This is a genomic window from Gammaproteobacteria bacterium, from assembly GCA_019911805.1.
In the GTDB taxonomy this organism is placed as follows: domain Bacteria; phylum Pseudomonadota; class Gammaproteobacteria; order Thiohalobacterales; family Thiohalobacteraceae; genus JAHJQQ01.
The window spans coordinates 1-41,793 of the sequence record JAIOJV010000028.1 but is presented as its reverse complement, the minus strand read 5'-3'; the positions used below and the strand labels follow the sequence as shown (position 1 = coordinate 41,793).

Below are 41,793 nucleotides of genomic sequence, written 5' to 3'. Positions count from 1 at the left end.
CCACGGAAGCACACGGAAAAACACGGAAAAATGCGCTTGTAAAAACCCGGGTCGTAGGGTGCGTCGAGGCGTAGCCTGACGCACCGAAATTCCGCGCCACGGTGCGTCGCTGGCGCCGACGCACCCTACACCCTCTGATGAGACTGCACGCGGCCCCCAGGCTGCGACTGTACTTTATGGAGAGGAAACCATTTCTTTATTGCTAGCTGGTTATGATGATACAGCGGCTGAAAGTTCTTCTGCGCAGGTGGCGGCTGGTCATGGCGACACACGGTCACCGAACAGACGGTTTTTACAATACCCTTTTCCGTGTTTTTCCGTGTGCTTCCGTGGCCATAAAGGGTTTTTCTTTTACGCCTCCCGCCTCACGCCTCACCCCTCACTCCTCACGCGATTCGGGTACAATCGCGGCACTGTCCGCAGCCTGAGGGGGACCTGCAATGCCGGCGACACCAGATCAGCGCCATCATGACCGCATCATCGCCGGCTGGCTGTTGGCGTGCTGCCTGTTGGTATTCGCCATGATCGTGCTCGGCGGCGTCACCCGCCTGACCGGTTCCGGGCTGTCCATGGTCGAGTGGGATCCCATCTTCGGCATCGTGCCACCGCTCAACGACGCGGCGTGGGAGGAGGTCTTTGCACAGTACCAGGCCTCGCCCGAATACCAGAAGATCAACATGCACATGGACGTGCACGACTTCAAATCCATCTATTGGTTCGAGTTCGCCCATCGCCTGCTCGGTCGCGCCATCGGCACGGTGTTTCTGCTGCCGTTCCTCTATTTTCTCTGGCGCGGCTGGGTGCGGCGCCCGCTGGTCCCGAAGCTGATCGCCATGTTCGTGCTGGGCGGACTGCAAGGCGCCCTGGGCTGGTACATGGTCACCAGCGGCCTGGTCGACAATCCACACGTCAGCCAGTACCGGCTGACCGCGCATCTGCTGGCGGCGTTTCTGATCTACGGCTTCATCTTGTGGGTGGCGCTGGACCTGCTGCAGCCACGGGCCACGCCCGACCTGGCGGCGGCAGACGCCCGCCGCCGGGGGCCGTACGCAGGCGTCATCGCGTTCCTGGCGCTGATCACCCTGACCATCGGCTCCGGCGGGCTGGTCGCGGGGCTGAAGGCGGGACATGCCTACAACACCTTCCCGCTGATGGACGGGCACCTCGTCCCCGAGGCGATGTTCCTGCTCGAACCGCGCTGGCACAACTTCTTCGAGAACATCGCGACCGTGCAGTTCGATCACCGCCTGCTGGCGACGGTCGTGCTCGCGGCCGCGCTGCTGCTCTGGTTCAGGTCACTGCGCCTGCCGCCGCGGCTGCGCCGCCGTGCCCATCTGCTGCTCGCCATGGTCGGCGTACAGATCACGCTGGGCATCTCGACCCTGCTGCTGCACGTCCCGGTGGCGATCGCCAGCGCCCATCAGGCCGGCGCGCTGGTCCTGCTCACCTTGACCTTGTATCTGCTGCATGGGGTGAGGGGTGAGGCGTGAGGCGTGAGGCGTAAAACCTAAACCCTTTTTAGCCACGGAAGCACACGGAAAAACACGGAAAGAATACCCCGTTAAAACCCCCACGCGGCCACATGCCGAGGTACGGCAAGCTGTGGCCATGCTGACCGCGCCACGGTGCGTCGCTGGCGCCGACGCACCCTACACCCTCGGATGAGACTGTACGAGGTTCCCAGGCTGCGGCTGCACTTTATGGAGAGGTAAATGCTTCTTTAGTGACAGCTAGTTATGGTGCTACAGCGACTGTAACTTCTTCTGTGCAGGTGACGGTTGGTCATGGCGACACACGGTCGCCGAATAGACGGTTTTTACAATAACCTTTTCCGTGTTTTTCCGTGGCCAATGGGGTTTTGCCTTTAGTCTGTTCCCGGCCCATGCAGCCGCCACCTTTTACCACCCAGTGATCGCTCGGTTTGAGCACTGGGCTTTTACATTATTATTTTTCCGTGTTGTTCCGTGTGCTTCCGTGGCTAAAAAGGGTTTAGGTTTTACGCCTCACGCCTCACGCCTAACTCCTCACACCAAAAAAAACCCGAGCCGTTTGCACGGCCCGGGTTCTCCAGGGGACTGCGGTCCTGGATTTCTACTTCAGGCTGCTGAAATAGGCTGCCAGGTTGTTGATGTCGTCATCGGACAGCGGCTTGGCCATCGGTGACATCATCGGGTCGCTGCGGGTACCGTCACGGAAGGCCTTCATCTGCTTGACCAGATAGGCATCCTTCTGTCCCGCCAGGTTCGGCCACAGGGGGTTGTTGCTGACGCCGGCGGCGCCGTGGCAGCCCGCGCAGGTGCCGGCCTTGGCCTTACCCGCCGCGGCATCACCCGCCGCCAGGACTGCACCGCTGGTCGCCACCGCAACACCTACCACCACCGCAGAAAGCAATTTCTTCATACCGAGATCTCCACTGTCGAAAGGTACTTGTCTACCCCCCGGCCGGTGTGCGCGCACGGGGCACTTGAAAGCTGGCGCTATTCTGACAAAGCGCGGGCGTCGGGTAAATGAATACCTGTCCACCCCCGGGGGCGCCTTGATCTTCCTCAATCGCGTCACACCCCCCTGGGCCCCCGGCCTGTCCCTCCTGCCCGGCGGACCACCGCCAGCTGCCCTATAGGACCTGGGAAAATCCCCATGGTTTCATTACGTTGATTTACCCACGCCAAAATTTTCTGATATCCGTGCGGGTTGTGTAGAATCAAACCCAGCCGTTGCGGTCGCGCTGGGGGGAAGCCGGCGGCCGCACGCGACAAGAATGAGTGCCTCACGGAAGGGGATATGCACCTCGATGCCGCAATTCGACCAGCAAGATAACCGGGCCGACACCGCGTCGGCGCGCCGCGCGCCCACGCCTATCCGGAGAAACCACCGATGATTCACAGCGTCGAACGCCTGGTGCAGGACTCGCTCGAGCTGACCTCGCTGCCGGAGGTGGTGGTATGCGCCATCGATCTCATCAATGACCCCGACAGCTCGGCGGCCGCCATCGGTCAGGTCATCGGCAAGGATCCGGCGCTGACGGCGCGACTGCTACAGATCGTCAACAGCCCCTTCTACGGATTTCCCTCACGCATCGATACGGTGTCGCGCGCCATCGCCGTCGTCGGTACGCTGGAACTGCTGGATCTGATCCTGGCGACCAGCGTCACCAAGGCATTCAAGGGAATCCCGCCCGAGCTGGTGTCCATGGACGCCTTCTGGGACCACAGCCTCTACACCGGCGTGGTCGCGCGCGTGCTGGCGGGCCGGCAACGCGCACCCAATGCCGAGCGCTACCTGATCGCCGGCCTGCTCCACGACATCGGTGCACTGGTCATGTATCAGCAGATCCCGGAGATCGCCGCGAACATGGTGCGCCGGGCGCGCGCGGAGCTGACGCCGCTGCACGTCCTGGAGCGCGATGCACTCGGTTTCGACCACGGTGAGGTCGGGGCGGCCTTGCTGCGCGCCTGGCGGTTGCCGGATACGCTGATCGAGGCCGCCCAGGCGCATCACGCACCCTTGCAGGCGAATGCGCATGCCCCCCGGTTCGAGACCGTGATCGTCCATCTGGCCGATGTGATTGCCTGCGCGGTGCACGAGCCCGCACTGGAGATCGGTCGGGTGCCGCCCATGGAATCCCAGGCCTGGGACCTGCTCGGCCTCCCGGTGCACAGCCTGGAGGGCATCATCGCCGAGTCCGACGCCCAGTTCGCCGCGGCGCGCCAGGCCATCCTGCCCCATTCCAGCGCCGCCTGAGGCACGCACCGGCGCGACTCACCAGAAGGCGTACAGAACGCCCTCCTCGAGCTTGTGCTCGAACTGGTTCAGTGGCCGGTTACCGACCGCGACACACTCGCCGGTGGTGACGTCGAAGCTCCAGTGATGCTTGGGACAGGTCAGGCGCGTACCGTCCAGCGCCAGGTGCGGGATATCGGTCACCTGATGCGGGCAGCGGCTGTCGTAGACGCGCAGCATGTCACCGTCGCGATAGATGTACAGATGGCGGCCGTCGCAGTCACGGTAGCTGATCTCGCCATCCGCCAGTTCATCCAGGGGCCCGACGCTGTGCCACTGCGCCGCGGCGAACAGGTTCTCCGGCCGGAACTCGGGGATGTCCATGTCCAGCAGGATGTCCACCGCCCAGATGATCTTGGCCAGCCCCAGGGTCGGGAAGGCCATGAGCAGTGCATCGATCACCTCGTTGGCGCTGGCGCCGTTGCGCAGGGCGCGAGTCAGGTACTGGCGGAAGCCGCCCTCGGTCTGGCTATCGACCTTGGTGATCACCGAGATCAGGTCGCGCGTGCGGGTATCAAGGTGCTTGCCGGCCTCTTTGAGGAATTTGAAGTAGGGCTTGATGGCATCGGGCCGGGCGGCGACCAGGTAATCCATCGCGTCACTCATGGGATTCTCCAACATAAAGAAATATCAAGACGCCCATGCTACCGATAGTCACACCGGGCTCCAAGCTGACGAAACCTGTAGTTTATTGACTGCTTTGACGGCCAGGGCACTGCCCCGCACCGGGCGAACGGACTCTGGTACATTATCCAGGTCGTCATTCCGGTATTCACGGCGGTGACGGATCGCGCGGGATAGCCGCGAGCCGGCAGCATCCATAGCACCCTTTGCGGTTGACGCTTTTCTTCCCGAACCGTTCGGCTACACTGCCCGCATGATCTCCTGGACCGACTATGCCAAGTTCTTCATCGGGCTCCTGGCCATCATGAATCCCATCGGTATCGTGCCTGTATTCATCAGCCTCACCCTGCATAAGACCAACCGGCAGCGCAACACCGCTGCATTGCACGCCGCCATCACCGTCGCCGTGGTCCTGGTGGTCTCCCTGCTGATGGGCGAGGGCCTGCTTGGCTTCTTCGGCATCAGCGTGGATTCGTTCCGCGTCGCCGGCGGTATCCTCATCCTGCTCATGGCCATCAGCATGTTGCACGGCGGCATCAGTGCGGAAAAGCAGACCCCCGACGAGGCCCACGAGGCTGAGGAAAAAGAGCACGTCGGTGTCGTGCCCCTGGGCATACCGCTACTGGCCGGGCCGGGCGCCATCAGCACGATCATCATCTATTCTCACCGCGGCCATGGCCTCGGGCACCATGCGGTACTGTTCGGCATCGCGCTCGTGCTCGCCCTGCTGACCTGGCTGGCGCTGCGTGCCGGCCCGCTGATCGCGGATGGTCTGGGGCGTACGGGGCTGAAAATCGTGTCGCGTATCATGGGTCTGCTGCTGGCCGCCATCGGCGTGGAGTTCATCACCAACGGCCTGCGGCAGCTGTTTCCGGGACTGGGCTGACGACATGGATCACGATCACATCATCGGCATCTTCGCCGGCGAGCCGCGGGAACTGCGGCCCGGGCGCGACAGTGCCATCGACAAACATCCGCTGCCGGGGCCGGCGCAGATCACCCCGCTCGGTATCCTCGGTGACCACCAGGCCGACCGCGTCAAACACGGTGGCCCCGAGCGCGCCCTGCTGCACTACTGCGCGCGGCACTATGCCGTGTGGGCCGAGGAGCTGCCGGGCGCGCCCGGGCATCTGCTGCAGCCGCCCGGCTTCGGCGAGAACATCAGTTCACCGCGGCTCGACGAGGAGCAGGTGTGCATCGGCGATATCTATCGCCTGGGCAGCGCACGGGTGCAGGTCGCGCAACCGCGCTCGCCCTGCTGGAAACTGAATGCCCGCTTCGGCGTGGAGGATCTCGCCAAGCGCGTCCAGGACACGCAGCGCTGCGGCTGGCTGTACCGGGTGCTCGCCCCCGGCGAGGCGCTACCCGGCGACACCATCCAGCTGGAAGACCGTCCACACCCCGGGTTCAGCGTGGCACGGGTGATGCGCGCCCTCTACTGCGAACCGCCCGATCCGCAGCTGCTCGTGCGCATCGCCGGCCTGGAGGCGCTCAGCGCCAATTGGCGGGACAAGGCACAGCGCGGCCTGGCGGGCACCCAGGACGATCACCGCCCCCGCCTGCAGGGGAGCGACCCGTCATGAGCCTCGAAGTCCGCGAACACCCGCTGCTGGTGCCGTTCGACGGCGATTTCCGGGTCGCCGAGGCGGCGACGCGACCACCGAAGAAGGCACCGGGCAAGGGCGATCTCAAGGATCGACTGAAACAGCAGGCTGACGCGCTCGATGACTTGCAGCGACGCTTCTACGCCCACCACGGCCGCGCACTGCTGCTCGTCTTCCAGGCCATGGACGCGGCCGGCAAGGACAGCACCATCCGCGCCGTCATGCACGGCGTCGACCCCGCCGGCTGCACTGTGCACGCCTTCAAACGGCCGACCGCACACGAGCAGGCACACGATTTCCTGTGGCGCACGACCCTGCGCCTGCCGCCCAAAGGCATGATCGGTATCTTCAACCGCAGCTATTACGAGGAGGTCCTGACCGTGCGCGTGCAGCCCGAATACCTGGCCGCACAAGGCCTGCCGGCGGCGCAACCCGCGCCGACGTTCTGGGAACGACGGCTGGAGTCCATCCGTGACCACGAGCACCACCTGGCCCGCAACGGCACGGTCATTCTGAAGTTCTGGTTGAACGTCTCGCACGAGGAACAACGCAAACGCCTGCTCAGCCGGCTGCGCGAACCGGACAAGAACTGGAAGTTCTCAGAAGACGATGTCAAGAAGAGCCGGCGCTGGGACGACTACATGGTGGCCTATGAGGCGGCCCTGAATGCCACCTCCCGTCCCTGGGCGCCCTGGTACGCCATACCCGCCGACGACAAGCCCTATATGCGCGTCTGCGTCGCCGACATCATCATCGATACCCTCCGCCAGCTGAACATCGACTATCCGGAACCGGATGCCGCCACCCGGGCACGGTTCGAGGAACTGCGGAAGGAACTCGAAGACGCGGCGGATTGAGCACACGCCACCGATACAGACGCGAACGACCGCAGCATGCGCATCCATTTTCTTCAGCACGTGGCCTTCGAGGGTCTGGCGAGCATCCACGAGTGGATCGGGCGCGGCGGCCACGCGGTGAGTGGCACGCGTCTCTATACAGGCGAGGACCTGCCGCACCCCGACCGGATCGACCTGCTGATCGTCCTGGGTGGCCCCATGGGGGTGTACGACATCGATGCCCATCCCTGGCTGACGGCCGAGAAGTTGTTCCTGCGCCAGGTCATCGATGCGGGGCGGCGGGTGCTGGGGATCTGCCTGGGGGCGCAACTGATCGCGGACGTGCTGGGTGCGCGTGTCTATCGCAACGCACAGCGGGAGATCGGCTGGTTGCCGGTGACACGCACCGCGGCGGCGATACATTCGCCATTGGGCGCGCTGCTACCCGAGCGCTTCGACGCCTTCCACTGGCACGGCGATACCTTCGATCTGCCACCCGGTGCGGTGCACCTGGCGCGGAGCGCGGCCTGCCGGCACCAGGCCTATGCCATCGACGGACGCATCCTCGGCCTGCAGTTTCATCTGGAGACGACACCGGCGAGCGCAAGGGCGCTGATCGAGCATGGCGTGGACGAACTCCGCGACGCCCCGGGTATCCAGACACCCACACAGATGCTCACGCCAACGGCGCGCTTCGCGACACTCAACACCTTGATGGCGACGCTGCTGGACGGCTTCATCGGTGCAGACCATTGACGGTCGGTCAGGGCCCGGACACTTCGTCAAAAATCGCTTCGGCCACGGGCATACAAGGCATCATCCCCCGGCCCCTATCTCCCTGCTCAGCAGTGCCTCGGCCTCGTCCTCGGACTGCACGCCGATGGCGCGCGGCTGGCCGTCGAACAATACGGCCGGCATGATCTTCAGATGCAGACGCCCGGCCGTCTCTTCACCAGCCAGCGTCTCCAGATCCAGGATCTCCAGGGTCATGCCATGGCGCTCACAGACGCGCTGCCAGATCTCCTGCGCCCTATGACAGGACGTGCACCAGGGTGCTATCAGCAACTGTACATGCATACGTCACCTCCCCTCCTTGGCCACCGTTGCACGGCAGGTCGTGCCGCACAGTTGCTCAGACTCGTGCTCAGCGGGCGCAGGTCATGCGCCGCCCGCACCCCGTCGGTCAGCCGATGTCGACTGCGCACGACAATGCCAGCAACGCCCCGTAATCTTGTCCGGTCGTCATGGTGGCCTCCCATATCCCGTGTTTTTTTGATGGATTACGCTGCCGCGCAGTTGGGACCGCGCGCTGGCCATGGCTATAATGGCGCTCGCCCGCCATATCTCGGCCAGGTCGTCCGGGCACATTAAAAACCAGCGGGAACTACTGCCTTGACCTTGATCAACCCTGGAAATGTCCTCTGGCACATCGCACGTGCCGGCGCCGCAACCAAAGGATACGACCCCGATGACTGATCCCAGCGAATTCATCCCCTGGCTGGGCCGCACCTATCTGTTCGCCGCTCTGAACGAGCAGCAGCTCAAGACGGTCATGGAGACCATGCAGGAGGTCAATATCGAGGAAGGGCGCATGCTGTTCGAGCACGGCCAGCCCGCGGACCGCTTCTATCTGCTGCTGGAGGGTCAGATCAAACTCTACCGGCTGTCGGAGGACGGTGACGAGAAGGTCATCGAGATCGTTCGTCCCGGCGAGACCTTCGCCGAGGCCGTCACCTTCATGTCTGGCAAGTTCTATCCCGTGAATGCGGACGCGCTGGTCAAGAGCCGGCTGCTGGCCTTCCCCAACGCGACCTTTCACGAACTGCTGAGCAACTCGGTCGATACCTGCTTCCGGCTGATGGCGGACATGAGCCAGCGCCTGCACCGCCGGCTGAACGAGATCGACAGCCTGACGCTGCACAATGCAACCTATCGCCTGGTGAGCTTCCTGCTGGCCGAGCTGCCGGAGGGCGTGGTGGCATCGCAGGAGATCGTGCTGACGACGCCCAAACACGTCATCGCCTCACGCCTGTCGATCAAGCCTGAGACCTTCTCGCGCATCCTCACCAAGCTGTCGCGCGACGGTCTGATCGTGGTGCGCGGCAACAGCATCGTCCTCGAGGACCTGCCGCGACTGCGGGAATTGGTGGAGATCTGATGTCGGGCGCCCGGATGCGGGCCCGCGCCGTGAGGCGTGAGGCATGAAAGGCAAACCTTTTTTGGCCACGGAAGCACACGGAAAAACACGGAAAAAATACTCCGTTAAAACCCCCACGCGGCCACATGCCGAGGTGCGGCAAGCTGTGGCCATGCAGACCGCGCCACGGTACGTCGCTGGCGCCGACGCACCCTACACCCTCGGATGAGACTGTACGCGATCCCCAGACTGCAGCTGTACTTTATGGAGAGGTAAATGCTTCTTTATTACTAGGGCCTGTTAACACTATTCGCACCGCGGCGACGGCGGCCCATAGGCCGCGAGCCAAGGCGCGCCGAGCGCAGTGTACTGAACGTACATAAGTGAGGCGCAACACCGGCTCGCGGCCTATGGGCCCCGTCCCTCCGGGTTGCGCCCCAAAAGCTGCCAAGCCGCGTTGCTCGTCGTTCATTTGGAACAACCAAACTTCTCTCCTCGCGCCTTGCCTGGCAGCTTTTGGGGCAGCAACGCCGCGGTGCGAATAGTGTTAACAGGCCCTAGCTAGATATGGTGCTACAGCGACTGTAACTTCATTCTGTGCAGGTGACGGTTGGTCATGACGGCACACGGTTGCCGAATAGACAGTTTTTACAATAACCTTTTCCGTGTTGTTCCGTGTATTTCCGTGGCCAATGGGGTTTTGCCTTTAGTCTGTCCCCGGTCCATCCAGCCGCCATCTTTCACCACCCAGTGATCCTCGGTTTGAGCACTGGGCTTTTACATTATTATTTTTCCGTGTTGTTCCGTGTGCTTCCGTGGCCAAAAAGGTTTTTGGGTTTTACTCCTAACGCCTCACGCCTCACGCCTCACGCCCCATGGCACGATCTGCATGGCCAAGAGAGTTTGTGAATTGAGATCCCCCAATTCGGATCCCCCCGGACGTGCGACTGGATATGCGACTAGATGTGCGATACCAGGCGGGCATCCGGCACGCGCAGCCGCACGGCGTTGGCGATCTCGAAACGGATCCCCATGATGGGTCGGATGGAGACCCACAGCAGATTCAGCTTGAGATTCAGCTCGGCGAATACCACTGCATGCTGAAAGCAGGCGAGTGCGGCATGGATGTCGTGCATGGCCTGCTGGATGAGCAACTGCGGCTTATCGCGCAGGCCCGGGATGATCATCATGAAGTCGGACAGCGCCTTACCGTTTTCGTCCACGGCGGGGGCACGCTTGCCGAGCGGCTCCGCCGCATCCATGAAGGGGAAGAGCGACAACCTGGGTAAGTTCATGCTGGGCAAGCTCATGGGCGTTCTCCCGGGACTGTGCCTGATCACGCGCCGAGTGGCCCCTCGGATACTACGCCAGACCGCCGCGCCGCGAAACCGCACAGCGTGCGGGTCCCGGTCCACTCAGGCGGTGAGCGCCGCACTGACCCGCTGCAGATGCCCGCGCACTTGCTGGGCGAGTTCCGCAACACCTTCTTTTTCCACCAGCTTCAGTACCGCGACGGGATCCATGAAGGCGACCGTGACCGCACCGTCGGCCTCCTCACGGACCACCACGTTGCAGGGCAGCAGCAGACCGATATCCGGATCGGCACTGAGCGCCTGGTGGGCGAGCTTGGGATTGCAGGCGCCGAGAATCTTGTAGGGGCGCTGGTCGATGTCGAGCCTCTTCTTCAACGTCGCCTTGACATCGATCTCGGTCAGCACGCCAAAGCCCTCCTTCTGCAGTTCCTCGGTGACACGCTGCACTGCCTGCTCGAAACCACCCTTCACCTTCACATTGAAACCGTACATCGCGTGCTCCTGTGACCAATTGCATTCAACCTGGAAAAAGCGGTTCACCACGAAGGACACGAAGGACACGAAGGACACAAAGCAAACCCAAGAGTTACTTTGTTGCAGCGCTTCACCCCCCGGGTGAAGTGCTGCGAAAGCCGGAGTGTCTGTCTTTACCTTGGTGTCCTTCGTGTCCTTTGTGGTGAAAACGAGTTTTTAAAGTTCAACCAATAGCCCATCGACCGGCCGCCCTCAGGTGCGATACAGATCATCGCGGCGCAACGGCAGCGGCTGCGGCGCATGACTGTGTCCTGCCAGAATCTGATACACGCCCAGACTGCCCTGCTGGAAGTAATGCGCCGAGCCGGCCATATACAGGCGCCAGATACGCCGTACGATCGGGCCGACCAGCGCGTCGGCGCGCTCGCGGCTGGCCTCGAGCGCCTGCAGCCAGCGCCGCAGCGTCAAGGCATAGTGCGGGCGCAGGCCTTCGACGTCGAGGATCTCGAAGCCCGCCTGCTCCATGGCCGTTTGGACCGTGCTCACGCGGGTGAGTTCACCGTCGGGAAAGACATACCGGTTGGTGAAGCGCTGACTGGCGCAGTCCACCCAACCGCAGTCGTTGGTGATGCCGTGGTTGAGGAACAGGCCGCCCGGTGCGAGCAGACGCTGCACCGCGCCGAAGTAGTTGGGGAAGTTCTTCACGCCGATGTGCTCGAACATGCCCACGCTGACGATGCGGTCATAGTGGGCGTCGGGCGGCAGGTCGCGGTAGTCCCGCAACTCGATGCGCACGCGCTCGGCAAAGCCCGCGCGTGCGATGCGTTCGCGGGCGTGATCGCACTGCGCCTCGCTCAGGGTGATGCCGTGCACCTCAACGCCATAATTACGTGCCGCCCACAGCGCCAGTGCGCCCCAGCCGCAGCCGATATCCAGCAGGCGCTGACCGGGTTCGAGACGCAGCTTGCGGCAGAGATAGTCGAGCTTGTCGCGCTGCGCTTCCGCCAACGACTGGGTGGTGTCGCGGAAATAGGCGCAGGAATACACCATTTCCGGATCGAGCCACAGGCGGTAGAAGTCGTTGGAGACATCATAGTGATGGCGGATGCTCGCCGTGCCGTTGGCGCGCGCCGTGCCGTCGGCCTGTGACGTCTTCAGCGCCGCGTACGAGTCCGCGCGCGGCAGGCGCAAGGCATTGAACGCCAACCGCAGACGCTCCCACCGTCCGGGCTGGCTGCGTTCCAGGAAATCGACGATATCAAAGGCGATGTCCATCCGGCCGTCGACCTCGACCGCACCCAGCAGATAGGCCTCGCCCAGACGCACCAGATCGCCGCGCAGGAACAGATCGCGCAAGGGGTCGGGGTGGCGGAAGGTCAGGGTCGCGGGTGCATCGGCGCCCCCACGGACATAGCTGCCGTCCCACAGCCGGACGGCGACCGGACCGCTGTAGCCGCGTAGTAAGGCATGCAACAGTCTGCGCCCCACTTCGACGGGGGCCTCGACGGGTGCCTCGATTGGCAGCCCGATCGGGGCGGTCGTGAATTCATCCAGAGATTTATGCAGTTGCTTGTGTGCCGGCATCGTTATCCCTCCGTTGTCTCGTCGCCTGTGCAGGTTGTGCGACGGTCCATCTGTGGAGATAACTATAGACAAAAGACATCCAATGTCCGGCGGCGCGGGACCGAGGCAGACGGCGGGATTCCGGCGGTTGATGTGCGGAAAATGGTACGCCGCTCAGCGCGTATCGGTCAGACGACGCTGCGCCTCGCGGTATTTGGCTGCCGTCTTCGCGATGACTTCGGGGGGGAGTCTCGGACCGGGTGGGGTCTTGTCCCAGTCCAGCGTCTCCAGATAATCGCGCACGAACTGCTTGTCGAAGCTCGGCGGACTGACGCCCGGTCGATACGCCTCCACCGGCCAGAAGCGTGAGGAATCGGGCGTCAGCACCTCGTCGATCAGCACCACCCGGCCGGCGTCGTCCAGGCCGAACTCGAACTTGGTGTCGGCGATGATGATGCCGCGCGCCAGGGCATAGTCGGCCGCTTCCTGGTAGATGCGCAGGCTGATGTCACGCACCTGCGCGGCGATGTCCGCGCCGAGCAGGTCCTGTACCCGGGCGAAGTCGATGTTCTCGTCGTGGGTGCCGAGCTCCGCTTTGGTCGAGGGTGTGAACAGGGGTTCCGGCAGGCGGTCGGCCAGCACCAGGCCGGTGGGCAGCGGGATGCCGCAGACCGCGCCGGTTCGCTGATAATCCTTCCAGCCCGAGCCGATGAGATAACCCCGCACAATCGCCTCCACCGGCAGCGCCTTGAGCCGCTGCACGACGATGGCGCGGCCCTCCACCTGGGCGCGCTCGGCGGGATCGGGCAGCACCTGCTCCAGTGGCAGGTCGACCAGATGGTTGGGCACGACGGCACGCATGCGGGCGAACCAGAAATTGGATACCGCGGTCAGCACCGCGCCCTTGCCGGGAATCGGCTCGGGCAGGATCACGTCGAAGGCCGACAGCCGATCGGTGGTGACGATCAGCAGCTTGTCGCCGTCCACGCCCCCGACCGCATAGACATCGCGCACCTTGCCGCGGTAGACCAGGGGAAGGCTCTTCAGGTCGGATTCGTACAGGGACGCTTGCATGCCGCCGCTCCGCGCTGTGGTGTGGTAGGGGAAAGCGCTGCATTGTACCGCAGGGCGGGAGGCGTTAGGCGGGAGGCGTTAGGCGTAAAGGCAAAAACCTTTTATGGCCACGGAAGCACACGGAAAAACACGGAAAAAATGCTCTTGTAAAAGCCCAGGTCGCAGGGTGCGTCGAGGCGTAGCCTGACGCACCAAAATTCCACGCCACGGTGCGTCGCTGGCGCCGACGCACCCTACCCCCTCGGATGAGACTGTACAAGGTTTCCAGGCTGTGGTTGTATTTTTATGAATGTGAAATTATTTATTTAATTACAATTAGTTATGACGATACAATGGCTGTAAGTTCTTTTGTGTTGGTGATGGCTGGTCATGGCGACACACGGTCCCCAAACAGCCGGTTTTTTTACAATAACCTTTTCCGTGTTTTTCCGTGTGCTTCCGTGGCCATAAAAGGTTTTTGCCTTTACGCCTCCCGCCTCACGCCTCACGCCTTACCCCTCACGCCTCACTCCCCGCCCCTGATCTGCTAAAATCCGCCGTTTCCGCGGTCCCACCGACCCGGCAGAGGGCGCCAACCACATGAGCAAAACACCCCGCATCGGTCTGGTCATGGGCAGTAACAGCGACTGGGAGGTCATGCGGCACGCCGCCGCCATGCTGGAACAGCTCGGCATCGGCTACGAGACCCGCGTGGTCTCGGCCCATCGCACCCCGGACCTGCTGTTCGACTATGCCGCCACGGCGCGCAGCCGCGGTCTGGCCTGCATCATTGCCGGCGCCGGCGGCGCGGCACACCTGCCGGGTATGCTGGCGGCCAAGACCCTCCTGCCGGTGCTGGGTGTGCCGGTGCCCTCGCGCTACCTCAAGGGCCTGGACTCCTTGTTGTCCATCGTCCAGATGCCCAAGGGCGTGCCGGTCGCGACCTTTGCCATCGGCGAGGTGGGCGCGGCCAATGCCGCGCTGTATGCGGCCCAGATCCTGGCGCTCGGGGACAGCGCCGTCGCCGCCCGGCTGGAGGGTCTGCGCAAGGACCAGGAACAGGTCGTCCTCGCGATGAAACTGCCGCCGGAATCTGCCCCACTGTGATCCTGCCGGGAGCTACGCCGTGATCCTACCGGGTGCCACCCTGGGCGTCCTCGGCGGGGGTCAGCTCGGCCGCATGTTCGCCCTGGCGGCGCGGGCGATGGGCTATCGCGTCATGGTCCTGGACCCGGACCCCGCCAGTCCGGCCGGCGCCGTCGCCGATACCCACCTGCAGGCCGACTACCAGGACAGCGCCGCGCTGGCCCGCATGGGCGCGGAATGCGCCGCTGTCACCACCGAGTGGGAGAGCGTGCCGGCCGCCACCCTGGAGACCCTGGCCGCGCACTGCCCGGTGCGTCCGGGCGCAGCCGCCGTGGCCGTGGCCCGCGACCGTATCCGCGAGAAGACCTTCGTGCGCGACCTGGGGCTCGCCACCGCGCCGTTCTTTGCCATTCACCGGGAGGCCGACCTCGCCGCCGCCATGGCCGGTCTGCGCCTGCCCGCGCTGCTGAAGACCGCCACCCTGGGGTACGACGGCAAGGGCCAGACCACCGTGAACGATCTCGATCAGGCGCACGCCGCCTTCGCCCGGATCGGCGCACACCCCTGCGTGCTGGAGGAAAAGGTCGACCTGGCCCAGGAACTGTCGGTGATCCTGGCGCGCGGCGCCAACGGCGAGACGGTCTTCTACCCGATCGGCGAGAACGTCCACCGCAACGGCATCCTGCACACCACACGCGTGCCGGGCCGCGTCGCGCCGGCCGTGGCCGAGCTCGCCACCGGCATGGCGCGGCGCGTCGCCGAGGCACTGGATTACATCGGCGTGCTCGCCGTGGAGCTGTTCTTCACCACCGCGGGTGAACTGCTGATCAACGAAATGGCGCCGCGCCCGCACAACAGCGGGCACTTCAGCCTGGATGCCTGCGTCACCTCGCAGTTCGAACAGCAGGTGCGGGCCTTGTGCGGCCTGCCGCTGGGTTCCACGCGGCTACTGACGCCGGTGACCATGCTCAACGTATTGGGCGACCTGTGGGGCGAGCGCCAGCCCGGGTGGCAGGCCGTGTTCGCCCAGCCCGAGGTGAAGCTGCACCTCTATGGCAAGCGCGAGACGCGGGCGGGACGCAAGATGGGGCACATCAACGTACTCGGCGAAGACGCCGATGCAAACTTCGAACTCGCCGAACAGCTGTTCGCGACCTTGAGCACGGTCGCCGCATCGTAGTACACGGCGGCGCCGCAGTGCATCTTGCTGGCTACGTCTTGCTGTGCCACTGCCGCCACACTGCCACGCTCAGCGTCAACAGCGTCAGCGGCGCGACGAAGAACAGCACCCCGGCGGTGAAGCTTTCCAGTTGCGGGTATTTCGCCGCCGCAGCCACCAGGAACGTGGTGTAGAGCACGTAGTAGCCGAGGAACAGCAGACCCTTCCAACGCGCAATGGAGTAGCCGGTGAAGAAGATCGGCAGACAGGCGACGGCGGTGGCGATCATGATCGGGATGTCGAAGCGCAGGGCGGACGGTGCGACATTTACGCCGTCGGGGGCCACCAGTGCCGCCAGCCCCAGCACCGAGAGGATATTGAACAGGTTGCTGCCGACGATATTGCCTACAGCGAGGTCGCGCTCGCCCTTGATGCTCGCCATCACCGAGGTTGCCACCTCGGGCAGCGAGGTCCCGGCGGCTACGATGGTCAGGGCAATCACCAGTTCACTCACCCCGAAGGCGCGGGCGATATCGACTGCCGCGTCGACCAGCCAGTGCGCCCCCAGCACCAATAGGAACAGCCCGCCGACGATGTAACCCACATCGAGCAGATAACTGCCCGGCGTGCGCGGCTGCGCATCAACTGTGTCCCCGGAAGATGTGTCCGCAGCTGCCGCCGCGGCCGTCTGTGATTCCCGACGGCCTTGCACGATGGCTAACAGCGTGTAGATCACAATGCCGGTGAACAGCAGCGCACCGTCGAGGCGACCGATCCTGCCGTCCAGTGCCAGCAACAACATGAGCACCGACGCACCGACCATCAATGGCACATCGATGCGCACCAGCCGCTGTGACACCACCAATGGTGTGATCGCGGCCGACAGACCGAGGATGAACAGCACATTGAAGATGTTGCTGCCGACCACGTTACCGATGGCGATATCCGCGCCGGCCTGACCACTCAGGGCGGAACGCACACTCACCGCCAGCTCCGGCGCACTGGTACCGAACGCGACCACCGTCAGGCCAATGATCAGTGGCGACACGCCGATCGCGGCAGCCAGCTGCGACGCGCCACGCACCAACACCTCGGCGCCGCCCGTGAGCAACACCAGGCCGAGGATGAACATCACCACGACTGACAAATCCATAGGTATTTTTTCCCAAGTGCCCCGGATACGCCGTGCGCGTACCCTCAGACCTGGGGTACGTGCACGAGTTCTTCGGTCTCTTTCAAAATGAAGTCGTGGAAGGCCTGTGCCACTGTCGACAGACGCTTCCCCGAGCGATGCACAATGTACCACTCGCGCAACACCGGGAAACCCTCCACGTTCAGCACCACGAGACGCTTGAGAGCAAGCTCCATCTCCAGGGTGTGCACCGACAGCAGCGCGAGCCCCAGGCCGGCCTCGACGCCCTGCTTGATGGCCTCGGTGCCGCTCATCTCGATGGGCGTGGTCGGGGTCAAACCCTTCTCGGCGAACACGCGCTCCATCAGCGAGCGGGTACCGGAGCCCTGTTCGCGCATCAGAAAGGCCTCGCCCTGCAGCCACTCCAACGGCACCTGCGTCGCCGTGGCGAGCGGATGCGAGGGCGGCGCGATCACCACCAGCGGGTTGGGCATGAAGCCCTCCGCCACCAGATCCAGGCCCTCGGGCGGCATGCCCATGATGACGAGATCGGCCTGGTTCTCGCCGAGCGCACGGATCAGACCGGCGCGGTTGGTGACGTCCAGGCTGACGCTGACGTCCGGATGGCGCTTGCGGAACGCCGCCCACAGGCGCGGTACGAAATAGTTGGCGGTGCTCGCCACGGTGATGTTCAGACGCCCGCGCTTGAGGCCCCGCATCTCCTCGAACACCTGTTCGGCCTCGGCCAGCAGCAGGGTGATGGAACGGCTGTAGCGCTGCAGTTCCTGGCCGGCCTCGGTGAGGTACACGCGTTTGCCCAGCAGCTCGAACAACGGCACCCCGGTAGCCTGCTCCAATTGTTTGATCTGCATGGAGACGGCCGGCTGCGTCAGGTGCAGCTCCTCGGCGGCCTTGGTGAAGCTCAGATGACGTGCAACGGCCTCGAAGATCGTGAGCTGACGGAAGGTGAGATTCATGCTGTCTGCCGGGTGGACTGTGGGCGACGTCCGCTCGGCGTTATCGCCGGCGCCAGGCCCGTGCCTCAGCAGCTACTTATAATGATCCATGGCGGTGACGTCCAGTGCGGACGGCCACTGATTTTCACTTTACTTCATCGGCTGCGCACGTCAAAATCGCTTCACCCCGGCGCCGATACGATGCAGCCAGGGCAACCTCCAGAGTGAACGGAATCTATGGCAGCTCATATGCCAGCAGGTCCACTGTCGAATGGCGCGTTGGCGTTTTTCCGCGAATTTCTGAAACACCCCCTGCAGATCGGCTCGTTCATTCCGAGCTCACGCTTCCTCGAACAGCGTGTGCTGGGGGTGTCCGGCATCGGTGCGGCCCGCACGGTCGTCGAACTCGGTGCCGGTACCGGCGGCACCACCCGGGCGATCCTGCAGGCGATGGCGCCGCAGGCGCGGCTGCTGACGATCGAGATCAACCCACGCTTCCATCGGTTGGTGAGCGGTATCGAGGATCCGCGGCTCATTGCCCATCTGGGCAGTGCCTGTGATCTGGAGAGTATTCTCGCGCAACACGGGCTGGGTGCTCCCGACGTGGTGATCTCCGGCATCCCGTTCTCCACCATGAGCCCGCATCTGGGATCCCAGGTACTCGCGGCGATCTCCGCCCAACTGGCCCCCAGCGGTCGTTTCGTCGCCTACCAGTGGAGCAACCGCGTGGCCTCGTTGTGCCGCCCCTACCTGGGCCGCGAACGCATGGCGCTGGAACTGCTCAATATCCCGCCCATGCGGGTCTATCAATGGGAGAAGGCCGTCGCCGAAGCCGATGCCGGCCGCGGTGGCTAGCAGGCTACACTCGTTCGTCAGGTCACCCCGTTCCCGTCGTCGGCCACCCCCGGGGCGCCGCCCTCCACCGCAATATAATCGATGCTGATACGGTCGCCCGCGACCGGCCGGAACCAGCTGTCGGCGAATGCCCGGTGGGCCGGATGGTCGCGGTACGTGGGGATCACGGCCTCACCGGCGAAGCGCACCAGCCAGCAATGCCGATATTTCGCGTCGGGGGTCACCGCATCGCCGGTGAACACCCGGCGCACGCCGGGTATGGTGGCGAGGACCTCGCGCCCCTCGCGCATGATATCCGGTACCCGCTCGCGCGCACCCTCCGCGACGTTGTAGACGATGAGATGCTCGACCTCGCGCCAGGGCCGTGCCGCGGCGAGCACCTCGTCCGCCCGCCCCGCCGCGCCCCACAGTTCGGTGCAGCGTTCGACCTCGGCGGCGATGGCCGCGCGCACATCCTGCACCAGCCCCGTGTACCCGGCGCGCGGATCAGCCGCGGCCCGCGCGCGCACGCTGGCGGCGGCGGCATCGGCCAGCGCCGTATAGTAATTGATCTTGGCCACACCACGCCCGATCAGCGCGCGGAACTGCGCATCGCTCAGGCCGGTGCCGCCGTGGATCACCAGCGGGATACCGAGCCGCTCATTGATCGCCGCGAGCCGCTCGAAATCCAGCCGCGGCTCGCCGTGCAGGCGGCCGTGCACCGTGCCGATCGACACGGCGAGAAAATCCACGCCGGTGCGCCGCACGTAGTCGGCGGCCTCCGCGGGCACGGTGTAGACGATCTCGCCGGGATGCTTCCCGGCGTCCTCGCCCTCGACGCCGGCGACGTAGCCCAGCTCGCCCTCCACCGGGACCCCGCAGCCGCGCGCCATCTCGACCACCGCGCGCGTGGCGGCGATGTTGTCTTCCAGCGGCAGGGTGGCGGCGTCGACCATGACGCCGGTGCAGCCGAGATTGATGGCGCGCACAGCCGATTCCAGACTCGCACCGTGATCGAAATGGATCGCCACCGGCACGCGCGTGCGGCGCGCCGCGGCGACCGTCGCGGCCATGACAAGCTCAAAATCGTAATGCTCGAAATGGGATTCGGCGAGACTCAGGATCACCGGCGCCCGCCGGCGCTCCGCGGCGGCGATGATCGCCTCCAGAAAATCCAGACTTACCAGATCGAAGGCCCCAACGGCGTATTTGTTCCGGTATGCGTGCAACAGCAGGTCGCGCATATCGACCAGCGCCATGACTCACCTCGCATCCATCGTGCTCTGACCGCTTATGGCGAGCCGGCCCCGGTGAGGCGTTCCCTGAGGATGTGCTCCAGGTCATCCAGCACCGTGCCCATCACCAGTCCGGCGTGAATATGATACAGATCGAGTCGGCAGACAACCGGCTCGTGCAACGCGCTGCGCCCGTGCGTATCGAAGCCGTGCCAGGCCAGTACCGGCAGGTCATTGCGTCCCGTATCCACACACAGCCAGCGGTCGTCGTCGAGGACCAGCTCCAGGCCGCGATGTCGCGGCCGCTGCAGCGCGACGCGCAACGGCCGCGGCAAGCGGAGCAACGCAATACGCACCTGATTGTAGCAGGCCGCGTCGACCCGCTTCTCCAGGCGACGCAGGGGCTGTATGTCGGACTGTATCCACATGGGATCCACCTCCGGCCGCGACCCCGGCGGCCCGTCGTCGCTCATACCGCGTCGGCGCCATCTTCGCCCGTGTCGAATACGCGGCTGGCGCGTATGTCTTCCGCCTCGATCGTGATCAGGTCGATCTTCCGCAGGCCCTTCGCGCCGCTCGCGAACAGGCGGTTGGCCTGGCGCAGGCGGGCACGGTCGAGGGCGTTGCGGATCGAGCGCGCATTGGAGAAATGGCTCTGCTGCATACGCAGCGCGATGTATTCGGCGCAGGCCTGCTCCCCCGCCTCGCTGAAGCGGTAGTTGAGATTGGCCAGCATCAGCTTGGCGATGACCAGCAACTCCGCGGCCGAATAATCAGGGAAATCCAGATGATGGGCAATGCGCGAGCGCATGCCCGGGTTGCTCTCGAAGAACCGCTCCATCTTGTCCTTATAGCCGGCCAGGATCACCACCAGATCATCACGGTTGTTCTCCATGACCTGCAGCAGGATCTCGATGGACTCCTGCCCGTAGTCACGCTCGTTCTCCGGCTTGTACAGATAATAGGCCTCGTCGATGAACAGTACCCCGCCCATGGCCTTCTTGATGACCTCTTTGGTCTTGGGCGCGGTATGGCCGATGTACTGACCGACCAGATCGTCACGTGTGACCGTCACCAGATGGCCCTCGCGCACGTAACCGAGACGTTTGAGGATCTCGCCCATCCGCAGCGCCACCGTGGTCTTGCCGGTACCGGGGTTGCCGGTGAAGCACATGTGCAGTGTGGGCGTCTCGGCGGATAGCTCGAAGCGCCGGCGCAACCGGTCGATCAGCAGCAGGGCGGCGATCTCACGGATGCGCGTCTTCACCGGCTTGAGCCCGACCAGCTCACGGTCCAGCTTGTCCAGCACCTCCTGGATGTTCGATGCCTTGAACTCAGCCTCCAGATCCACGCGGGTGTCATCGTTCAGCAACTGTTGTTCGATGTCTTGCAGCACCGCTTCCACTCCCATCGGCCACCTCCCGGCTCAATCAAAGGTGGCGGGGCCCATCCCTGAGCCACCGCCGCAGACCTGCCTGTCGTCAGTACCGTTCACCCTCTGCCCGGTCAGTGGCGTAGCTGTGGATGGTATAGCGGACGCTTCTGCCCCCAACCTCCTGCCGCACCAGACCGAAGCCCGGCTCGTTCTTCGGCCGGTTGACGATGAACGACATGCGCGGTGTCTCCCAGCCGCGCGTCGAATCGAACGCCGTCACGCGCACGTAGTGGCCGGAGAACGTCTTGCGACAGTTGTTGATCTCCATGAGAATGCCGGCCGGGTCCTTGAGATCGAACATGGGCATGCCGTACATCTCCCAATAGGTGTTGCGCGGGTGTGGATCATCGGTGTACTCGACGTTGACTGCCCAATTGTTTTTCAGGGCATACTTGATCTGCGCAGTGATCTGTTCGTCGGTCAGGTCCGGCAGGAACGAGAACTGCCCCTGGGTTACGCGATTGCCGTGATTGGTCATCATGTTGGTATCTCCTGGTGAGCGTGATCAGACGCTGGCGGTCGCGGTCGGCAAGAAATCTGCCGTATCGGTCGACTCGTAATTGAAGGTGACATCCTTCCACGTATCCAGCGCGGCACGCAACGGTGTGCACCACTTGGCGGCGGCCTCCAGGATCTGCGGACCTTCCTTGAGATAGTCGCGGCCCTCGTTGCGTGCCATGACCATCGCCTCCAGCGCCACGCGGTTCGCGATCGCGCCGGCCTGAATGCCCATCGGATGACCGATGGTGCCGCCACCGAACTGCAAGATGACATCTTCACCCAGGTAATGAATCAGCTGATGCATCTGCCCGGCATGGATACCACCCGAGGCCACTGGCATGACCTTGTTGAGCGACCCCCAGTCCTGCTCGAAGAACAGGCCGTTCTCGAGGCTCATCGGCGTATGCGTGTCGCGCAAAGTGTCGTAGAAGCCCTTGATCATCAGCGGATCGCCCTCGAGCTTGCCGACCACGGTGCCGGCATGGATATGATCGACACCCGCCATGCGCATCCACTTGCAGATCACGCGGAAATTCATACCGTGATTCTTCTGCCGCGAATACGTCGAGTTGCCGGCACGGTGCAGGTGCAGGATCATGTCGTTCTTGCGCGCCCATTTGGCCATACTCTGGATCGCGGTGTAGCCGATCACCAGGTCGATCATGACGATCACCGAACCGAGCTCCTTGGCGAACTCGGCCCGCTCGATCATTTCTTCCATGGTACCGGCGGTGACGTTGAGGTAATGACCCTTCACCTCACCAGTCGCCGCGGACGCCTTGTTCACCGCCTCCATGCAGTACAGAAAGCGGTCGCGCCAGTGCATGAAGGGTTGTGAGTTGATGTTCTCGTCGTCCTTCACGAAGTCGAGACCACCCTTGAGCGCCTCGTACACCACACGACCGTAGTTGCGGCCCGACAGGCCGAGTTTCGGCTTGGTAGTGGCACCCAGCAGCGGGCGGCCGAATTTGTCGAGACGCTCACGCTCTACGACGATGCCGGTGGCCGGGCCCTGGAAGGTCTTCAGATAGGCGACCGGAACGCGCATGTCTTCCAGGCGCAACGCCTTGACCGCCTTGAAGCCGAACACGTTGCCGATGATCGAGGCGGTGAGGTTGGCAATCGAGCCGGGCTCGAACAGATCCAGGTCATAGGCAATGTAGGCGAAATACTGTGCCTCTGTCGCCGTGCCCGCCCCGGTGTTCGGCACCGGATCGACCCGGTAGGCCTTGGCCCGGTAGAGTTCGGATGCCGTGAGCCGGTCGGTCCAGACCACGGTCCAGGTGGCCGTCGAGGACTCACCGGCCACCGCGGCGGCGGCCTCCTCCGGATCGACGCCGGGCTGCGGCGTGATGCGGAACAAGGCGATGATGTCGGTATCCTTCGGTTGATACTCCGGCTCCCAATAGCCCATCTTCTTATAGGGGATAACACCGGACTTGTAGCGCTCCTTGGCGCTGGTGATCGTTTCGCTTTTACCCATGTCAGCCTCCGCTGTTGTCGTCGACTCAGAAAAGACAGAAAACCCCACAACCTCTACCCTCAATGCCCTGTCGTGCGGTGGATACGGTGGTGGTGAATCGATGTTGCCGAAGCGGGGCTATCAATAACAGTTGATATTTTCGATACTCTGCATAGACGAAACCCTATACAACGGTTCTGCGAGCGATACACCACTACGCCCTCTGCAGTGACGACACGGACTGGAGCTCAAGTCACCGACCACGGATCGCGTCGTCTGCCGGTAACGATGGATGCCGTGAACCGCTTACGAATTTTTCCGGAGGACACGTATGCGCCACAGCACACTGCGACAACTCGAAGTATTCGAGGCCATCGCGCGGCTCGGCAGTTTCACGCGCGCGGCCGAGGAACTGTTCCTGACGCAGCCGACGGTGTCGATGCAGATCAAAAAGCTCACCGACGCGGTGGGCCTGCCATTGTTCGAACAGGTCGGTAAGAAGATTTTTTTGACCGAGGCCGGCCGCGAACTGCATAAGACTTGCCGCGAGGTCTTCAAGGAGCTGGCGTATTTCGACATGGTGGCAGCGGACATGAAGGGATTGAAGTGCGGATCACTACGGCTTGCCGTGGTGACGACGGCAAAGTATTTTGCCCCGCGCCTGCTCGGCCCGTTCTGTCAGCGCTATCCGGGTATCGAGGTGTCGCTCGAGGTGTTGAATCGCGAGCGCATACTGGATCGCCTGCATGACAACGTGGACGACCTGTATATCCTCGGTCAGCCGCCCGAGGATATCGACGCCGTGGCCGATCCGTTTCTGGAAAATCCACTGGTCGTGCTGGCGCCCCCCGACCATCCGCTGGCCGGAAAGAAGAAGATCCCACTCGCGCGTCTCGCCGCTGAACCCTTTCTGCTCCGCGAGCCCGGATCGGGCACACGCGCGGCCTGCGAGCGGTTGTTCGCGGATCACGGCCTGTCGGTGAAGGTACGTATGGTGCTCGGCAGCAACGAGGCCATCAAGCAGGCGATCATCGGCGGCCTCGGCGTGTCGGTATTGTCCGGGCACACCCTGACGCTGGATGCACCGCTCGGACAGCTGGTGATTCTGGATGTCGAGGGATTCCCGATCCCACGCCACTGGTACGTGGTCTATCCGCGCGGAAAACTGCTCTCGGTCGTCGCGCGCACCTTCCTCGACTATCTGAAATCGGCCCCGAAAACGCCGCCGACGCAGCCCCGGCGCCGCACCAGGGCGGACACGTCCGCTGCCTCACCGAGGCAGTCGGCACGACGCAAGAAGACGCGATAAATGCGCTGATCCGGGAAGAGTCTATTTGGTAATGGATGCAAACAGTACCGGCAGCTTCTCCGGCAGTCGGTCGACGTTGTCGACGATGGTGTAGTTGTTCCTGCCGAAGATGCGCTTGACGTAGTTGTCGGCATTCGGGTCCAGCGTCAGACAGTAGGTCGTTACACCTTTGCCGTAGAGTTCCTCAACCGCCTTCTTGGTATCGTAGCGCAGGTGCTGCGGATCGCGCTCATCGATGTCCGCCGGTGCGCCGTCAGTCACCACCAGCAGCAGCTTGCGCCGCTCCGACTGCTTGAGCAAATGCTGTCCTGCATGGCGCAGCGCCGCGCCCATCCGCGTGGACAGCCCGCCGGTCATGCCGGCCAGGCGCGCCTTGACGTCATCCGTGAACTTCTCCTTGAAGTCCTTGAAGCGGTAATAGTGCACGTCATGACGACCATCGGAATTGAAGCCGTGAATGGCGAACGGGTCGCCGATCCCACTGATGGCGGTGGCGACGAGCGCGCAGGCCTCGCGGGTGAGCTCGATGACGGTCTTCTCCGCACCCAGCATCTTCTCGTTGGTCGATTCGGACAGGTCGAGTAGGATGACCACGGCCAGGTCGCGGCTCTTGATGACGTTGCGCATGGTGATGCGCGGATTGGGCTGCCGGCCCATACGGATCGACACCATGGCATCGATGGCGGCGTTGATGTCGATCTCGTCGCCGTCTTCCATGTTGCGCTGGCGGATCACCCCCTCGGGCTGCAGCATGTCGATGATCTGCCGGATGCGGTGTGCGATCGGACGGTGTTCGATCAGGATACGGTCGACGATCTCCGGATCATTCTTGGGCTGGCGTCGTTCGTACAGCGTCACCCAGTCAGGCCGGTGCAACTGCACCTGATAATCCCATTCCTGATAGTGGAAGGGATCGGAGACCGGCTCCTTGCCTTCCAGTTCATTGATGGTGCAGCCTTCCTGGTCCAGGTAGAAGGGCGTCGTCAGACGCCAGATTTCCTGGGCATCATCGCCGGCCAACTCGCAGTCCAGCTCGTTGACCATCTCCATGACGCTGACGGTCTTGCGCACCTGCTGCTGGTGACCGGGCATGAGCTCCGCCTCGCGATCCCAATCGAACTCGGCGAATTCCCACACATAGCGATTATCGTCGCGGTAGGGAACACGCAGAGTTTCGAGGATACGCAGGCTGGGTACGTCCTTGCGGGCCGCGTAGAGGTTGAACAGTTCCAGGCCCAGGTGCCAGGAGAATTGGCCATCGGTTTTGTTGGCCTCGACGTTGGCATGGAACTTCTCGACGATGGCCGCCACCTCGGCGTCCGCTGCCTTCACGGTGGGATCCAGCAGCGCCAGCGCGATCTGCTCCAGCGCCTCGACGGTGGGATGCTCCAGTCTGCCTTCACGTGGCACCTGCATGATGGAACGCCACAGCCTGCGCAGCCCGGGGAAGTCCTGCGCGGCACAGTATTCGACACGCGCATCCTCTATGAAGCCGATGAACCACATCTGCGCGGGACTCAACTCCTGTGCCGAGATGGATGCGTGCGTGTAGATCAGGTGCGCAGCCAGATGGCCGGCGCTGGCGCGATAGAGCTCCAGCCCCTGGACCTCACCGTAGTTATCCAGCGCATCGGCCAGGTACAGCACCCGCTTGTCGATGTAGGGCTTGAATCCGGATAGATCCGCCTGGGTGGGGCGCAACCAGAAGTCCCGTCCCCAGAGCGCGCGCAGGTAGAAATTGATCTTGCGCTGGACGTCGATGAACAGTGTGCCGCGACGTTCCTTCTGCAGTACCGCCTTGGAGTCCTGGGTCTCCAGATTGAAGTAGGCGACCAGGTTATTGAGATCGCGACGATAGGCCTCGGCACCGAAGTTGGCCCAGCGGCGCAGACCACCGAGCGTGAGCTTGGACAAGAGTACATCCATGTGGTTGAACATCGGCCGCAGGCCACGCGGGGCCTTGGCCGATACTGAATGGATGACCTGCAGGTAGCTGCGCACCATCTCTGCATCGCCGAGGCGGCGGGCGGCAGTAGGCAGGCTGGCGAACAACAGCTCGATGACCTCCCCCGAGGTCATCGACGACAGCTTCAGCGCGGCGTGCACCACATCCTGAATGATTTCTTCGCCGACCTCCCTGGCAACCAGTGGCATCTCTTCGAGGTAGGTGACCACCAGCTTGCCGCCACGCCCCAGATCGCACAGGCCCCGCGCGCCCTGCAGGTAGTCGCTCAGGCCGGCCGGCGAAATGACGCGCGCGGCCTCATGAAAGATGTCGTCGAGCCGGTCCTTCAGCTCAGGCGCGGCCTTGACCAGGGTTTCGCGATAGTCGTCGAGATTGATGCTCATGGTTGTCAGTGAGGCGTGAGGTGTGAGGAGTGAGGGGTAAAACCTTCAATGGCCACGGAAGCACACGGAAGGACACGGGAAAATAATGATGTAGAAGCCCGGGCATCAAGCTGCACAATCACCGAGTGGAGTTTTTGCAGATTGAATTCTTCCGTGTGTTTCCGTGTGCTTCCGTGGCAAAAAATGGTTTTGCTGTTCACGCCTCACTCCTCACGCCTCACGCTTCATGCCTCACCCAAAGAACGTATTCACCACCGCATCGAGCGTATCGCGCATGTCCGGGTCGTCGGTCAGCGGACGTACCAGGGTCATGCTGCAGGCGGCGACGGGCTCGACGCCCTTGACGATCAGCTGTGCTGCGTAGACCAGCAGACGCGTGGAGATGCCTTCATCCAGGCCGTGGCCCTTCAGGTTGCGGGCACGGTGTGCGACCTGTACCAGCTTGTCGGCAGTGGCCTTGTCGACGCCGGTCTCGGTGGACACGATCTCGGCCTCAGTCTCGGCCTCGGGATAGTCGAAATCGAGCGCAGCAAAGCGCTGCTTGGTCGACTGCTTCAGATCCTTCATCAGGCTCTGATAGCCCGGGTTGTAGGAGATCACCAGCTGGAAATCCTTGTGCGCCGGGAGCAACTCACCCTTCTTGTCGAGCGGCAGCACACGGCGATGGTCGGTCAGCGGATGGATCACCACGATGGTGTCCTGGCGCGCCTCGACCACTTCGTCGAGATAACAGATGGCGCCGATACGTGCGGCCGTGGTCAACGGGCCGTCCTGCCACTTGGTACCGTCTTTGTCGAGCAGGAAGCGGCCGACCAGGTCGGAGGCGGTCATATCCTCGTTGCAGGCCACAGTGATCAGCGGGCGCCCGAGCTTCCACGCCATGTATTCCACGAAACGGGACTTGCCGCAGCCGGTCGGTCCCTTGAGCATCATCGGCATGCGTGCCCCATAGGCACTGGCATACAGGTCGGCCTCGTTGCCGACCGGACGGTAATAGGGTTCTGTCTCGATCTGGTACTGCTTGGCAGCATCGGTCATGGTCATGTCCTAGTCTGTTGGGTAAGGAGTTAGGAGTGCGAAGTTAGGAGTGAAAATCAAAACCACTTTTAGCCACGGAAGCACACGGAAAGACACGGAAAAATAATAATGTAAAAGCCCAGATACCTAGGGAACCTCTGATTAACCCGTCATGGCGAGGATGCCTAGACCCGAAGGGTGGGGTACCCATAATGAAGCCCGCAGGGCTTCTATGGGCGCAGCGACGCGGCAATCTCCAAGCTATTGATCTGGCGTCGAAAGAGATTGCCGCGCTTCGCTCGCAATGACGGTACGGCGAATTAATCAGAGATCCCCTAGCTATACGATCATTGGCTGGGATTTTGCGGATTGAATTCTTCCATGTTTTTCCGTGGCCATTAAAGGTTTTACTCCTCACTCCTGACACCTCACCCACAAAAAAACCCCTGACCGGCAACGGCCGACCAGGGGTTTGATCTTCACACCCTGGTGGTGATCAGGCCGTCATGGGACCGCGATAGATCACCATCGACGCGCCCTGGGACTGCTTCAGGTTGTCGTAGCCGACCAGACGCACGTGGTGCTTCGGGTGCGCCTTGTGGCACGCCTCCGCCTCGGCCAGGATCTTCTTGACGTCGGTCTCGCCGAACATCGGCAGCTTCCACATGTACCAGTAGTGATCGAACGCATTCTCCGTCTCGGTGTGCTCGATGGCCGGATTCCAGCCCTTGCTGACGATGTAGGCGACCTGTTTCTCCATATCGCTGTCCTTCATGGCCGGCAGATAAGAGAAGGTCTCGAACTTGCGACTGGCCGGATCGGACAGGCGGCTGTCGTAGTCTTGCATTTCGCTCATTGTTTGCACCTCATATACTTTTGGTATTCCAGTGACCGTGAGGGCCACTGGTATCAAACTAAACTATGGCGATGAGATACAAGGTGCAAGATACAAGGGGAAACCGTGATTTGATTTTCTGAACTTGTATCTTGCCTCTTGCCTCTTGTATCTGGCGAAGCCTTACTTATGCGCCACATCCAGCTTGTCCACCGTATCGAACTCGAACTTGATCTCCTTCCACGTCTCCATGGCGATCTTGAGTTCGGGGCTGTGCTTGGCGGCGGCGATAAGGACGGCCTTGCCTTCCTTCTCGATGGGCACACCCTGATTACGGGCCTCTACACAGGCCTCCAGCGCGACGCGGTTGGCGGCTGCACCGGCGGCATTGCCCCACGGGTGACCCAGGGTACCGCCACCGAACTGCAGCACGGAGTCATCGCCGAAGATGGTGACCAGTGCCGGCATGTGCCACACGTGGATACCGCCTGAGGCCACGGCGAAGGCACCCGGCATGCTGCCCCAATCCTGATCGAAGAAGATACCGCGGCTGCGGTCTTCCTTGATGTAGGACTCGCGGAGCAGATCGATCCAGCCCAGGGTCGCTTCACGATCGCCTTCCAGCTTGCCGACGACGGTGCCGGTGTGCAGGTGGTCACCACCGGACAGACGTAGGATCTTGGTCAGCACACGGAAGTGAATGCCGTGGTGCGGGTTGCGGTCGAGCACGGCGTGCATGGCACGGTGGATGTGCAGCAGCATGCCATTGTCACGGCACCAGTTGGCCAGGCCCGTGTTGGCGGTGAAACCACCGGTGATGTAGTCATGCATGATGATCGGCGCACCGATATCCTTGGCGTGCTCGGCACGCTTGTACATCTCTTCCGGCGTCGGGGCGGTGACGTTCAGGTAGTGCCCCTTGCGCTCGCCCGTCTCTTTTTCGGCCTTGTTGATAGCCTCCATGACGAAGTCGAAGCGGGTGCGCCAGCGCATGAACGGCTGACTGTTGACGTTCTCGTCGTCCTTGGTGAAATCCAGACCACCGCGCAGGCATTCGTACACGGCGCGGCCGTAATTCTTGGCGGACAGACCGAGCTTGGGCTTGATGGTGCAGCCGAGCAGCGGGCGGCCGTACTTGTTCATGATATCGCGCTCGACCTGAATGCCCTGGGGCGGGCCACCGCAGGTCATCACATAGGCGATCGGAAAGCGCACATCTTCCAAACGCAGCGCGCGCACCGCCTTGAAGCCGAACACGTTGCCGACCAGCGAGGTGAATACGTTCACCACCGAGCCCTCTTCGAACAGGTCGATCGGGTAGGCGATGAAGGTATAGAAGCAGGTGTCGTCACCCGGCACGTCTTCGATGGCGTAGGCGCGGCCCTTGTAGTAGTCCAGGTCGGTCAGCAGGTCGGTCCACACCGTGGTCCAGGTGCCGGTCGAGCTTTCTGCTGCCACGGCGGCGGCGGCCTCTTCACGCGGCACACCGGTCTGCGGCGTGATCTTGAAGCAGGCGAGGATGTCGGTGTCCTTCGGGGTGTAGTCGGGCATCCAGTAGGTTTCGCGGTAATCCTTCACACCCGCGCTGTACGTTTTCACTGCCATGGGTCTACTCCTCAACAGTCGCTCGAAAATTCGGTAGGCGTCGGAGCGTGCGTGGCACGCCGGTCGCCGATCGGTGCCGGGACGAGCCGGCCAATGACGCCGCTCCATCCAGTGGAGAGGAGTCTACAAGGTAACTTTCATAAATGATATTCAGAGTTAATAATGAATTGCATAAATACTATTTATGCAATATCGGCCGGTCAGGCACCCAGCGGACCAGTGATCTCATCCATCAGGTCGTGCTGCGGGGCGGTAGATATCCACGACCTCCTGCGGCAGTTGCTGAACGTCATCAAGGATAGGGTAGTGCGCGTGACCGTATAAGTACGGCAGATCATCGCGCGCATCCATCAGGCTGGGAGGGCAAACGTACCGCGCGGGTGATGCCCATCAGGTCGTTGGAGACCATGCGGACATAGTCCGCCGGGGCCTGTTGGCCCCGATCGATAGACAGTGATCGCGGACAGGCGCGGATCAGTGCGGCCGGGCTACCCGGACGATAACCCACCGGAAGGCATCACCGCGGGTTATCGTCCGGAATTTCCGGGTTCAAACGGCCGAGTGACCCTTGAGTTCCACCTTTACATTCTGCTCAGCGGTCAGGCCGGCATAATATTTCTGCAGCACCTTGGCGACTTCGGGACGGCTGAAGGTCGGTGGCAGATCCTGACCTTCGGACAACATGGCGCGCACCTTGGTACCGGACAGCAGCACGCGGTCATCCTTGGTATGCGGGCAGGTGCGCTGCGAGGCCATGCCGCCGCACTTGTTGCACCAGAAGGTCCAGTCGATGTTCAGGTTCTTGGTCTCCAGCGCATCCTTCGGGATCTCGTCGAAGATCTGCTGCGCATCGAACGGGCCGTAATAATCGCCCACACCAGCGTGGTCGCGACCGACGATGAGGTGCGAGCAGCCGTAATTCTGGCGGAATAAGGCATGCAACAAGGCCTCGCGCGGACCGGCATAGCGCATGTCCAGCGGATAGCCGGCCTGGATCACGGTGTTGGGCGCGAAATAGTTGTCGATCAGGACCGAGATGGCTTCCGAACGTACCTCGGCGGGAATATCACCGGGTTTCAGGGCGCCGAGCAATGAGTGGATCAGCACGCCGTCCATCGTCTCGATGGCGATCTTGGCGAGGTATTCGTGCGAGCGGTGCATGGGGTTGCGGGTCTGGAAGGCGGCGATCCGCGACCAACCCATCTTCTCGAACGCGGCGCGGGTTTCCGCGGGCGTCATGAACTGTTCGCCGTATTCCTCTTTGAAACCGCCTTGCGAGAGCACCTTGACGGGGCCGGCGAGGTTCACGTCACCCTGGGCCATGACCATCTTGACGCCGGGATGCTCCAGGTCGGTGGTCTTGTACACCTGCATGCACTCATGTGCCTTGTCGATGGTGTACTTCTCGGCGATCTTCATGGTGGCCAGAATTTCGCTGCGTTCCGGATCGAACAGCGCGATCTCTTCGCCTTCCTTGAGACCGTCCGCGATGGCCTGGTCGGTGGACAGCGTGATCGGGATGGGCCAGAACAGGCCGGAGGCCATCTTCATGCCGTCGCACACGCCCTGCCAGTCGGCATGGGTCATGAAGCCGGTCAGCGGCGTGAAGCCACCGATACCCAGCATGATGAGGTCACCCGCTTCGCGAGACGAGACGTTGACCTTCTTGAGACCTGCGGCGCGCTTTTGCTCGTCCGTCAGGGCCTGGCCTTCCAACAGCAGGGGTTTGAGTTCACCCCCACCATGCGGTCTGACTAGCTTCGACATGGGGTTCCTCGTATCTTCACGGCGGCGTTTGGCTGGGATGATCAAGATGAAAACCGGGGGCGCACCACCTCACACCCGCGCGGGCCCAGGGGCTGTCACCTTAAGGGCTCACCCGCGGGATGCCAAGTAATTTTATCTTTAGGCGTCATAAAAAACCCTTATCAGATTTAATGGAGGGCGCACCCTCTGCAATCATCTGTTTCCACTATGGAATAGATTCTCAGGTCTATTAGAATATTATAATATTTTATGAACAGCTCAGATTTCCTGATTGGTTAAAGAATGAGCGTTTCTATAGAGTACAACATCCCCCTTACCTGGCAACGGACCTACACAGAATCATTATGCGCGAGCCCAAGCCCATCCACGACCCGTTGCACGCGCCGGCAGACGCTCAGGGCCGCATCGAGGTAAAGAACACCACCTGTTACATGTGCGCCTGCCGCTGCGGCATCCGCGTCACCCTGCGCGATGGTGAGGTCCGCTACATCCAGGGCAACCCCGACCACCCCTTGAACCAGGGTGTGATCTGCGCCAAAGGCGCCTCGGGCATCATGAAGCAGTACTCCCCGGCACGCCTCACCCAGCCGCTCAGGCGCAAGGCGGGGGCCGACCGGGGCGACAACGCCTTCGAGGAGATCTCCTGGGACGAGGCCTTCGGGATCATGGAAGAGCGCCTGGCCGAGATCCGCGCCACCGACCCCAGGAAGTTCGCGCTGTTTACCGGCCGCGACCAGATGCAGGCCCTGACGGGTCTGTTCGCCAAGCAGTTCGGCACACCCAATTATGCCGCGCACGGCGGCCTGTGCTCGGTGAATATGGCCGCGGGCATGATCTACACCATCGGCGGCTCCTTCTGGGAGTTCGGCGGCCCCGACCTGGACCGCTCCAAGCTGTTCATCATGATCGGCACCGCCGAGGACCACCACTCCAATCCACTCAAGATGGCGCTGTCCAAGTTCAAGCGTAACGGTGGCAAGTTCATCTCCATCAATCCGGTACGCACCGGCTATTCCGCCATCGCCGACGAGTGGGTGCCGATCAAGCCCGGCACCGATGGCGCGCTGCTGCTGGCGCTGATCAACGAGATCATCAACCAGGGCCTGTATGACCGCGACTTTCTGGTGCAATACAGCAACTCCGCGCAACTGGTGAACATGGACGAGGACAGCACCGAGTACGGCATGTTCGTGCGCTTCGAGGTACCGCACGAGGAAGGCTGCTTCGATCCGCAGAATGCGCTGTGGTGGGACCGCGTGCTGAACCGCGCGATCGCCACTCACACCGAGGGCGCAGACCCCTTCCTGCTCGGCGAATTCCGTCTCGACGACGGCACGCCGGTCAAGCCGGCCTTCCAGCTGCTGGTCGACCGGGTCAAGGACTACACGCCGGAATGGGCCGCCAAGATCACCGGCATCCCGGTCGAGACCATCAAGCGGCTGGCGCACGAAATGGGCATCGTCGCGCGTGACCAGAAGATCGAGCTGCCGATCCCGTGGACCGACACCTGGGGCCGGGAGCACGAGACGGTCACCGGCAACCCGGTGTCTTTCCATGCCATGCGCGGCCTGGCCGCGCATTCCAATGGGTTTCACACCATCCGCGCCTTGTCGATCCTGATGTCCATGCTCGGCACCATCGACCGGCCCGGCGGCTTCCGCCACAAGGCACCCTTCCCGCGGCCGATCCCGCCCTGCGCGAAGACCCCGTCCGATCCCGCTGCCGTGCGGCCCAACACCCCGCTCGACGGCATGCCACTGGGCTGGCCGGCCGACCCGGATGATCTGTTCGTGGACGACCAGGGCAATCCGGTGCGTATCGACAAGGCGTTTTCCTGGGAGTACCCGCTGGCGGTGCACGGCCTGATGCACAATGTCATCACCAATGCCTGGCGCCAGGATCCCTACAAGATCGATACGCTGATGATCTTCATGGCCAACATGGCCTGGAACTCGTCCATGAACACGAGCGAAGTCCGCAATATGCTCAACGACAAGGACGAGCATGGCGAATACAAGATCCCTTTCCTGATCGTCGCCGACGCCTTCCAGTCGGAGATGGTCGCCTACGCCGATCTGGTACTGCCGGACACGACCTACCTCGAGCGTCACGACGTCATGTCCATGCTCGATCGGCCGATCTCCGAATTCGACGGACCGGTCGATGCCGTGCGCATCCCGGTGGTTCCGCCCAAGGGGCAGTGCAAGCCCTTTCAGGAGGTGCTGATCGAGATGGCCTGGCGCCTGAAGCTGCCCGCATTCACGCGCGAGAACGGCAAACGCAAGTACCGCGACTACCCCGACTTCGTCATCAACTACGAGACCGAGCCGGGTTCCGGTATCGGCTTTCTCGCCGGCTGGCGCGGCAAGGGCGGCGAGAAGTTCCTCCAGGGCGAGCCGAATGCGAAACAGTGGGAGATGTACGAGAAGAACAATTGCGTCTTCCAGTACCACCTGCCCAAATCCTACCAGTACATGCGCAACTGGAACCAGGGCTACCTGGAGTGGGCGCGACGCCATCGTCTGACGCGCTACGCCGAACCCATCCTGATCCACATCTATTCCGAGGTGCTGCAGAAGTTCCGTCTGGCCGCACAGGGAAAGAGTCAGGGCAGGCAGCCGCCCCGGCATCTGCGCAAGCGCGTCGAGACCTATTTCGACCCGCTGCCGTTCTATTACGAGCCGCTGGAGGCACAGCTGACCGATCTGCAGAAATATCCACTGAACGCGGTCACCCAACGCCCGATGGCGATGTACCACTCCTGGGATTCACAGAACGCGTGGTTGCGGCAGATCCATACCTATAACTTTCTGCATGTGAATCCGGTCACCGCACGCCAGCAGGGCATCGCCGACGGTGGCTGGCTGTGGCTGGAATCACAGTGGGGCAAGGTGCGCTGCCTGTGCCGCTATTCCGAGGCGGTCGAGCCCGGCACAGTGTGGACCTGGAACGCCATCGGCAAGGCCTCGGGCGCCTGGGGCCTGGAGCCCGGCAGCAACGAGTCCAAACAGGGCTTCCTGCTCAATCACGTCATCAGTGAGGAGCTGCCACCCAGCGACGCGGGCGAGCATCTCTCCAACTCCGACCCGGTCACCGGTCAGGCGGGCTGGTACGACGTACGCGTGCGCATCTACAAGGCCGCCGACAGCGAAGAGCAGGTCTCTTCCCCACAGTTCGATCCGCTGCCCCCGATCCCCGGCCAGCCAAAGGAGAGGAAAACCTGGCTGACCTATTTCGCTGGCGGCAAGAAGCGCGCTTGATCTGAAACATTTTCACCACGAAGGACACGAAGGACACAAAGATTTTTTAATGCTTGTTCGGCAGATAGTCGGCGCTGGCTGTGCACCCATTCCATTCAGCAACGGCTTTTGTAACGAATTCGCTTTTCCTTAGTGTCCTTTGCGTCCTTCGTGGTTAAGCATAAAAGGTTTGTAACATGACGCAACTGGCATTGGTTATCGATCTGAACGTCTGCGTTGGCTGTCATGCCTGCGTGACGTCGTGCAAGGAATGGAACACCTCGGGTGCGGCCGGCTATCTGGCCGACTTCAACCCGTATGGCACGGACCCGACCGGTACCTTTTTCAATCGCGTGCAGACCTTCGAGGTCGGCACCTACCCGAATACCGAGACAGTGCATTTTCCGAAGAGCTGCCTGCATTGCGAAGACCCCCCGTGCGTACCCGTCTGCCCGACCGGCGCCAGCTACAAGCGCCCGCAGGACGGCATCGTGCTGGTCGACTACGACAAGTGCATCGGCTGCAAATACTGCTCCTGGGCCTGCCCCTACGGCGCGCGTGAGGTCGACGAGCACCTCAAGGTGATGAAGAAGTGCACCTTGTGCGTCGACCGCATCTACGACGAGTCGCTGCCTGAAGCCGAGCGCAAACCCGCCTGCGTGCTGGCCTGCCCGACCAACGCGCGCCTGTTCGGCGACGTGCATGACCCGGAATCACAGGCTTCGGTGGCCATCCGTGAGAATGGCGGCTACCAGCTCATGCCCGAGTGGGGCACCAACCCGGCGAACCACTATCTGCCGCGGCGCAAGACGCGCATCAAGATCCACGAGGATGAACTGGAACGCGTCGACAACCCGCTGAAGAAGGAACGCCAGCAGCCTCAGCCCGGCTTCGACGAACCCACGCTGGATGATGTGACTAGCTGGTAAGGCGCTTTGCGCCTTACCAGCAGATACAAGGGGCAAGAGACAAGATACAAGTATGTGTATCCCGCGTCTGCACTCTGTATCTGAAGTTACTTGTATCTTGCACCTTGTATCTTGTATCTGAGGTTTATATGCACCCGGCATTCTCGGTAATCTTTCTGACGACACTCAGCGGCGTTGGCCAGGGGCTGTTCCTGGCGCTGTTCACCGGCCATCTGTACTCGGTGATCAAGGTCGTGCCCATGCAGGCCGACCCACAGACCTTCTACGGTCTGGGCAGCCTGATCGCGCTGCTGTTCCTCGGCGGCGGCCTGCTGGCGTCGTTCTTCCACCTCGGCCGGCCGGAACGCGGCTGGCGCGCCATCGCCCAGTGGCGCACCTCCTGGCTGTCGCGCGAGGTCATCGTACTGCCGGCGTTCATGGGGCTGCTGGCGCTGTATGGTCTGGTGCAGTATCTGGACTGGAACCCGTACCTGTTCGATCTCGGGCCGATCCATGTCGATCTGGCACTGGTGACGGGCACCGTGACGACGATCATGGCCTTCGTACTGTTCCTCTGCACCGGGATGATCTATGCCTGCATCAAGTTTCTGCAGGAATGGGCCACGCCGCTGACGGTGGTGAACTACACGCTGCTGGGTGCCGCGAGCGGCTTCACCCTCGCGACCGCCTTCGCGGCCTTGTATGCACCCGAACTGGTGACGCTGTATGGCACCTGGGCGATCATCATCACCCTCACGGCACTGATCACGCGGGTGGCCTCGCTGCTGCGCAACGCCCGCATCAAACACAAGTCGTCATTGCAGACCGCCCTCGGCATGCGGCATACGCAGATTGTGCAGAAGTCCCAGGGTTCCATGGGCGGCTCGTTCAACACCCGGGAATTCTTCCATGGCAGGAGTGCCCGCTTCCTGAAGTCGATCAAGTGGATTTTCCTGGTGCTGGTGTTCCCGGTACCGGTGCTGCTGCTGGCGGCCGGCCTGTCACCGGCGGCGTTTGCCGTGCTGCTGACGGCCTTTGTGGTCCAATACCTCGGCCTGATCGCCGAACGGTGGTTTTTCTTCGCGCAGTCGAACCATCCGCAGAATCTGTACTACCAGACGATCTAGGAGCCTGTCGGACTTGAGCGATCGTCGCGAGTAAGGCGGGAGAGCAGTCTCAAGTCCGACAGGCTCCGGGGGGAGGGCCCGGCGCGGCGGGCCGGATCAATCCAACTCGTGCAGCCAGCGCTGGATACGCGCCGCGTCGACGATGCCGGTCACGGCCTCCACGACCGTGCCATTGCGGACCAGGTAGGTCCGCGGCAGCTCGCCATGCCAGCGGCGGTCGACCTCGTAGCGCAGCCGCTGCGCCGGCGCGGCGAACACCCAGGAATCCACCGACTCCAGACCATACTGCGCAAGCAGCGCCTCGATCTCGGCGGCATCGGCGGGTGTGTCGGTCGATACCAGCACCAGTGGCAGCTGTTCCTCTTGACGCTGATGCTCGCCCCACAACGCCAACTCGCGGTAACAGGGCGGACAGTCGATCGACCAGAAGCTCAGCACGAAAAGGCCGTCGTCACGCGTCTCCAGCAACTGTGTGTAGCTGCCGGTCACGAACGGCTGCGGCGCCGCGGCCTGGCAGAGCGCAGGCGGCAGGAACACGGTGAGCAGCAGCCCCGCGGTGCAAATCCCCGCTCGGAGTCTGGAGCGCAGCGTCATTCTCCTTCCCCCACCGGCAGCAGACGGAAACCCTCGGCGCGTGCGTACCAGGCGACATAGACTGCCTTGCCATCAGTGAGCAGGAAAGGATAATCCACATCGCCGTCCGACTGCGCGATGTCCTCGATCGGCTGCCAGGTGTCCCCGCCGTCCGCGGAGCGCATCAGACGCACACGGTTGACGCGGCCGTCGAACTCCTGCCAGGCGAGATAGACATGGCCCGCATGTGCGAGCACGTCGGCATGCCCGGCACCGGCCTCGTAGACGCCAACCGATACCGGCTCCGTCAGGCTGCGGCCGCGATTGCCGGAATGTGCATAAAATACGCCGTGGCGGCGCTCGGCGTTGTCGAACCAGACCATGTGGTAGACACCATCGGCGTCGATATCCAGCGCGGGCCCATGATGCGGACAGGCATCCACCCGCCACTCGTCGAAGCTCACCCTGACCGGCTCGGTCGGTGCACCCGGCGCATCGAAACTCACCAACGCATGGTCGCGGATGTGGTCGCCGAACACATGCCGCCACATCAGAGCCGGCTGGCCGTCGGGATCGACGGCGGCGGCGATGCGACAGCACTCGCAGCTGTTGTCGAGCAGCTTGCGGTTGGGCCGGAAGCTCTGGCCACGGTCGGCAGACCAGGTGTAGTAGAGGGCCGCACCGAGATATTCATCGCCACGGCCGGCCGCACGCGCCTGATCGCGCTTGTCCAGCCAGGCGATGAGGATGTTGCCGTCGCCGTCGACGGCGAGCGTATCGAAGCGGTGACTGATTTCGGCGCGATCATCGTTGACGATCAGCGGCGCACTGAAGCTGCGGCCCCCATCCAGCGAGTGCGTGAAGCGGATCTGCCCGGTGAAGCGCTTGCTCAGCAGTTCGGTCCAGGAGACATAGATCTCACCCTGCGGTCCAAAGGCGATCTTGGGGCGGTTCTCGCCATGGGCCCCGATCTTCTGCGGCGTGGCATTGACCTTGACCGGAGTAGCGAAATTCCGGCCGCGATCATCTGACTGGCTGACATACACATGCCCGCTCTGCGCCCACGTCACCCACAGACGGCCGGTCGCATCGAAGCGCGCCGACGGCGCCTGGGCGCAGCGCAGTGAGGGGGCCGTCAGGCTGTCCAGACAGGGATCGACATCCGCGGCCGGTGGCGCTGCCCGCAGCAGGCCGCCGGCCCCCAGCGCTGCGACCAACAGGATACCGCTGCCCAGTAAACGCATGTTATGTCCCTCCGCGGAACGCGCCAGCACCCGGCCAGCCGTGAGACAGCTGTGTTCCGATTGTTTCACGGCGTTTCATTCTGAAGCGCGCCGCCCGCATGTTTCACGACGAATACCGTCGCAGGCGCTCACTCCCACGTGTAGTTGAGGCCGACGTACAGCGTGCGCTCCAGGCCCGGGGCGTACTCGAAGCGTTCCGGGCTGCCAAACGCCGCCGCCCGGTAGGCGGCGGCTGTGGCATAGCGCCTGTCGGTCAGATTCATCACGCGCGCGTAGAGCTCCAGCGACTTGCCCACAGGATAGTCGGCGCGCAGGTTGTAGACCGAATGGCCATCGTACTTGTGGGTATTGGCCTGATCCATCCAGTAGTCGCCCAGCCGCTCCCATTCCGCCTCGATACGCCCGCCGTTCAGCAATAGCGGACGCCAGTTCAGACGCAGGCTCGCCATCACCCGTGGCGCGGATTCCATTTCGTTGCCACTGAAATCCACGTTGCCGCCGCCGACCCGCGCCACCCAGTCCTCGTAGGTGTGTTTGGCATACGAGAAGGCGACGCCCAGCTCAAGGCGCTCTGCCAACGGCGCCGCCAGGCCGAGTTCGATGCCGCGGTGCAAGGTTTCGCCGGCATTCACCACCTCGGTCGCGCCGGTCACCGGATCGCGGTAGTTGAGGATGTCGTCTCTCTTGGTCATGTGATAGACCGACAGCTCGTAGCGTGTCTCGTGGCGTGTCTGGGCGAAAGCCCGGCCGCGCACGCCGACCTCGTAGTTGTCGACCTTGACCGGATCCAGTCCGACCGTGTTGACGGCGCTGCCCTGCCGGAACAACTGGCCCTCGGAGGGCACGCGGAAGGCATGTCGGTAGGACACGAAGCCGTTCAGCGTAGTGGAGAAGCGGTAGGTCGCACCGAGCTTGGGGCTCAGGTGTTCGTAGTCGACCTTGGTGCTCTCGGGCCGTTTGTGCGCCCCGGTCGTCAGCGGCGAGAGCTTGTTGTCGTAGTCGTAGGTCGCCGTATCGTAGCGCAGGCCGGCCGAGAGACGCAGGCGCTCCGTGGGCGAGGCCTCGGCATGCACGTAGGGCGCGATGCCGGTGTAGCTCACGTCGTAGTCGTAGATCAGCTCGTCGATACGGTAGCTCACATAGGTCTTGCCGTCGGCCGCGAGCGTCGGATCGATGCTGTGCTCCAGGAAACTGCCGGGACTGTGGTCGATATCCACACCGACGATGACGCGCGTGCGCAGCGGCTCGAAGTCACGGCGGTACTTGACCAGTAGACCGAGTGAATCGTTCTCGGTCTCGTAGACGGTCGGGTCGTAACTCAGCGACCAGTTGGGCAGCAGCTCCATGAAGTTGTGTCGCACGTAAGGCGTAATACTCAGGGCACCGTCCACAGTCTCCTTCTCATAGGCGACCGACAGGCGCGCGGCCTGCACGTCCCGGTAGGAGATCGGCGTATAGTTGCGGGTCGGATCGTTCTCGTAATCCTCCCGATACAGCCGCGAACTGCCAGCCGTCTGCTGGTTGATGTTGGAGGCGGTCAGCAGTGTCTTGACCGTCGCACCCGAATCCAGGAAGGCGTCCCAGCGCACGCTGCCGCTCTGGCGGTCGTATTCGGTAGCCTCGCGCCAGCCATCGGTATGGGTCAGGTTGAGGTCGCCGCGCACACCGCCGCTGTCCCCGCCGGTACCGGCGGTCGCCAGCAGGCGCGCCCAGCCGTGGCCACCGCCCTCGACGCCGAACTCGGCCTCCGGCGCCAGCGGTGCCGGGCGTGACAGCACATTGATGACCGCACCGATGGCATCGCTGCCGTACAGGGCGGTGCCCGGCCCCTTCAGGACCTCAACACCGGCCGACTGGGGGATGTTCACCTCATACAGTGCGTTGTGATTGAAGAAGCCCGTCGAGCGGGTCGGGATACCGTCTTCCAGGAACAGGTACAGCGGACTGGTGGTCAGCGGCTGACGGATCGCGGTCATATGCCCTTCGCCGTTGGTAGTGCTTACATGTGCGCCGGGCACACGCGTGAACACCTCGCCGGGATGGGCGGGACGCACGGCCTTGATCTCGGCCGCGCCGACCGTATCGACCGTCGCGGCCGTTTCCGCCTTGGGCGCCTCTTCGCGGGTGGCCGTCACGGTAATCTCGGCACGATCGCCAGCGGCTGCGATGACCGGCCCGCAAGGCAATGCGAGCACTGCGCACAGCGTGCCGAAGTGGCGCTGGAGGTGATTCATGGAAGAGAGGACTCCTTATGGTTCAGGACTGGACCGGGAGCCGGTGCAGGGGCCTTACCTCATTGCAACGCGAAGGCCATGAGATATTCGACCCGCAACGGCGTATCGATTGCGGCCGGTGGTGCCGGCAGAGGCGCGGCGCGGCGCAGGGTCTGTTCGGCGGCAAGACGCAGCAGTTTGGGGCCGCCCATCACCTTGAGGTCGCGTATCGTGCCCGCGCCCGACAGCACGAAGCTGACCTGCACCGACGCCTCCATACCCTGGCGGCGCGCCGCTGAGGGATAGAACTTGTGGCGCTCGATATGGGCGAACAGATCCTGCAGATAGCGCTCGCGCAGCTGCTCGGCCGTCGGGCCGGCCGGACGCTGCGGCACGGCCGCCGGGGCCGGCCTGGCGATGGGC

37 protein-coding genes are annotated in these 41,793 nt (G+C 63.0%); 14 read left to right on the top strand and 23 right to left on the bottom strand.

All coding sequences use genetic code 11. From position 1 onward, the window contains the following. The first annotated feature begins 440 nt into the window (after window positions 1-440). Window positions 441-1,490, top strand: coding sequence for a COX15/CtaA family protein (locus tag K8I04_02145; GenBank protein ID MBZ0070520.1), 1,050 nt, complete (start codon window positions 441-443; stop codon window positions 1,488-1,490). Between the two features lie 601 nt (window positions 1,491-2,091). Here the strand turns inward: K8I04_02145 and K8I04_02140 are convergent. Further along, window positions 2,092-2,400 carry a cytochrome c gene (locus K8I04_02140; GenBank protein ID MBZ0070519.1) on the bottom strand — a complete coding sequence of 103 codons (309 nt, stop codon included), beginning with the start codon at window positions 2,398-2,400 and terminating at the stop codon, window positions 2,092-2,094. A gap of 474 nt (window positions 2,401-2,874) precedes the next feature. Between K8I04_02140 and K8I04_02135 the strand changes: the two genes are divergently transcribed. Continuing rightward, entirely contained in the window at window positions 2,875-3,741 is an 867-nt protein-coding gene (locus K8I04_02135; GenBank protein MBZ0070518.1) for an HDOD domain-containing protein, read from the top strand. Between the two features lie 18 nt (window positions 3,742-3,759). Here K8I04_02135 and K8I04_02130 read toward each other — a convergent pair whose 3' ends face one another. Continuing rightward, entirely contained in the window at window positions 3,760-4,386 is a 627-nt protein-coding gene (locus tag K8I04_02130) for a Rieske 2Fe-2S domain-containing protein (protein ID MBZ0070517.1), read from the bottom strand. 271 nt (window positions 4,387-4,657) lie between these two features. On the opposite strand from K8I04_02130, the gene K8I04_02125 reads away from it, so the two are divergent. Genes K8I04_02125 through K8I04_02110 form a run of 4 tightly spaced genes read left to right on the top strand, consistent with a single transcriptional unit; the run spans window position 4,658 to window position 7,600 of the window. Then, entirely contained in the window at window positions 4,658-5,290 is a 633-nt protein-coding gene (locus K8I04_02125; protein ID MBZ0070516.1) for a YchE family NAAT transporter, read from the top strand. Window positions 5,291-5,294: 4 nt separating this feature from the next. Continuing rightward, window positions 5,295-5,987, top strand: coding sequence for an MOSC domain-containing protein (locus K8I04_02120; GenBank protein ID MBZ0070515.1), 693 nt, complete (start codon window positions 5,295-5,297; stop codon window positions 5,985-5,987). Further along, window positions 5,984-6,865: a polyphosphate kinase 2 family protein gene (locus K8I04_02115; protein ID MBZ0070514.1), complete on the top strand. Its 882-nt coding sequence runs from the start codon at window positions 5,984-5,986 to the stop codon at window positions 6,863-6,865. The genes K8I04_02120 and K8I04_02115 overlap by 4 nt, the downstream gene beginning before the upstream one ends. A 36-nt stretch (window positions 6,866-6,901) precedes the next feature. Then, the gene (locus tag K8I04_02110; protein MBZ0070513.1) at window positions 6,902-7,600 is read left to right on the top strand and encodes a type 1 glutamine amidotransferase; all 699 of its coding nucleotides are present in this window, start codon (window positions 6,902-6,904) and stop codon (window positions 7,598-7,600) included. Window positions 7,601-7,660: 60 nt separating this feature from the next. Here the strand turns inward: K8I04_02110 and K8I04_02105 are convergent, their stop codons facing one another. Continuing rightward, window positions 7,661-7,921 carry a thioredoxin family protein gene (locus tag K8I04_02105; protein MBZ0070512.1) on the bottom strand — a complete coding sequence of 87 codons (261 nt, stop codon included), beginning with the start codon at window positions 7,919-7,921 and terminating at the stop codon, window positions 7,661-7,663. Between the two features lie 391 nt (window positions 7,922-8,312). Between K8I04_02105 and K8I04_02100 the strand changes: the two genes are divergently transcribed. Then, window positions 8,313-9,002, top strand: coding sequence for a Crp/Fnr family transcriptional regulator (locus K8I04_02100; GenBank protein ID MBZ0070511.1), 690 nt, complete (start codon window positions 8,313-8,315; stop codon window positions 9,000-9,002). A gap of 938 nt (window positions 9,003-9,940) precedes the next feature. On the opposite strand, the gene K8I04_02095 is transcribed toward K8I04_02100, so the two are convergent. From K8I04_02095 to K8I04_02080, 4 genes are all read right to left on the bottom strand, one after another. Further along, complete coding sequence (locus K8I04_02095) at window positions 9,941-10,276, bottom strand: hypothetical protein (protein ID MBZ0070510.1); 336 nt, start codon at window positions 10,274-10,276, stop codon at window positions 9,941-9,943. 120 nt (window positions 10,277-10,396) lie between these two features. Continuing rightward, the gene (locus K8I04_02090) at window positions 10,397-10,786 is read right to left on the bottom strand and encodes a DUF302 domain-containing protein (GenBank protein ID MBZ0070509.1); all 390 of its coding nucleotides are present in this window, start codon (window positions 10,784-10,786) and stop codon (window positions 10,397-10,399) included. Between the two features lie 234 nt (window positions 10,787-11,020). Continuing rightward, the gene (locus tag K8I04_02085; protein MBZ0070508.1) at window positions 11,021-12,352 is read right to left on the bottom strand and encodes a cyclopropane-fatty-acyl-phospholipid synthase family protein; all 1,332 of its coding nucleotides are present in this window, start codon (window positions 12,350-12,352) and stop codon (window positions 11,021-11,023) included. Between the two features lie 153 nt (window positions 12,353-12,505). After that, complete coding sequence (locus tag K8I04_02080; GenBank protein ID MBZ0070507.1) at window positions 12,506-13,405, bottom strand: phosphoribosylaminoimidazolesuccinocarboxamide synthase; 900 nt, start codon at window positions 13,403-13,405, stop codon at window positions 12,506-12,508. 579 nt (window positions 13,406-13,984) lie between these two features. Here K8I04_02080 and purE point away from each other — a divergent pair. Together purE and K8I04_02070 are read left to right on the top strand one after the other, a co-directional pair. Continuing rightward, window positions 13,985-14,491, top strand: a complete 507-nt coding sequence (purE, locus tag K8I04_02075) for a 5-(carboxyamino)imidazole ribonucleotide mutase (GenBank protein ID MBZ0070506.1) — start codon at window positions 13,985-13,987, stop codon at window positions 14,489-14,491. 19 nt (window positions 14,492-14,510) lie between these two features. Continuing rightward, window positions 14,511-15,650, top strand: a complete 1,140-nt coding sequence (locus K8I04_02070) for a 5-(carboxyamino)imidazole ribonucleotide synthase (GenBank protein MBZ0070505.1) — start codon at window positions 14,511-14,513, stop codon at window positions 15,648-15,650. Between the two features lie 31 nt (window positions 15,651-15,681). Here K8I04_02070 and K8I04_02065 read toward each other — a convergent pair whose 3' ends face one another. Continuing rightward, window positions 15,682-16,782: a calcium/sodium antiporter gene (locus tag K8I04_02065; protein MBZ0070504.1), complete on the bottom strand. Its 1,101-nt coding sequence runs from the start codon at window positions 16,780-16,782 to the stop codon at window positions 15,682-15,684. 44 nt (window positions 16,783-16,826) lie between these two features. Next, window positions 16,827-17,738 (bottom strand): LysR family transcriptional regulator, encoded by a 912-nt coding sequence (locus K8I04_02060; protein MBZ0070503.1) that lies wholly within the window; start codon window positions 17,736-17,738, stop codon window positions 16,827-16,829. Window positions 17,739-17,954: 216 nt separating this feature from the next. Here K8I04_02060 and K8I04_02055 point away from each other — a divergent pair, with 216 nt between their 5' ends. Continuing rightward, window positions 17,955-18,572 carry a methyltransferase type 12 gene (locus tag K8I04_02055; protein MBZ0070502.1) on the top strand — a complete coding sequence of 206 codons (618 nt, stop codon included), beginning with the start codon at window positions 17,955-17,957 and terminating at the stop codon, window positions 18,570-18,572. Window positions 18,573-18,589: 17 nt separating this feature from the next. On the opposite strand, the gene K8I04_02050 is transcribed toward K8I04_02055, so the two are convergent. The 5 genes from K8I04_02050 to K8I04_02030 form a co-directional block, all read right to left on the bottom strand. After that, window positions 18,590-19,810: a ketose-bisphosphate aldolase gene (locus K8I04_02050; GenBank protein MBZ0070501.1), complete on the bottom strand. Its 1,221-nt coding sequence runs from the start codon at window positions 19,808-19,810 to the stop codon at window positions 18,590-18,592. Window positions 19,811-19,842: 32 nt separating this feature from the next. Beyond that, window positions 19,843-20,214: a hypothetical protein gene (locus K8I04_02045; GenBank protein MBZ0070500.1), complete on the bottom strand. Its 372-nt coding sequence runs from the start codon at window positions 20,212-20,214 to the stop codon at window positions 19,843-19,845. Between the two features lie 41 nt (window positions 20,215-20,255). Then, window positions 20,256-21,197, bottom strand: a complete 942-nt coding sequence (gene cbbX / locus K8I04_02040; GenBank protein MBZ0070499.1) for a CbbX protein — start codon at window positions 21,195-21,197, stop codon at window positions 20,256-20,258. A gap of 70 nt (window positions 21,198-21,267) precedes the next feature. Continuing rightward, entirely contained in the window at window positions 21,268-21,702 is a 435-nt protein-coding gene (locus K8I04_02035; GenBank protein MBZ0070498.1) for a ribulose bisphosphate carboxylase small subunit, read from the bottom strand. Between the two features lie 24 nt (window positions 21,703-21,726). Continuing rightward, window positions 21,727-23,205, bottom strand: a complete 1,479-nt coding sequence (locus K8I04_02030) for a ribulose-bisphosphate carboxylase large subunit (protein ID MBZ0070497.1) — start codon at window positions 23,203-23,205, stop codon at window positions 21,727-21,729. Between the two features lie 310 nt (window positions 23,206-23,515). Here K8I04_02030 and K8I04_02025 point away from each other — a divergent pair, with 310 nt between their 5' ends. Further along, window positions 23,516-24,493, top strand: a complete 978-nt coding sequence (locus K8I04_02025) for a LysR family transcriptional regulator (GenBank protein ID MBZ0070496.1) — start codon at window positions 23,516-23,518, stop codon at window positions 24,491-24,493. A gap of 21 nt (window positions 24,494-24,514) precedes the next feature. On the opposite strand, the gene K8I04_02020 is transcribed toward K8I04_02025, so the two are convergent. The 5 genes from K8I04_02020 to sat all read right to left on the bottom strand — a co-directional run bounded on the left by K8I04_02020 (window position 24,515) and on the right by sat (window position 32,066). Continuing rightward, on the bottom strand, window positions 24,515-26,842 hold the full coding sequence (locus K8I04_02020; protein ID MBZ0070495.1) for a VWA domain-containing protein: 2,328 nt from the start codon (window positions 26,840-26,842) through the stop codon (window positions 24,515-24,517). Window positions 26,843-27,073: 231 nt separating this feature from the next. Continuing rightward, window positions 27,074-27,880, bottom strand: coding sequence for a CbbQ/NirQ/NorQ/GpvN family protein (locus K8I04_02015; GenBank protein MBZ0070494.1), 807 nt, complete (start codon window positions 27,878-27,880; stop codon window positions 27,074-27,076). A 475-nt stretch (window positions 27,881-28,355) separates the two neighbouring features. Continuing rightward, window positions 28,356-28,715, bottom strand: coding sequence for a ribulose bisphosphate carboxylase small subunit (locus tag K8I04_02010; protein ID MBZ0070493.1), 360 nt, complete (start codon window positions 28,713-28,715; stop codon window positions 28,356-28,358). Between the two features lie 162 nt (window positions 28,716-28,877). After that, the gene (locus K8I04_02005) at window positions 28,878-30,299 is read right to left on the bottom strand and encodes a form I ribulose bisphosphate carboxylase large subunit (protein MBZ0070492.1); all 1,422 of its coding nucleotides are present in this window, start codon (window positions 30,297-30,299) and stop codon (window positions 28,878-28,880) included. Between the two features lie 549 nt (window positions 30,300-30,848). After that, window positions 30,849-32,066, bottom strand: coding sequence for a sulfate adenylyltransferase (gene sat, locus K8I04_02000; GenBank protein ID MBZ0070491.1), 1,218 nt, complete (start codon window positions 32,064-32,066; stop codon window positions 30,849-30,851). Between the two features lie 344 nt (window positions 32,067-32,410). Between sat and K8I04_01995 the strand changes: the two genes are divergently transcribed. From K8I04_01995 to K8I04_01985, 3 genes are all read left to right on the top strand, one after another. Then, window positions 32,411-35,326: a molybdopterin oxidoreductase family protein gene (locus K8I04_01995; GenBank protein MBZ0070490.1), complete on the top strand. Its 2,916-nt coding sequence runs from the start codon at window positions 32,411-32,413 to the stop codon at window positions 35,324-35,326. A 176-nt stretch (window positions 35,327-35,502) separates the two neighbouring features. Next, window positions 35,503-36,234 (top strand): 4Fe-4S dicluster domain-containing protein, encoded by a 732-nt coding sequence (locus tag K8I04_01990; GenBank protein ID MBZ0070489.1) that lies wholly within the window; start codon window positions 35,503-35,505, stop codon window positions 36,232-36,234. Between the two features lie 128 nt (window positions 36,235-36,362). After that, window positions 36,363-37,340, top strand: coding sequence for a dimethyl sulfoxide reductase anchor subunit (locus tag K8I04_01985; GenBank protein ID MBZ0070488.1), 978 nt, complete (start codon window positions 36,363-36,365; stop codon window positions 37,338-37,340). Between the two features lie 96 nt (window positions 37,341-37,436). On the opposite strand, the gene K8I04_01980 is transcribed toward K8I04_01985, so the two are convergent. From K8I04_01980 to K8I04_01965, 4 genes are all read right to left on the bottom strand, one after another. Continuing rightward, window positions 37,437-37,934, bottom strand: coding sequence for a TlpA family protein disulfide reductase (locus K8I04_01980; GenBank protein ID MBZ0070487.1), 498 nt, complete (start codon window positions 37,932-37,934; stop codon window positions 37,437-37,439). Next, window positions 37,931-39,157 carry an exo-alpha-sialidase gene (locus K8I04_01975; protein MBZ0070486.1) on the bottom strand — a complete coding sequence of 409 codons (1,227 nt, stop codon included), beginning with the start codon at window positions 39,155-39,157 and terminating at the stop codon, window positions 37,931-37,933. Before K8I04_01975 ends, K8I04_01980 begins: the two co-directional genes overlap by 4 nt. A 128-nt stretch (window positions 39,158-39,285) precedes the next feature. Further along, the gene (locus K8I04_01970) at window positions 39,286-41,391 is read right to left on the bottom strand and encodes a TonB-dependent receptor (GenBank protein ID MBZ0070485.1); all 2,106 of its coding nucleotides are present in this window, start codon (window positions 41,389-41,391) and stop codon (window positions 39,286-39,288) included. Window positions 41,392-41,450: 59 nt separating this feature from the next. Further along, window positions 41,451-41,793: TonB family protein (locus K8I04_01965; GenBank protein ID MBZ0070484.1), on the bottom strand; the 343-nt coding region annotated here is incomplete at its 5' end.

Excerpts from the sequence above, each read along its gene's own strand:
- K8I04_02035 (MBZ0070498.1), bottom strand. The coding sequence starts at position 21,702 with ATGATGACCAATCACGGCAATCGCGTAACCCAGGGGCAGTTCTCGTTC.
- K8I04_02010 (MBZ0070493.1), bottom strand. The coding sequence starts at position 28,715 with ATGAGCGAAATGCAAGACTACGACAGCCGCCTGTCCGATCCGGCCAGT.
- K8I04_02045 (MBZ0070500.1), bottom strand. The coding sequence starts at position 20,214 with ATGTGGATACAGTCCGACATACAGCCCCTGCGTCGCCTGGAGAAGCGG.
- K8I04_02080 (MBZ0070507.1), bottom strand. The coding sequence starts at position 13,405 with ATGCAAGCGTCCCTGTACGAATCCGACCTGAAGAGCCTTCCCCTGGTC.
- K8I04_02060 (MBZ0070503.1), bottom strand. The coding sequence starts at position 17,738 with ATGAATCTCACCTTCCGTCAGCTCACGATCTTCGAGGCCGTTGCACGT.
- K8I04_02020 (MBZ0070495.1), bottom strand. The coding sequence starts at position 26,842 with ATGAGCATCAATCTCGACGACTATCGCGAAACCCTGGTCAAGGCCGCG.
- K8I04_01990 (MBZ0070489.1), top strand. The coding sequence starts at position 35,503 with ATGACGCAACTGGCATTGGTTATCGATCTGAACGTCTGCGTTGGCTGT.
- K8I04_02090 (MBZ0070509.1), bottom strand. The coding sequence starts at position 10,786 with ATGTACGGTTTCAATGTGAAGGTGAAGGGTGGTTTCGAGCAGGCAGTG.
- K8I04_02125 (MBZ0070516.1), top strand. The coding sequence starts at position 4,658 with ATGATCTCCTGGACCGACTATGCCAAGTTCTTCATCGGGCTCCTGGCC.
- K8I04_02030 (MBZ0070497.1), bottom strand. The coding sequence starts at position 23,205 with ATGGGTAAAAGCGAAACGATCACCAGCGCCAAGGAGCGCTACAAGTCC.
- K8I04_02050 (MBZ0070501.1), bottom strand. The coding sequence starts at position 19,810 with ATGGCGCTGGTCGATATGCGCGACCTGCTGTTGCACGCATACCGGAAC.
- K8I04_01985 (MBZ0070488.1), top strand. The coding sequence starts at position 36,363 with ATGCACCCGGCATTCTCGGTAATCTTTCTGACGACACTCAGCGGCGTT.
- K8I04_02110 (MBZ0070513.1), top strand. The coding sequence starts at position 6,902 with ATGCGCATCCATTTTCTTCAGCACGTGGCCTTCGAGGGTCTGGCGAGC.
- K8I04_01995 (MBZ0070490.1), top strand. The coding sequence starts at position 32,411 with ATGCGCGAGCCCAAGCCCATCCACGACCCGTTGCACGCGCCGGCAGAC.
- K8I04_02005 (MBZ0070492.1), bottom strand. The coding sequence starts at position 30,299 with ATGGCAGTGAAAACGTACAGCGCGGGTGTGAAGGATTACCGCGAAACC.
- K8I04_02115 (MBZ0070514.1), top strand. The coding sequence starts at position 5,984 with ATGAGCCTCGAAGTCCGCGAACACCCGCTGCTGGTGCCGTTCGACGGC.
- K8I04_02105 (MBZ0070512.1), bottom strand. The coding sequence starts at position 7,921 with ATGCATGTACAGTTGCTGATAGCACCCTGGTGCACGTCCTGTCATAGG.
- K8I04_02095 (MBZ0070510.1), bottom strand. The coding sequence starts at position 10,276 with ATGAACTTACCCAGGTTGTCGCTCTTCCCCTTCATGGATGCGGCGGAG.
- K8I04_02055 (MBZ0070502.1), top strand. The coding sequence starts at position 17,955 with ATGGCAGCTCATATGCCAGCAGGTCCACTGTCGAATGGCGCGTTGGCG.
- K8I04_02120 (MBZ0070515.1), top strand. The coding sequence starts at position 5,295 with ATGGATCACGATCACATCATCGGCATCTTCGCCGGCGAGCCGCGGGAA.
- K8I04_02140 (MBZ0070519.1), bottom strand. The coding sequence starts at position 2,400 with ATGAAGAAATTGCTTTCTGCGGTGGTGGTAGGTGTTGCGGTGGCGACC.
- K8I04_02135 (MBZ0070518.1), top strand. The coding sequence starts at position 2,875 with ATGATTCACAGCGTCGAACGCCTGGTGCAGGACTCGCTCGAGCTGACC.
- purE (MBZ0070506.1), top strand. The coding sequence starts at position 13,985 with ATGAGCAAAACACCCCGCATCGGTCTGGTCATGGGCAGTAACAGCGAC.
- K8I04_02100 (MBZ0070511.1), top strand. The coding sequence starts at position 8,313 with ATGACTGATCCCAGCGAATTCATCCCCTGGCTGGGCCGCACCTATCTG.
- sat (MBZ0070491.1), bottom strand. The coding sequence starts at position 32,066 with ATGTCGAAGCTAGTCAGACCGCATGGTGGGGGTGAACTCAAACCCCTG.
- K8I04_02145 (MBZ0070520.1), top strand. The coding sequence starts at position 441 with ATGCCGGCGACACCAGATCAGCGCCATCATGACCGCATCATCGCCGGC.
- K8I04_02130 (MBZ0070517.1), bottom strand. The coding sequence starts at position 4,386 with ATGAGTGACGCGATGGATTACCTGGTCGCCGCCCGGCCCGATGCCATC.
- K8I04_02065 (MBZ0070504.1), bottom strand. The coding sequence starts at position 16,782 with ATGGATTTGTCAGTCGTGGTGATGTTCATCCTCGGCCTGGTGTTGCTC.
- K8I04_02085 (MBZ0070508.1), bottom strand. The coding sequence starts at position 12,352 with ATGCCGGCACACAAGCAACTGCATAAATCTCTGGATGAATTCACGACC.
- K8I04_02025 (MBZ0070496.1), top strand. The coding sequence starts at position 23,516 with ATGCGCCACAGCACACTGCGACAACTCGAAGTATTCGAGGCCATCGCG.
- cbbX (MBZ0070499.1), bottom strand. The coding sequence starts at position 21,197 with ATGGGAGTGGAAGCGGTGCTGCAAGACATCGAACAACAGTTGCTGAAC.
- K8I04_02015 (MBZ0070494.1), bottom strand. The coding sequence starts at position 27,880 with ATGACCGATGCTGCCAAGCAGTACCAGATCGAGACAGAACCCTATTAC.
- K8I04_01980 (MBZ0070487.1), bottom strand. The coding sequence starts at position 37,934 with ATGACGCTGCGCTCCAGACTCCGAGCGGGGATTTGCACCGCGGGGCTG.
- K8I04_01970 (MBZ0070485.1), bottom strand. The coding sequence starts at position 41,391 with ATGAATCACCTCCAGCGCCACTTCGGCACGCTGTGCGCAGTGCTCGCA.
- K8I04_01975 (MBZ0070486.1), bottom strand. The coding sequence starts at position 39,157 with ATGCGTTTACTGGGCAGCGGTATCCTGTTGGTCGCAGCGCTGGGGGCC.